The organism is Pseudoxanthomonas sp. PXM03 (assembly GCF_014852005.1).
In the GTDB taxonomy this organism is placed as follows: domain Bacteria; phylum Pseudomonadota; class Gammaproteobacteria; order Xanthomonadales; family Xanthomonadaceae; genus Pseudoxanthomonas_A.
This window is the reverse complement of the sequence record NZ_JACVAU010000001.1, coordinates 1016841-1074053: the sequence shown is the minus strand read 5'-3', so window position 1 is coordinate 1074053 and position 57213 is coordinate 1016841. Positions and strand designations below refer to the sequence as shown.

The 57213-nt window shown below is 66.1% G+C and carries 52 protein-coding genes and 3 tRNA genes (2 of these 55 running past the window's edge); 16 read left to right on the top strand and 39 right to left on the bottom strand.

What is annotated here, in order from left to right:
* Together IB223_RS04925 and IB223_RS04920 are read right to left on the bottom strand one after the other, a co-directional pair.
* Positions 1–411: the 5' portion of a phosphate/phosphite/phosphonate ABC transporter substrate-binding protein gene (locus IB223_RS04925; protein WP_192201254.1), read on the bottom strand. Its footprint begins 471 nt before the window's first position; 411 of the gene's 882 nt are visible here — the first part of the coding sequence; the start codon lies at positions 409–411; the stop codon falls past the left edge of the window.
* A gap of 98 nt (positions 412–509) precedes the next feature.
* Complete coding sequence (locus IB223_RS04920; RefSeq protein ID WP_192200530.1) at positions 510–1316, bottom strand: RNA methyltransferase; 807 nt, start codon at positions 1314–1316, stop codon at positions 510–512.
* A 95-nt stretch (positions 1317–1411) separates the two neighbouring features.
* Here IB223_RS04920 and IB223_RS04915 point away from each other — a divergent pair, with 95 nt between their 5' ends.
* Positions 1412–2233, top strand: a complete 822-nt coding sequence (locus IB223_RS04915) for an inositol monophosphatase family protein (RefSeq protein ID WP_192200529.1) — start codon at positions 1412–1414, stop codon at positions 2231–2233.
* A gap of 219 nt (positions 2234–2452) precedes the next feature.
* On the opposite strand, the gene secF is transcribed toward IB223_RS04915, so the two are convergent.
* The 6 genes from secF to IB223_RS04885 form a co-directional block, all read right to left on the bottom strand.
* The gene (gene secF / locus IB223_RS04910) at positions 2453–3427 is read right to left on the bottom strand and encodes a protein translocase subunit SecF (RefSeq protein WP_192200528.1); all 975 of its coding nucleotides are present in this window, start codon (positions 3425–3427) and stop codon (positions 2453–2455) included.
* A gap of 13 nt (positions 3428–3440) precedes the next feature.
* Entirely contained in the window at positions 3441–5324 is a 1884-nt protein-coding gene (gene secD / locus IB223_RS04905) for a protein translocase subunit SecD (RefSeq protein WP_192200527.1), read from the bottom strand.
* Positions 5325–5426: 102 nt separating this feature from the next.
* Positions 5427–5765: a preprotein translocase subunit YajC gene (gene yajC, locus IB223_RS04900; RefSeq protein WP_192200526.1), complete on the bottom strand. Its 339-nt coding sequence runs from the start codon at positions 5763–5765 to the stop codon at positions 5427–5429.
* A gap of 181 nt (positions 5766–5946) precedes the next feature.
* Positions 5947–7086 (bottom strand): tRNA guanosine(34) transglycosylase Tgt, encoded by a 1140-nt coding sequence (tgt, locus tag IB223_RS04895; RefSeq protein ID WP_192200525.1) that lies wholly within the window; start codon positions 7084–7086, stop codon positions 5947–5949.
* A 151-nt stretch (positions 7087–7237) separates the two neighbouring features.
* Entirely contained in the window at positions 7238–8272 is a 1035-nt protein-coding gene (queA, locus tag IB223_RS04890; protein WP_192200524.1) for a tRNA preQ1(34) S-adenosylmethionine ribosyltransferase-isomerase QueA, read from the bottom strand.
* Between the two features lie 56 nt (positions 8273–8328).
* Entirely contained in the window at positions 8329–8760 is a 432-nt protein-coding gene (locus tag IB223_RS04885; RefSeq protein WP_192200523.1) for an Lrp/AsnC family transcriptional regulator, read from the bottom strand.
* A 120-nt stretch (positions 8761–8880) separates the two neighbouring features.
* Between IB223_RS04885 and IB223_RS04880 the strand changes: the two genes are divergently transcribed.
* Complete coding sequence (locus IB223_RS04880) at positions 8881–10377, top strand: aminotransferase class III-fold pyridoxal phosphate-dependent enzyme (protein ID WP_192200522.1); 1497 nt, start codon at positions 8881–8883, stop codon at positions 10375–10377.
* A gap of 111 nt (positions 10378–10488) precedes the next feature.
* On the opposite strand, the gene IB223_RS04875 is transcribed toward IB223_RS04880, so the two are convergent.
* The 3 genes from IB223_RS04875 to IB223_RS04865 form a co-directional block, all read right to left on the bottom strand.
* Positions 10489–11073: an inorganic diphosphatase gene (locus IB223_RS04875; protein WP_225590932.1), complete on the bottom strand. Its 585-nt coding sequence runs from the start codon at positions 11071–11073 to the stop codon at positions 10489–10491.
* A gap of 136 nt (positions 11074–11209) precedes the next feature.
* On the bottom strand, positions 11210–12574 hold the full coding sequence (locus IB223_RS04870; RefSeq protein ID WP_192200520.1) for a metallophosphoesterase family protein: 1365 nt from the start codon (positions 12572–12574) through the stop codon (positions 11210–11212).
* A gap of 20 nt (positions 12575–12594) precedes the next feature.
* On the bottom strand, positions 12595–13746 hold the full coding sequence (locus tag IB223_RS04865; protein WP_343227140.1) for a phytase: 1152 nt from the start codon (positions 13744–13746) through the stop codon (positions 12595–12597).
* 181 nt (positions 13747–13927) lie between these two features.
* On the opposite strand from IB223_RS04865, the gene IB223_RS04860 reads away from it, so the two are divergent.
* Positions 13928–16303, top strand: a complete 2376-nt coding sequence (locus IB223_RS04860) for a TonB-dependent receptor (RefSeq protein ID WP_192200518.1) — start codon at positions 13928–13930, stop codon at positions 16301–16303.
* 112 nt (positions 16304–16415) lie between these two features.
* Entirely contained in the window at positions 16416–17048 is a 633-nt protein-coding gene (gene upp / locus IB223_RS04855) for a uracil phosphoribosyltransferase (RefSeq protein ID WP_192200517.1), read from the top strand.
* 161 nt (positions 17049–17209) lie between these two features.
* Here the strand turns inward: upp and IB223_RS04850 are convergent, their stop codons facing one another.
* The 6 genes from IB223_RS04850 to rsmD form a co-directional block, all read right to left on the bottom strand.
* Positions 17210–18100, bottom strand: a complete 891-nt coding sequence (locus IB223_RS04850; protein WP_192200516.1) for an MBL fold metallo-hydrolase — start codon at positions 18098–18100, stop codon at positions 17210–17212.
* Positions 18101–18276: 176 nt separating this feature from the next.
* Positions 18277–19974, bottom strand: coding sequence for a gamma-glutamyltransferase (gene ggt / locus IB223_RS04845; RefSeq protein WP_343227167.1), 1698 nt, complete (start codon positions 19972–19974; stop codon positions 18277–18279).
* 92 nt (positions 19975–20066) lie between these two features.
* Entirely contained in the window at positions 20067–20315 is a 249-nt protein-coding gene (locus IB223_RS04840) for a YfhL family 4Fe-4S dicluster ferredoxin (protein WP_192200515.1), read from the bottom strand.
* A gap of 80 nt (positions 20316–20395) precedes the next feature.
* On the bottom strand, positions 20396–20890 hold the full coding sequence (locus IB223_RS04835; protein WP_192200514.1) for a hypothetical protein: 495 nt from the start codon (positions 20888–20890) through the stop codon (positions 20396–20398).
* A 46-nt stretch (positions 20891–20936) separates the two neighbouring features.
* On the bottom strand, positions 20937–21446 hold the full coding sequence (gene coaD, locus IB223_RS04830; RefSeq protein ID WP_192200513.1) for a pantetheine-phosphate adenylyltransferase: 510 nt from the start codon (positions 21444–21446) through the stop codon (positions 20937–20939).
* Entirely contained in the window at positions 21443–22087 is a 645-nt protein-coding gene (gene rsmD / locus IB223_RS04825; RefSeq protein WP_192200512.1) for a 16S rRNA (guanine(966)-N(2))-methyltransferase RsmD, read from the bottom strand. Before rsmD ends, coaD begins: the two co-directional genes overlap by 4 nt.
* Positions 22088–22230: 143 nt before the next feature.
* Here rsmD and htpG point away from each other — a divergent pair, with 143 nt between their 5' ends.
* Complete coding sequence (gene htpG, locus IB223_RS04820; RefSeq protein ID WP_192200511.1) at positions 22231–24129, top strand: molecular chaperone HtpG; 1899 nt, start codon at positions 22231–22233, stop codon at positions 24127–24129.
* 220 nt (positions 24130–24349) lie between these two features.
* Here the strand turns inward: htpG and IB223_RS04815 are convergent, their stop codons facing one another.
* Positions 24350–24649 (bottom strand): hypothetical protein, encoded by a 300-nt coding sequence (locus IB223_RS04815; protein ID WP_192200510.1) that lies wholly within the window; start codon positions 24647–24649, stop codon positions 24350–24352.
* A gap of 123 nt (positions 24650–24772) precedes the next feature.
* Between IB223_RS04815 and ftsY the strand changes: the two genes are divergently transcribed.
* The 3 genes from ftsY (at position 24773) to IB223_RS04800 (ending at position 27388) form a co-directional block, all read left to right on the top strand.
* Positions 24773–25966, top strand: coding sequence for a signal recognition particle-docking protein FtsY (gene ftsY / locus IB223_RS04810; RefSeq protein WP_192200509.1), 1194 nt, complete (start codon positions 24773–24775; stop codon positions 25964–25966).
* A 96-nt stretch (positions 25967–26062) separates the two neighbouring features.
* Positions 26063–27115, top strand: coding sequence for an A/G-specific adenine glycosylase (mutY, locus tag IB223_RS04805; RefSeq protein WP_343227139.1), 1053 nt, complete (start codon positions 26063–26065; stop codon positions 27113–27115).
* A gap of 3 nt (positions 27116–27118) precedes the next feature.
* Complete coding sequence (locus tag IB223_RS04800; protein ID WP_192200508.1) at positions 27119–27388, top strand: oxidative damage protection protein; 270 nt, start codon at positions 27119–27121, stop codon at positions 27386–27388.
* Positions 27389–27472: 84 nt separating this feature from the next.
* On the opposite strand, the gene IB223_RS04795 is transcribed toward IB223_RS04800, so the two are convergent.
* Positions 27473–27928 carry a DUF6491 family protein gene (locus tag IB223_RS04795; RefSeq protein WP_192200507.1) on the bottom strand — a complete coding sequence of 152 codons (456 nt, stop codon included), beginning with the start codon at positions 27926–27928 and terminating at the stop codon, positions 27473–27475.
* Positions 27929–28109: 181 nt separating this feature from the next.
* On the opposite strand from IB223_RS04795, the gene IB223_RS04790 reads away from it, so the two are divergent.
* A tRNA-Phe gene (locus IB223_RS04790) sits at positions 28110–28185 on the top strand.
* Positions 28186–28274: 89 nt separating this feature from the next.
* Here IB223_RS04790 and IB223_RS04785 read toward each other — a convergent pair.
* Positions 28275–29129, bottom strand: coding sequence for a PA4780 family RIO1-like protein kinase (locus IB223_RS04785; protein ID WP_192200506.1), 855 nt, complete (start codon positions 29127–29129; stop codon positions 28275–28277).
* 96 nt (positions 29130–29225) lie between these two features.
* Here IB223_RS04785 and IB223_RS04780 point away from each other — a divergent pair, with 96 nt between their 5' ends.
* A complete protein-coding gene (locus IB223_RS04780; protein ID WP_192200505.1) occupies positions 29226–29936 on the top strand; it encodes an rRNA pseudouridine synthase in 711 nt (236 codons plus the stop codon).
* A 138-nt stretch (positions 29937–30074) separates the two neighbouring features.
* On the opposite strand, the gene IB223_RS04775 is transcribed toward IB223_RS04780, so the two are convergent.
* Positions 30075–30452 carry a hypothetical protein gene (locus tag IB223_RS04775; protein ID WP_192200504.1) on the bottom strand — a complete coding sequence of 126 codons (378 nt, stop codon included), beginning with the start codon at positions 30450–30452 and terminating at the stop codon, positions 30075–30077.
* A gap of 225 nt (positions 30453–30677) precedes the next feature.
* On the opposite strand from IB223_RS04775, the gene IB223_RS04770 reads away from it, so the two are divergent.
* The gene (locus IB223_RS04770) at positions 30678–31070 is read left to right on the top strand and encodes a hypothetical protein (RefSeq protein WP_192200503.1); all 393 of its coding nucleotides are present in this window, start codon (positions 30678–30680) and stop codon (positions 31068–31070) included.
* 79 nt (positions 31071–31149) lie between these two features.
* Here the strand turns inward: IB223_RS04770 and IB223_RS04765 are convergent, their stop codons facing one another.
* The 5 genes from IB223_RS04765 to IB223_RS04745 form a co-directional block, all read right to left on the bottom strand.
* A complete protein-coding gene (locus tag IB223_RS04765) occupies positions 31150–31497 on the bottom strand; it encodes a hypothetical protein (protein WP_192200502.1) in 348 nt (115 codons plus the stop codon).
* Positions 31498–31637: 140 nt separating this feature from the next.
* Positions 31638–32153 carry a Rid family hydrolase gene (locus IB223_RS04760; protein WP_192200501.1) on the bottom strand — a complete coding sequence of 172 codons (516 nt, stop codon included), beginning with the start codon at positions 32151–32153 and terminating at the stop codon, positions 31638–31640.
* Positions 32154–32476: 323 nt separating this feature from the next.
* Positions 32477–33931: an MFS transporter gene (locus IB223_RS04755; RefSeq protein WP_192200500.1), complete on the bottom strand. Its 1455-nt coding sequence runs from the start codon at positions 33929–33931 to the stop codon at positions 32477–32479.
* A 118-nt stretch (positions 33932–34049) separates the two neighbouring features.
* Positions 34050–36590 carry a glycoside hydrolase family 3 N-terminal domain-containing protein gene (locus IB223_RS04750; protein WP_343227138.1) on the bottom strand — a complete coding sequence of 847 codons (2541 nt, stop codon included), beginning with the start codon at positions 36588–36590 and terminating at the stop codon, positions 34050–34052.
* Positions 36591–36722: 132 nt separating this feature from the next.
* Entirely contained in the window at positions 36723–39506 is a 2784-nt protein-coding gene (locus IB223_RS04745) for a TonB-dependent receptor (protein ID WP_192200499.1), read from the bottom strand.
* A gap of 226 nt (positions 39507–39732) precedes the next feature.
* On the opposite strand from IB223_RS04745, the gene IB223_RS04740 reads away from it, so the two are divergent.
* The 5 genes from IB223_RS04740 to dxs all read left to right on the top strand — a co-directional run bounded on the left by IB223_RS04740 (position 39733) and on the right by dxs (position 46362).
* Positions 39733–41193 (top strand): glycoside hydrolase family 30 beta sandwich domain-containing protein, encoded by a 1461-nt coding sequence (locus IB223_RS04740; RefSeq protein WP_192200498.1) that lies wholly within the window; start codon positions 39733–39735, stop codon positions 41191–41193.
* Positions 41194–41266: 73 nt separating this feature from the next.
* Complete coding sequence (locus tag IB223_RS04735) at positions 41267–41743, top strand: LEA type 2 family protein (RefSeq protein WP_192200497.1); 477 nt, start codon at positions 41267–41269, stop codon at positions 41741–41743.
* Between the two features lie 40 nt (positions 41744–41783).
* Complete coding sequence (locus tag IB223_RS04730; RefSeq protein ID WP_192200496.1) at positions 41784–43577, top strand: acyl-CoA dehydrogenase C-terminal domain-containing protein; 1794 nt, start codon at positions 41784–41786, stop codon at positions 43575–43577.
* 96 nt (positions 43578–43673) lie between these two features.
* Positions 43674–44327 (top strand): HNH endonuclease, encoded by a 654-nt coding sequence (locus IB223_RS04725; RefSeq protein ID WP_192200495.1) that lies wholly within the window; start codon positions 43674–43676, stop codon positions 44325–44327.
* A gap of 127 nt (positions 44328–44454) precedes the next feature.
* The gene (gene dxs, locus IB223_RS04720) at positions 44455–46362 is read left to right on the top strand and encodes a 1-deoxy-D-xylulose-5-phosphate synthase (RefSeq protein WP_192200494.1); all 1908 of its coding nucleotides are present in this window, start codon (positions 44455–44457) and stop codon (positions 46360–46362) included.
* An 18-nt stretch (positions 46363–46380) separates the two neighbouring features.
* Here dxs and IB223_RS04715 read toward each other — a convergent pair whose 3' ends face one another.
* From IB223_RS04715 to uvrB, 13 genes are all read right to left on the bottom strand, one after another.
* Positions 46381–47403, bottom strand: a complete 1023-nt coding sequence (locus tag IB223_RS04715) for a TraB/GumN family protein (protein WP_225590808.1) — start codon at positions 47401–47403, stop codon at positions 46381–46383.
* Positions 47404–47492: 89 nt separating this feature from the next.
* Entirely contained in the window at positions 47493–47963 is a 471-nt protein-coding gene (locus tag IB223_RS04710) for a cupin domain-containing protein (protein ID WP_192200493.1), read from the bottom strand.
* A 102-nt stretch (positions 47964–48065) separates the two neighbouring features.
* Positions 48066–48142 (bottom strand) — tRNA-Pro (locus tag IB223_RS04705).
* Between the two features lie 86 nt (positions 48143–48228).
* Complete coding sequence (locus IB223_RS04700) at positions 48229–48585, bottom strand: MerR family transcriptional regulator (RefSeq protein ID WP_056878218.1); 357 nt, start codon at positions 48583–48585, stop codon at positions 48229–48231.
* Positions 48566–48865, bottom strand: coding sequence for an integration host factor subunit alpha (locus IB223_RS04695; RefSeq protein WP_055936063.1), 300 nt, complete (start codon positions 48863–48865; stop codon positions 48566–48568). Before IB223_RS04695 ends, IB223_RS04700 begins: the two co-directional genes overlap by 20 nt.
* A gap of 56 nt (positions 48866–48921) precedes the next feature.
* Positions 48922–51315: a phenylalanine--tRNA ligase subunit beta gene (gene pheT, locus IB223_RS04690; RefSeq protein WP_192200492.1), complete on the bottom strand. Its 2394-nt coding sequence runs from the start codon at positions 51313–51315 to the stop codon at positions 48922–48924.
* Between the two features lie 86 nt (positions 51316–51401).
* Positions 51402–52397 carry a phenylalanine--tRNA ligase subunit alpha gene (gene pheS / locus IB223_RS04685; protein WP_192200491.1) on the bottom strand — a complete coding sequence of 332 codons (996 nt, stop codon included), beginning with the start codon at positions 52395–52397 and terminating at the stop codon, positions 51402–51404.
* A 190-nt stretch (positions 52398–52587) separates the two neighbouring features.
* A complete protein-coding gene (rplT, locus tag IB223_RS04680; RefSeq protein WP_192200490.1) occupies positions 52588–52947 on the bottom strand; it encodes a 50S ribosomal protein L20 in 360 nt (119 codons plus the stop codon).
* An 11-nt stretch (positions 52948–52958) separates the two neighbouring features.
* Positions 52959–53156 (bottom strand): 50S ribosomal protein L35, encoded by a 198-nt coding sequence (gene rpmI, locus IB223_RS04675; protein WP_014160066.1) that lies wholly within the window; start codon positions 53154–53156, stop codon positions 52959–52961.
* 322 nt (positions 53157–53478) lie between these two features.
* On the bottom strand, positions 53479–54003 hold the full coding sequence (gene infC, locus IB223_RS04670; RefSeq protein WP_233210880.1) for a translation initiation factor IF-3: 525 nt from the start codon (positions 54001–54003) through the stop codon (positions 53479–53481).
* 50 nt (positions 54004–54053) lie between these two features.
* Positions 54054–55958, bottom strand: coding sequence for a threonine--tRNA ligase (thrS, locus tag IB223_RS04665; RefSeq protein ID WP_192200489.1), 1905 nt, complete (start codon positions 55956–55958; stop codon positions 54054–54056).
* Positions 55959–56180: 222 nt separating this feature from the next.
* Positions 56181–56255, bottom strand: a tRNA-Val gene (locus IB223_RS04660).
* A gap of 74 nt (positions 56256–56329) precedes the next feature.
* Positions 56330–57213 carry the 3' end of an excinuclease ABC subunit UvrB gene (gene uvrB, locus IB223_RS04655; RefSeq protein WP_192200488.1) on the bottom strand. Its footprint extends 1135 nt past the window's final position, so 884 of the gene's 2019 nt are visible here — the last part of the coding sequence; its start codon lies beyond the right edge, outside the window — the gene reads right to left on this strand; the stop codon is at positions 56330–56332.

Below are 57213 nucleotides of genomic sequence, written 5' to 3'. Positions count from 1 at the left end.
GGTCGACGCGGTGTTCTGGAAGGCCACCGTACGGCCCTTGAGATCGGCCAGCCGCTCCAGCCCGCTGTCGCGGCGGACGAAGAACACGCCGTGGTAGCGGCTCACGCCCCCGCGTTCGGTCAGCAGCATCGGGCGCGCGCCGGCACGCTCCTGCAGCCGCATGCCGGTGCCGGCCGTCTCGGTAACCCAGTCCACCCGGCCACGACGCAGGTAGCTGGTCATCTGCTGGGTATCCCGCGCCATCAGGATGCGACCTTCGGTGATGCCCACGTCACGCATCCGCGGCACCACGTAGTCGAGCAGCGGCTTGAGCTGCTCGTAGTGGGCCTTCGGGTCGTCGCTGATGCGTCCCAGAACCAGGACGCGTTCGTCACCGGCGGCGCTGGCCGGCGCGACGCTTGCGGGTAGCAGTGCTGCGCCGATCGCGGCCAGCGCCAGGCTGAACCAGGTTGTACGCAACGATAGGCGCCCGCCGAAACGATGGCGGCAGCCTAGCGGAAAACGTGACCTTAAGACAGTGATCCGGCGCCGCCACTGCCCGCCAGCCGGGCCATGCGCTGCGCATCGGCCAGGATGCCCCGCAGCAGGCGTACCTCCTGCTCGTTCAGATCGGCCTTGTTGAACAGCCGCCGCAGCTTGCGCATGGCCGAATCCGGCGTGCGCCCCTTGTGGAAATCGATCGCGTCCAGCGTCTCGCCCAACTGGAGGAAGAAGCCCTCCATGTGCGCATGACTGGCGGGCGCTTCATCGGGCGGCACGACCACGGCATCCGCCACCTGCGTGCGCTCCAGCAGCGCGAGCCTCAGCTCGTAGGCCAGGACCTGCACGGCCGCCGCCAGGTTGAGCGAGCTGTACTCGGGATTGGCCGGGATGTGCACCGCCGCATGGCAGAGCTGCAGTTCCTCGTTGCTCAGCCCGGTGCGCTCCCGGCCGAACACCAGGGCCACCTCGCCACCCGTCGCGGCACGCCCGACCGCGAGGGCAGCCGCCTGCCGTGGCGCATGTTCTTCCAGTTGCACGCGACGGCTGCGGGCGGTGCAGCCGAGGACCAGCTGGCAGTCGGCCACGGCGTCGGCCAGCGTGGCGACCACGGCGGCATCGGCCAGCAGGTCGTCCGCCCCGGCCGCGCGCCGGTACGCCTCTTCCGCGGGGTAGTTCTCGGGCGCCACCAGCACCAGCCGCGTCAGGCCCATGGTCTTCAGCGCGCGGGCGGCCGCGCCGATGTTGCCGGGGTGCTGGGTGCCCACCAGCACGACGCGCAGGCGGGCGGAGGCGGCCAGGGAAACGGGATCTGTGAAGGAAACGGGCGTGTTCATGGGGGCAAATGGTAAACTGCGCGGGCCGGTCTTCGCGCCGTGCTGCTCTTTTCCACTTGTTCGCCCCACCCCACGCCTGTCCGAGGTTCGTTCGCATGCAGAAGCCCGTCGTCACCGTCATGACCAAGGCAGCCCGCCTGGCAGGCAACGTGCTGTTGCGCAGCATCAACAAGCTGGATGCACTGAACGTGGTGCAGAAGGAGCGGATGGACTACGCGAGCGAAGTGGACGCCGATGCCGAGAAGGTCATCATCAAGGAACTGCGCCGCGCCTATCCGGACTACGGGTTCGTGGGCGAGGAAAGCGGCGCCCAGATCAACGGCCGCTACACCTTCGTGATCGACCCGCTGGACGGCACCAGCAACTACCTGCGCGGCTTCCCGCACTACTGCGTGTCCATCGCCCTGGTGGACAACGGCGAACCGACCGACGCGGTGATCTTCGATCCGCTGCGCAACGACCTGTTCACCGCCAGCCGCGGCGCCGGCGCGCAGCTCAACGAGCGCCGCATCCGCGTGGCCGATCGCAAGGAACTGGCCGGCACCGTCATCATCACCGGCTTCCCGCCGCGCGAACGTGCCCGTGCCGGCGCCCAGTTGGAGTGCGTCCGCGAATTGCTGGTGCACGCCGAGGACATCCGTCGCACCGGCTCGGCCGCGCTCGACCTGGCCTACGTGGCCTGTGGTCGTGCCGATGCCTACTTCGAAGCCGGCGTGAAGGACTGGGACATCGCCGCCGGCGTGCTGCTGGTCCGCGAAGCCGGCGGCAAGGTCTGCGACTTCCGTGGCGCCGCCCTGGGCAAGATCGACGGCCGCACCGCCCTCCCCCGCCAGATCGTGGCCGGCAACCTCAAGGTCGCCGAAGCGCTGCAGAAGACCATCGTGTCGTCGGGCTACGCGGCGGCGTTCAACGCGTGACGCCCGATGGGCGGGCTGTTGTAGGAGCGACGTAAGTCGCGACCGCGCATCCAGGGCGCCAGGGACACCCGCTACACGCGCCGATCCCAGCCATTCGTGTCTCACCGATCCAGCCGATGGTCCAGCCGTGCGGTCGCGACTGACGTCGCTCCTACACAAGTCAACGCCACGAAAAAGGCCGCGCAATGCGCGGCCTTTTTCTTTGGGAAACGGCGCTGCTTACGGACGACGCGCCAGCAGCGCCTCGTCCTTGGCCTTGGGCATCAGGTCCTGCTTGGTGACCGTCAGGAAGCCGATGGTCAGCAACGGACAGGCCACGAAGATCGACGAGATGGTACCCAGCACGATGCCGATCATCTGCGACAGCGCCATGCCTTCCAGCGAACCGCCGCCATACAGGTACAGCGCGAACACGGTCAGGAACGCGACGAACGAGGTGATGATCGTGCGCGACAGCGTCTGGTTGATCGAACGGTTCAGGATCTCCATCGGCTCTGCGCGCAGGTTGCGGAAATTCTCACGCACACGGTCGAACACCACGATCTTGTCGTTGATCGAGAAGCCCATCACCGACAGCAGGCCAGCCAGGATGGTCAGGTCGAACTCGATGCCGCTGAAGGCGAAGAAGCCGGCCACGATCAGCACGTCCGCCAAGGTCGTGACGATGGCGGAGACGGCGAACTTCCACTCGAAGCGCACGGCGATGTAGATCAGGAAACCCACCACCACGAACAGCAGCGTGTACAGGCCGTTGAGCGCGAGTTCCTTGCCGACCTGCGGGCCGACGAACTCGCTGCGCATCACCGTCGCCGTATTGCCTTCACTGGAAGCCAGGCGCAGCACATCCTGAGCGGTGCGGTCGCTGGCCTCGGCGCCGGCCGCCGTGCCGGCGTCCTCGCGCGGCTGCAGGCGCACCAGCAGGTCGCTGCCGGTACCGAACGTCTGTACCTGGGCGCTGCCGTAACCGCCGGCTTCCAGCCGCTCGCGCACGCTGTCCACGTTGGGCGGGGTCTGGAAGCGCAGTTCGACCACCGTGCCGCCGGTGAAATCCAGCGCGAAGTTGAAGCTCTTGAACGCGATGGCGCCGATCGCGGCGATCGCCAGCAGCGCGGCGATGCCTATGGACACCCAGCGCACGCGCATGAAGTTGAAGTTGGTGGTGTGCGGGATCAGCCGCAACGGGAAAAGGCTCATCTTCTGTCTCCCGTCAGATGGCGATGGACTTGATCTTGCGGCGGCCGCCGTAGATCAGGGTGGCGATGCCGCGCGACACGGTGACCGCGGTGAACACGGACGTCAGGATGCCGATGACCATCGTCACGGCGAAGCCCTTGAGCGGGCCGGTGCCGAAGGCATACAGCGCCACGCCGGCCAGCAGCGCGGTCATGTTGGAGTCGAAGATGGTGCCCGATGCCTTGTCGTAACCGGTCGCGATGGCGGCCTGGGGTGGCACGCCCGCGCGCAACTCCTCGCGTATGCGTTCGTTGATCAGCACGTTGGCGTCCACCGACATGCCGATGGTCAGCGCCAGGCCGGCGAAGCCGGGCAGCGTCATGGTTGCACCGAACAGCGACATCACCGCCACCACCATCACCAGGTTGAGCAGCAGCGCGATGCAGGTGATCAGGCCGAACATGCGGTAGTACACGAGGAAGAACGCCAGCGCGAACACGAAGGAGAACACCACGGCCTTGGTGCCGCGAGCGACGTTCTCGGCGCCCAGGCTGGGGCCGACCACGCGCTCTTCGATGAAATCCATCGGCGCGGCCAGCGAGCCGGCGCGCAGCAGCTTGGCCAGGTTGTCGGCCTCGGTCTTCTCCAGGCCGGTGGTCTGGAAGTTCTTGCCGAACACGCCGGCGATGCGGGTCGGCGCCAGCGCTTCCTCGCGCACGCGCACGCTGCGCACTTCCTTGCCGTCGACCATGGTCACGGTCGGCACGCGTTCGATGTACACCACCGACATCAGCTTGCCCACGTTGGCGCTGGTGTAGTCGAACATGCGCTGGCCGGCGATGTTGTTGAGGGTCACGTCCACGGCCGGCAGGCCGTTGTTGTCCACGCCCACGCGGGCGTTGACCATTTCGTCGCCGGACGCGAGCACGCGCTTGTTCAACAGCACCGGACCGGCGTTGTCGCGCAGCTGGAAGACCTTGGCCTCCGGCGGGATACGGCCGCTGGCCACGGCGTCGGCGGCATTGCCTTCCACCACCGCGCGGAACTCGAGCGTGGCGGTCGCGCCGATCAGGCGCTTGGCCTCGGCGGTGTCCTGAACACCCGGCAGCTGCACGACCACGCGGTCGTTGCCCTGGCGCTGGATGATGGGTTCGGACACGCCGATCTCGTTGATGCGGTTGCGCAGCGTGGTCAGGTTCTGCTCGATCGCTTCGCTGGCGATCTGCTCCAGCTCCGCCTGCGGCAGGCCGATGGTGATCTGGTTGCCAGAGGCCTGGTAGGTCAGGCCCGAGCCCGTGGCCAGCGTGCCGCCCGTGTTGCCGCGTGAGCTCAGGGTCTGCGCCAGCGCCTGCTGCGCGGCGGCAACGTCTTCGCCATCTGCCAGCGTCACCACGATGCTGTTGTCGGGGCGACGTTCGACCGCCGTGTAGCGTACGCGCTTGTCGCGCAGGGTGACGCGGGTGTCTTCCAGATAGCCGTCGACACGCTTGTCCAGCGCTGCCTTCTGGTCGACCTGCAGCACGAAGTGCACGCCACCCTGCAGGTCCAGGCCCTGCACCATCGGACGCGCACCGACATTGCCCAGCCAGTCCGGCACGGTGGAAGCCAGGCTCAGCGCAACCAGGTAGTCCTGGCCCAGCGCCTCGCGCAACGCGTCGTTGGCCGTGGTCTGTGCCTCCAGGCTGGGCAGGCGCACGAGCATGCTGGAGGCCTCGGTATCGACCTCCTTGGCCTGCACGCCCGCATCCTTCAACGCGGCATCCACGCGGCTGCGCAGCGCGGCGTCGATGGCGAAACCGCGGTTGGCGGTGATCTGCACGGAGGGATCCTGCGGATACAGGTTGGGCAGCGCATACAACGCGCTTGCCAACACGACGATCAGGATCAGGACGTATTTCCAGCGAGGGAATTCAAGCATCGTGGCGACCCGCGCAGGCCCTTCCCGGGCATGCGCTCAGCAATGGTTCGGAAACAGCGGGAATCCACCCTGCCACATGCGCGGCAAGGTGGAGGAAGCGGATCAGGCGGACTTCAGCGTACCCTTCGGCAGCACGTTGCCCACGGCGGCCTTCTGCACGCGCACGCGCACGTTGTCGGCCACTTCCAGGGTGACGAAGTTGTCGCCGATGTCGGTGACGGTGCCGGCGATGCCGCCGGAGGTGATGACCTCGTCGCCCTTGGACAGCTTGTCCAGCATCGAACGGTGTTCCTTCGCGCGCTTCATCTGCGGGCGGATCATCAGGAAGTACATGACGGCGATCAGGGCGATCGGCATCAGCAGGCCGAAGCCGCCCATGCCCTGCGGGGCCGGCGCGGCCTGCGCGAACGCGGGGGCAATGAAGAAATCAAGCAGATTCATGGACTTGTCCATTCAGTATTAAAAGCAGCCGGGGATTATGCCATGCGCGACAGGGGGCCGCCCGGGCTACCCGCTGGTCCGGACCGGAAAAGACCGCGGCGGCGCCGAATGGTTCCCGGCCGAGGGCGGAAACCGCCCCGCGCCGGGGCGCCATGGACCCGCCAGCGGTGCCCTCGCCCTCCTACAGGGGCATGGGTTCCGCGCCCCGGGCCGCGTAGAAGGCGGCCCGAAAATCGGAGAACCGCCCCTCCGCGATGGCCGCACGCATCTGCGCCATCACCTGCTGGTAGTACCAGAGGTTGTGCAGGGTTCCCAGCATCGGGGCCAGCATCTCGTTGCAGCGGTCCAGGTGGCGCAGGTAGCTGCGGGTGAACCCGTTGCGGCAGGCATAGCAGCCGCACCCCGGCTCGATCGGCTGCAGATCGTGCTCGTACTTGGCGTTGCGGATGCGGACCGTGCCGAACGAGGTGAAGTAGTGGCCATTGCGTGCGTTGCGGGTCGGCATGACGCAGTCGAACATGTCCACGCCGCGCGCCACCGCTTCCACTAGGTCTTCGGGTCGGCCCACGCCCATCAGGTAGCGCGGCTGGTCCTCCGGCAACTGCGGGCAGGTGTGTTCGAGCGTCGTGTTGCGTTCCTGCTCGGTCTCGCCGACCGCGAGGCCGCCGATCGCGTAGCCGTCGAAGCCGATCGCCTTCAGGCCGTCCGCCGAGCGCGAGCGCAGGTCGTGGTGCACGCCGCCCTGCACGATGCCGAACAGTGCCGCGTCGTTGCCTTCGTGCGCGCGCTTCGAGCGCTCCGCCCAGCGCAGCGACAGCTCCATCGATCGCTCGATGACGCGTGGGTCCACCGGCTTGCCATCCACGTTCACCGGCGGGCACTCGTCGAAGATCATCACGATGTCCGAACCCAGCACACGCTGGATGTTCATGCTCTCCTCGGGACCGAGGAACACCTTGCTGCCATCAACCGGCGAGGCGAACGTCACACCCTGCTCAGTGATCTTGCGCCGGTGCGCCAGCGAGAACACCTGGAAACCGCCGGAGTCGGTGAGGATCGGCTTGTTCCAGCGGGCGAACCCGTGCAGGCCGCCATGCGCGCCGATCACGTCCAGTCCCGGCCGCAGGTACAGATGGAAGGTGTTGCCGAGGATGATCTCGGCGCCCAGGTCCTCCACGTGTTCGGGCAGGATGCCCTTCACCGACCCGTAGGTGCCCACCGGCATGAAGGCCGGCGTCTCGATCGTGCCGCGCGGGAAAGTCACGCGGCCGCGGCGGGCGGCGCCATCGGTGGTGAGCAGGTCGAAGGACATGCGGCTCATGCGGACACCATGCCGCGCGCCCGATCTCCGTCATTCCGGCGGAAGCCGGAATCCATTTGGCTGTTGGTGTTGCGGTCGGAAGCCAAAATCAAAATGGATTCCGACTTTTGCCGGAATGACGATCCGATTTCTGACGCGGAACGGCCACGATTCACTTGGCATCCTCCGGGAACAACAGCATCGCGTCTCCATACGAGAAGAACCGGTACTGCTCGCGCACCGCATGGGCGTAGGCGGCCATGATCCGATCCTTGCCAGCGAACGCGCTGACCAGCATCAGCAGCGTGCTTTCCGGCAGGTGGAAGTTGGTGACCATCGCATCGACACTGCGGATGCGGTAGCCGGGGAAGATAAAGATCTGCGTCTCGCCCGCGAACGGCTGCAGTTCTCCGTCCCGCATTGCGGACTCCAGCGCGCGCACGACGGTGGTCCCCACCGCGATCACGCGACCGCCGCGGGCACGCGCGGCACGCACCTGCTCGACCAGCACTGCGCCGACGTTGAGCCATTCGCTGTGCATGTGGTGCTCGTGGATGTTGTCCACGCGCACCGGCTGGAAGGTGCCCGCCCCCACATGCAGCGTCACGTGGCCGAATTCCACGCCACGCTCGCGCAGCGCGGACAGCAGCCCATCATCGAAATGCAGGCCAGCGGTCGGTGCCGCCACCGCGCCCAGTTCCCGCGCAAAGACCGTCTGATAGCGCTCGTCGTCGTCCTTGCCGGGATCGCGCTGGATGTAGGGCGGCAACGGCAGCCGCCCGGCCGACAGCAGCCAGCTTTCCAGCGAATCCGGCACATGGAAGCGCAACTGGTAGAACTCGCCGTCACGACCCACCACGTCCGCCTCGCCACCGGCGTCCAACTGGATGCGGCTGCCCGGCTTGGGCGATTTGCTGGCGCCGATCTGCGCACGCGCGGCGTTGTCCGGCAGCAGGCGCTCGATCAGGATTTCCACGCGCCCACCGCTTTCCTTCTGCCCGAACAGGCGCGCGGGAATCACGCGGGTGTCGTTGAACACCAGCAGATCGCCGGGCTGTACCCATTCCGGCAGGTCGCGCACATGGCGGTCGGCGAACGGCACGTCACCCGGCGGCACCACGAGCAGCCGGCTCGCGGAACGCTCGGCCAGCGGCGCCTGCGCGATCAGCGCATCGGGCAGGTCGAAGTGGAAATCGGACTTCTTCACGGTCGGGGCCTTGCGGGGGCGTGCATTGTACGTGAGCGGACCCGGACGCCTCGCCGTCAGCGCTCGAACTTGGTCGACAGCACGATCGACGAGGTGGTGCGCTCCACGCCTTCGAGTGCGCCGATGCGGTCGGTCAGCAGGTCCATGTCGCCCACCGTGGGCACCGCGCCGATGGCGATCAGGTCGTGGCTGCCGCTGACCGAATGCAGCACCCGCAGTTCCGGCATCGCCCTCAGGGCGGCGACCACCGAGGTCATCTGCTTGGGGTGCACGGCAATCATGATGTGCGCGCGCAGGTGGCTGCGGTCGTACTCATCGTGCACGCGCACGGTGTAGCCGCTGATCACGCCTTCGCGCTCCAGCCGCTCGATCCGGCTCTGCACCGTGGTCCGTGACAGGTTCAGCCGGCGCGCGATCTGGGCGGTGGAGGCCCGTGCGTTCTCACGGAGCATTGAGAGCAGTTGCTGGTCGGCGTCGGTGAGTTTCATGCGGCAGCTTGAGTTTCGTCGAATCGACGAAATATCCTCTAAATCAGCGCAGTTCACAACTGTCAAATGACGAATTATTCCCGATAATAACGGTTTGCCGCTTGCTGCCGGAGGATTTCCATGGCCCTGATCGACCACCTCGCCCCGCTCCGCGCCCACCAGGGCCAGCGCCTGACCCACGGCTTGGACGATGCCGCCATCGAGCGCCTGGCAAAGGCCCATCCGGACCTGACCGCCGTCATCGAAGCGGCCGCGGCCGAACATGCCCGCCTGAAGGACGAGTTCGCCGAACTGTTCGACCTGGATGAGGCCGAGCAGCTGCGTGCCGTGCAGGCCGGCTACGTCAACTTCTACGCCGAAGACGCCATCAACCCCTACATCGCGCTCGCCGCGCGCGGCCCGTGGGTCGTCACCCTCAATGGTGCGGTGCTGTACGACGCCGGCGGCTACGGCATGCTCGGCTTCGGCCACACACCGGCCGCCGTGCTGGACGCGATCGCACGCCCGCAGGTGATGGCCAACATCATGACCCCCAGTCTGTCGCAGCTGCGCTTCGACCGCGCCCTGCGCAAGGAGATCGGCCACACCCGCGGCGGCTGCCCGTTCGCGAAGTTCCTGTGCCTGAACTCCGGCTCCGAGTCCGTCGGCCTGGCCGCGCGCATCGCCGACATCAACAGCAAGCTGATGACCGATCCGGACGGCCGCCACGCCGGCCGCACCATCAAGCGCATCGTGGTGAAGGGCAGCTTCCACGGCCGCACCGAACGCCCGGCGCTGTATTCGGATTCCTCGCGCAAGTCCTACCAGCAGCACCTGGCCAGCTACCGCGGCGAGGATTCGGTCATCGCCATCCCGCCGTACGACGTGGACGCGCTGAAGCAGGCGTTCGCCGATGCGGAGACCAAGGGCTGGTTCGTCGAAGCCGTATTCCTTGAGCCGGTGATGGGCGAAGGCGACCCGGGCCGCTCGGTGCCGCCGGCGTTCTACGCCGCGGCACGCGAACTGACCCGCAGCCACGGCAGCCTGTTCCTGGTCGACTCGATCCAGGCCGGCCTGCGCGCGCACGGCGTGCTGTCCATCGTCGACTACCCGGGCTTCGAAGGCCTGGATGCGCCGGACATGGAAACCTATTCCAAGGCGCTGAACGCCGCGCAGTACCCGCTGTCGGTGCTCGCCGTGAACGAGCGCGCCGCCGGCCTGTACCGCAAGGGCGTCTACGGCAACACCATGACCACCAACCCGCGCGCGCTCGACGTCGCCTGTGCCACGCTGGCGCAGCTGACCCAGCAAGTACGCGAGAACATCCGCAAGCGCGGCCTCGAAGCCGTGCAGAAGCTGCAACAGCTGCAGGCGGAACTCGGCGGCCTGATCACCAACGTGCAGGGCACCGGCCTGCTGTTCTCGTGCGAGCTGTCGCCGGCCTTCAAGTGCTACGGCGCCGGCTCCACCGAAGAATGGCTGCGCCAGCAGGGCCTCAACGTCATCCACGGCGGCGCCAACTCGCTGCGCTTCACCCCGCACTTCGCCATCGATGGCGAGGAACTCGACCTGCTGGTCGGCATGGTGGGCAAGGCGCTGCGCGAGGGTCCGCGCATCAGCCAGGCCGCGGCGGCCTGATCGGAAAGCGGACCCCAAAGAAAAAGGCGAGCCTCGGCTCGCCTTTTCTTTCGTAGGGTGGGCCTTGGCCCACCATCCACACGTCGGATCAACGGTGGGCCAGGGCCCACCCTACGGTTGTGCGGTGAAGCGCTCCAGCGATTCGCGGATCAACGCCTTCGCCTCCTTCGCATCACCGTAGCCATTGAGCTGCACCGGATTGCGACCCTTCGGCAGGTCCTTGTAGATGCGGAAGAACGCCTCGATGCGCTGGCGTTCGATTTCCGGCAGGTCGGTCAGGTCGCGGATGCCGGCGTAGGTCGGGTCGATCTTGTCGGTGGGTACGCCGATGATCTTCTCGTCGTGCTTTCCGTCGTCGAGCATGCGCAGTACGCCGATCGGCCGGAACTTCACCAGCACGCCCGGATGCAGCGGCTCGCGCGTCAGCACCAGGGCGTCCAGCGGATCACCGTCGCCGGCCAGCGTGCGCGGCATCGAACCGTAGTTGGCGGGATACGCCACCGGCATAGACTGGAAACGGTCCACGAAGACCAGCCCTTCGTCGTTGATCTCGTACTTGGTGAAGCTGCCGGCGGGGATTTCCACGGCCAGCAATACCTCCTCAGGCGCCGCCTTCGGCTGCTGGGCGAGGAACGGGTGGCGGATGTGCGCTTCGCGAGCGAGGGCGTTTCCCGCGCAAAGGGCGAGCAGGAACATCAGACAGACACGACGCATGGCAGGCCTCGTTGTAGGAGGGGCTTCAGCCCCGACAGAATGGATTCGGAAAAACTCGGCAGTCGGGGCTGGCTTTCAACAGCCGAATGGCTGGTCAGCCCCTCCTACATGAGCCGCATCATTCCCAGCACCGGTCGGCGCGGCCCTTCAGGGTCTCGGCGCGGGTGCAGGTACGTTCTTCGATGCGGCCTTCTGCGTGCTCGACAAGCTGCTTGCCGGCGGTCCCACCATCGACGAGGTCGAAGGCATCGTAGAGGCGGCCCGTCGCCGTGCGCGCCTCGTAACGCAGGCGCGGACCGTCGAAGCGCAGCACCTGGAAAAGCTGGGTGTCCTCGGCGACGGGCCGCATCGTCTTGCGCGCCTCGTCGGAGAGCCGGTACTGCTTGGCGCCGGTGACGGACACCACGAACACCGGCGTCGGCGCTTCGTTCTTCAGGCGACCGTATACGTGGTCGTGTCCCTGCAGCACCAGGTCGACCTTGCGTTTGCGGATCACCGGCAGCAAGTGCTGGCGCAGCAGCACGTTGTCGCGGCCTTCGCGCGGTGAGAAGAACGGCTGGTGCGTCAGCACGATGCTCCAGCGCTTCGGATTGCTGGCGAGGACACCATCCAGCCATGCCGCCTGCGCCTTCGCTGTCCCGAGATCCAGTGCCGACGTACCGTCGATCACCACCACGCGCACGTTCTGGTAGTCGAACCAGTAGGTCGTGCGCTTCGCCTGCGCCACGCCGTTGCCCGGCAGCGCGAACGTCACCGGCCAGTGCGCGCCGAGCACGCGGCGTTCCTGCGGCGTGTCCTCGAACTCCTCGAAGTACTCGTGGTTGCCCGGCGCCGGCGCGACCACCAGCGAGGTCGGCAGCACTTCGTTCGCCTCGAACCACTCGCCCCACTCGTTGTCGTCTTCGCCATCGCCGCCGCTGACCAGATCCCCGGCGAACAGGGCCAGGCGCGCATCCGGCGCTGCCCGCATCGCTTCGCGCACGACCCGCGTGGTCAGGCTGACGTTCTTGTTCTGGGTATCGCCGAAATACAGCAGCGTCAGCGGCGAGCCCGTCGTCGCGGCCGTGCGGGTGTGGTGCCACGCGCTCCAGGTGCGGTCGCCCTGCACGCGCCAGGCGTACAGCGTGTCGGCCTGCAAGCCGTCGACGTCCGCGCGATGATGGTGCGCATCGCCGTTCTCGGTCTTCAGTGGGGTACTGGTCGCGGCGATCCGGCGTGGCTCACCCATGTCCGGCGAATCGCCCGCGACGACGATCTCCAACTGCGGCGCGCTGACACGCGCATCCGTGCGCCACGCAACCGAGAAACCATTGGCCGCGTCCTGTGCGGGCGAGGCCACGATGCGGTCCGGGAAGCCGCTCGGCGCATAGCGCACGACGCCCTTCGGCACGCGCGTGTTCGGTTCGGGCTGGCGTGCCGCTGCTTCCCGCGCGAGCGTCGTCGCGCAGTTCCCCAGCAACAGCACGACCAGCACCCACTTCATTACGGCATCCCCTGCACGCTTCATTCGGCGCGACACTCCGGCAACGACAAGGCCTTAGCGATGTCGCGCCAGTCGAATGCCGCCACCGCCTGGTCGTCGTCGACCGCGTAGAACGCGCCCTGCGGAAAACGCGCGTCGGCGCTCTGGTCCAGCCACACGCCGTCGGTGTTCGCGGTCTTGTTGCCGGCGAACGCACCCTTGTACGTCAGCGTGATGCGGTCGAAGACATGGAACACGCTGCGGTCCTTGAACTGATCGGTGGCGATCCAGTAACCTGCGCCGCCCGCGCACTGCGCCAGCGCCATGCCCTCGGCCTGCGCCTTGAACAGGTCCGTGCCGATGTCGCGGCCACGATAGGTGCCATCCAGCCCATACTCGCGCAGGCGCGTGCCGACGGCGACATCCTCTTCCGCCAGCAGCAGGCGATCGTTCGCCGCATCGCCGAACACGGATTCCGCAATGCGGATCGCGCCAGCTTCACCGGTGTCGCCGAACATGCCGGCCAGATTGGCCTTCCAGCCGCCCTCGGCGCGCTGCAGGTGGTAGCGCTTGAAGCGCTGGCCCAGTTCGGCCAGCGGCGGCGGCGCATCCTCGTTCTGCGGCGACATGTAGTTGTCGCTGACGATCACCTCGTACGCGTCTTTCTGCGGGCGCACCCACAGACCGTAAGGCTGCTTCAGCTCGTCCGCACCGAACACGAGCAGCGGCTTGAAGTCGGGTAGCTGGAACACCTGCACGCGCCGGTTATCGCGCTCGACCACCAGCACCAGGTCGTCGATCACCGCGATCCCGTTCGGCCGCTGCATCTGGCCCAGCTCGCTGCCCGGACCCGAGACCGTGCGCAGCTGCTTGCCGGTGCCGCCGTCGTAGACGACCAGGCGGTGCGTGTCCTTGGCGGTGGCGATCAGCCAGCGCGTGCCGTCGGCCGCGCGCCAGCTTGCGGGCGAATCGACATTCTCCGCGGGCGTCGCCGGTGTGATGAACGCTTCGGGCACCACGACGTGCGCGATCTTCGCCTCGCTCAGCAGCGGATCCTTCTCGACGTTCTCGTCGGGCTCCTTCTCGCGCGCCTGCGCACTGGTTTCCGCGGGAGATGCGGCGGGCGTGGCGGGTTTCCCACCGCATGCGGCGATCAGGAGCGGAACGGCAAGCAAGGCAAGGCGTGGTTTCACTGGTTTCCCCATGACATGACGGCGTCAACAAACGGTCATGTTTTACGCAGGCTTCGTGACGCTTTCGTGTCAGCGTACGACACGCGGATACCTGTCATGCGACCGGAACCTGCCTGTCATGTTGCCGCCATGTGACGTGCTTACAAAGTGCCGTTTACTTTCGTCACGGGGACGACACACGATGAAACGCAATGCCTTGGCCGCCTCGCTCTCGCAGGTGCTGTTCTGCGCTGCCCTGCTGCCGGCCAGCTTCGCCGCCACCGCTCAGAACCAGGCGCCGGACGCCGGTGCCGCGGGTGATCCCAAGCAACTGGACACCGTGGTGGTGCAAGGCGAAATCGCCTACCGCGACCGCACAGATGACATCGCGCCCACCCTGGTCTACGACCTGGAGTATTTCCAGCGCTTCGAGCCGAACACCGTCGGCGATATGCTGAAGCGCGTGCCCGGCGTCGGCTTCGTCGGATCGGACATCATGGAATACGACGGCGTGCAGCTGCGTGGCCTGGGCGGCGGCTATACCCAGGTGCTGATCAACGGCAAGAAGGTGCCGGGTGCAGGCGACGACCGCTCGTTCTACGTCGACCGCATCCCGGCGGAGATGGTCGACCACATCGAGATCAAGCGCAGCGCCAGCGCCAACCGCAGCGGCGATGCGATGGCCGGCGCGATCAACATCGTGCTGCGCGACGCGTACGAGTTCACCGGCAGCTACATCCGTGTCGGCGTGAATCGCTGGGACGATGGCGAGGTCAACCCGACCTTCGGTGCCGTGACCTCGTTCGAGGCGCTCGGGGGCCGCCTGTTGGCGGGCATCAACGTGCAGGACCGGTATCGCGCCAAGACCAAGCGCTCCGACCGCTTTACCGACAACACCCAGGAGGAGAAGGTCAGCTGGGAAGACCAGACCGAGGTGAAGGACGGCCGCGACTACTCGGCCAACCTGTCCTACACCGCCGACGTCGGCGAGACCGGTCGCTTCAGCATCGATGGCTTCTACGTCAAGACCGATCGCGACGTCACCGAAGTGTCGTTCGAGGAGGAACTGGACGACGACGAGACCATCAACCTGCGCGTACCCGGCCGTGACCCGTACGACCAGAAGAACTACGGCATCGGCGCCGAGTACAAGTTCGACATGGCAGGCGGCACCACCGCCGTGAGCGTTGACTACGCCCGTTTCGAGAACTCGCAGGCCACCACGGAAGGCGAACACGTCTACGTGAGCGGCGCGGAGAACTGGGACGACACCTGGAGCATCCCTGCGGATGCAGAGTGGGACGAAACCGTCTACCAGGCCGAGTCTGTTTCCGCCAAGGATGCCGAAACCGGCTTCAGGCTGACCCATGCACGTCCGCTGGGCAGTGCCGAGCTGGAATTCGGCGTGGACTATCGCAACAAGAAGCGCGAAGGCCTGCTCGTGAGCTACGAGTGGGAGGCCGAGGAGGAGGACGAGACCCCGGCGTCCCTGGCCGATTACGAGCTGGACGGCAGCGTGGCCTCGGTGATCGAAGAAAAGCGGCTGGATCCGTACATCATGCTCAGCGGCAAGGGCGATGCCTTCTCGTGGGAAGCCGGCCTGCGTTACGAGACCACCAAGTCCGAGGTGGAGTACCTCGAGGACGATGAAAGCGAAGGTCGCGTCAGCAAGGACTACAACGAGCTGCTTCCGTCGGTGAACCTGCGCTGGAACCTGGGAGACGCGGACCGCGTCAGCCTGTCGCTGGCGAGGACCATCAAACGTCCCAACTTCAACGAGTTGCTGCCGGCCCTGCTGGACGGCGAGTTCGGCGACAACGACTACATCGGCAACCCGGAACTGGATCCGGAAACCGCCAACGGACTGGACCTCGGTTTCGAACACCGCCTTGGCCGCAAGGGCGTGGTCGGCCTGAATTTCTTCTATCGCGACGTCAAGGACCTCATCGAGATCGTCAACACCGGCGAGCCCAGCGAAGAGATGCAGGACACCTGGGAAGAGATGATCGAGGACGGCGATGCCGTCGACCTGGCCGATGCGATGGCGCAGGAACCGGCGGAAAGCTGGCTGTACACCTCGTCCAACGTCGGCGACGGCAAGGTCTACGGCTTCGAGTTCGACGTGTCCACGCCGCTGTCGGCGATCGGCCTGGAGAACACCGGCATCTTCGCCAACTACTCGTGGGTGAAGTCCAAGGTGGACGACTTCCTGGGCGAACGCCGCTTCAACGACCAGGCCAAGTCCGTCTACAACATCGGCTTCATCCATGACATCCCGGCGTGGGGCGCGAGCTTCGGCGCCACCTATCGCAAACAGGGCGACGCCTACGCACGCGTGCTCGGCGAGGAAGCCCTCATCCGCTACGGCGGTGAACTGGATGTGTTCGTCGAGAAACGCTTCGGCACGAATGTCTCCGTGCGCCTGAGCGCCAACAACCTGCTGGATGCCGGCAAGGACGAGTTCTTCGACAAGTTCAACACCCTGCAGGACCAGATCGACCGCGACTACGACGAATACGAACTGGAAACCGAAGAGGCCGGGCCGAGCTACCAGTTGGTCATGCGCTGGGCGTTCTGATCGGCGGCATCGCCACGGTCCATGCGGAAAGCCGGCGCGTGCCGGCTTTCTGCTTTGTGGGACCAGCGGGTTTGATGCAGACTTCCAGCTTCTCCTGCTGCCCCCTCCCGCCATGAAGACCGTAGAAGTCCGCCACCCCCTCGTCCAGCACAAGATCGGCCTGCTGCGGAACGCCGGTCTCAACACCAAGGATTTCCGCGAGCTGGTAACCGAGCTGGGTACGCTGCTCGCCTACGAGGCCACGGCCGACCTGGAATTGACGACCGAGACGATGGCCGGCTGGGCCGGCCCGGTCGAAGTGAAGAGGATTGCCGGCGCCAAGATCACCCTGGTGCCCATCCTGCGCGCCGGCCTGGGCATGCTGCCCGGCGTGCTGGCGCTGATCCCCACTGCGCGCGTCAGCGTGGTCGGCCTGCAGCGCGACGAGGAAACACTGCAGCCCGTGCCCTACTTCGAGAAGCTGACCGGCCGGCTGGAAGAACGCGATGCGCTGATCCTCGATCCGATGCTGGCCACCGGCGGCACGCTGATCGCCACCATCGACATGCTCAAGCGCGCGGGCGCGAAGCGGATCAAGGGCATCTTCCTGGTCGCCGCACCAGAAGGGCTCAAGGCACTGGAAGCGGCGCACCCCGACGTGGACGTCTACACCGCCGCCATCGACGAGCGCCTCAATGACAAGGGCTACATCCTTCCGGGTCTGGGCGACGCGGGGGATCGTATTTTTGGGACGCGGGTGGGGTAACGCAACTCCCTTCTCCCATCGGGAGAAGGCGCCCGGAGAGCCTGCCCCGTACTTGCTACGGGGGCGGACGAGGGTACGGCGAAGTTGGCGACATTCGAACCATCACGGACTCCGTCGCACCCTCACCCCAACCCCTCTCCCGCTGGAGAGGGGCTCAAATCTCAAGCCACCAGCACCCGCGCCTGCAACTCCGCGACTTCATGCGCAGTACCGAACTTGCCCTTCTCGTCGCGGGTGACCTGCGCCAGCGCGCAGCCGGGATCGTGGGTGAAGAAAAGATGGACGTTGCGCGCCAGCTTGTCTTCCAGGAAGGCGCGCTTCTCGTCGATCAGCAACTCGGCGTTGCGGTCGTAGCCCATGGTGATGGGCACGTGCACCCAGGATCGGCCGGGAATCAGGTCGGCGCAGAACACCACGCCACCATGGGGCTGATCGTCCATGCGCTCCGGACCGGCGATCTCGGCCACCATCAGGCCCGGCGTATGGCCATCGCTGAAGCTGAAGCGGACGGTGTCGCCGAGCGCCGCGGAATGCTCGCCGGAAACGAGTTCCAGCCGAGCACTGGCTTCCAGGAGCGGCTGCAGTTCCGGAATGAAGCTGGCGCGGTCGCGCGGATGCGGCTTCAGCGCACGCTGCCAGTGCTCGGCACCGACCACGAAGGTGGCGTTGGGGAACAACAGTTCCGGTGCATGACCGTCGTGCCACGGCGCCAGCAGACCCCCGGCATGGTCGAAGTGCAGGTGGCTGAGCACCACCACGTCAATATCCTCGTGCGAGAAGCCGGCGTCGCGGAGCGAATCCAGCAGCACGTGACGCTCTTCCTGCACGCCGAAGCGCGCGCGCATCTTCGGCTCGAAGAACGCCCCGATCCCGGTCTCGAACAACACCGTCTTGCCGTTAAGCGGCTGCGCCAGCAGCGCGCGGCACGCCAACTCGATGCGGTTCTCCGCATCGGGCGGCGACCACTTCTCCCACATGGCGCGCGGCGCGTTGCCGAACATCGCACCGCCATCGAGTTTCTGGGAATTGCCCAGCAGCGACCAGAGTTTCATGCGGCGATTCTACGCCCACCCAAGGCCCTGTAGGAGCGACGTGAGTCGCGACCGCCACTTGGAAGCCTCAGTACCGGCAGGTCGGGCGACCGTCTGAACGACACGCGCGTCTCGTCACGTGCCTGCAAGCCGTGCGGTCGCGACTTACATCGCTCCTGCAGAGGTGTCGCGCCCCCTTAGGGCATCACCGACTCCACCACCTTCGCCGCGCCCACCGGATTGCGCGGATCGCTGCCGCCACTCAACACGTTGGCCGCCTTGTTCCACTCAACCGTCTGCAGGTTGCCCCACACATGGCTCGAACCGCGACCACCCTGCGCGCTGTTGCCGGGCACCTTGAATTTGTGGCCCATGGCTTCCAGCGCCTGTTGCGACGCAGGACTCAGCGCGCTGGTCTCCATCTCGATCAGGTCCGGCATCCACTGGTGGTGGAAGCGCGGCAACGCGACGACCGGCTGCGCATCCAGGCCCGCGTCATAGCCCAGCACGCCCAGCAGCACCATGGTGATGATGCGGCTGCCGCCGGGTGTACCGAGCACCGCCACCTTTTCCGGCGACTCCATGAAGGTGGGCGTCATCGAGCTGAGCATGCGCTTTCCTGCCTGGGGCGCATTGGCTTCATAGCCCATCACGCCGAACGCATTCGGCGTGCCGGGCTTGAGCGCGAAATCATCCATCTCGTTGTTCAGCAGCACGCCCGTACCCGGCGGCACCAGGCCCGAGCCATACAGCAGGTTCACCGTCTGCGTGCCGGCAACGCGGTTGCCTTCGGCATCGATGATCGAGAAGTGCGTGGTTTCCTCGTCTTCCAGCGGGGTCTGCTGGCCGGAGAGCTGGTCGCTGGGCGTCGCTTTCTGCGGATTGATCGTCGCGCGCAGGCCGGCGGCGTAGTACGGATTGGTCAGCGTCTTCAGCGGGATTTCGACGAAGTCCGGATCGCCTAGGTAGAAGGTGCGGTCGCGGAACGCACGACGCATCGCCTCCACGATCAGGTGCGTGCGTTGCGCCTCGTCCAGGCTGCGTAGATCGTAGGCATCGAGGATCTGCAGCATCTGCGCCAATGCCACGCCACCGGACGATGGCGGCGGCGCGGTGGTCACCTGCCAGTCGTTGTACTTGAAGGTCAACGGCTCGCGCTCACGCACGGTGTAGCCGGCCAGTTCCTTCGCCGTCCACTGGCCGCCTTCCGCCTTCACCCCGGCCAGCAGCAACTTCGCGGTCTCGCCGCGGTAGAAGCCGTCGAAGCCCTGCGCGGCCAGGCGTTCCAGCGTGCGCGCCAGGTCCGGTTGCCTGAACGTGTCGCCTTCCTTGATCGGCTGGCCATTGGCGAGGAACACCGAACGCGTGCCCTTGTACCGCTCCATCACGTCGCGGCGTGCCTGATAGCCCCGCGCCATCCGCGCGTACACCGGGAAACCGTCGCGGGCCACGCGGATCGCAGGCTTCAGCGAGGTCGCCAGGGGCAGCTTGCCGTACCTCTCGGCCAGATGGACGAAGGCCGCCGGCAGACCGGGAATACCCGCCGCCCAAGGACCGTTCTCGGCACGGTCGCGATTGAACTCTCCATTGGGCAGCAGGTACTTGTCAGGCGTGGCCGCGGCGGGTGCGGTCTCGCGCGCATCCACGAAGGTCTGCTTGCCGGTCTTGCCGTCATGCAACAGGAAGAAGCCGCCACCGCCCAGCCCGGAACTGATCGGCTCAACCACCGACAGCGTCGACGACACCGCGATGGCGGCGTCGAAGGCGTTGCCACCCTGCGCGATGACATCAAGGCCGGCCTGCGTGGCAAGCGCGTGCGCGCTGGCGATGGCGACACCGGGCGGATGCGGCGAGGCGGCAGGACGGACAGCATCGGCAGCCAGTGCGGCCGGCACGAACGCAACGAACAACAACAGGGCGAACAGACGACGCTGGATCACGATCTCTCCTGGACGATAACCGGCACGGAGCGCTGCCGTGTGGCGGATCAGCCGGCCTGCAGCCGGAGCATCTTCGCCAACAGTGCTTCGTGGGTCTCAGGATACGCCGGATCGGGATCGATGCACTCTACAGGGCACACGACGACACATTGCGGTTCGTCATGATGGCCGACGCATTCGGTACAGCGCGCCGGATCGATCACATAGATCGCCTCGCCCATCGAGATGGCCTGGTTGGGACAGGCCGGCTCGCAGACATCGCAGTTGACGCAGAGTTCGTTGATCTTGAGGGACATGTTCTTTCGTCATTCCCGCGACAGCGGGGATGACCTTTTCACCAGGGCGTGGCCGCCGGAGCGGCCACGCCCTGGAAAGGTCACTTGGCTTCGACGAACACGTACTCGGCGCTGCTCGGGGCCACGGCCGCCTTCACGCGCTCGCTGTCCTCCGCCTTGCCGATGAAGAGGATGCGCACGCCCTTGAAGGTGTCGGCTTCCACGCCTTCGAACGCGGCCACGGCCAGGTCGGCGATCTTGACGCTGGACGGCGAACCGAACGCGATCAGGTTGCCGCTGGTCACGCCACGCGCCACGGCGCCCTTGGCCTGTTCCAGCTGGCGGCCGTACTTGGCCTCGAACTCCGGATCGGTCTCGGCCGGCAGGTAATACACGTAGGGCGTGTTGGTGATCGTGCCCATGTTGGCGTCGACCACCTTGCTCAGGTACTCCTTCCACGCACCGTCTTCGGTCGTGGTCGGGGCGACCAGCGCGACTTCGGCCGGCTGGGCCGGCGCTTCTTCCTGCTTCTTGCACGCCGCGAACGGCAGCACGAGGCAGGCGGTGAGCAGCATGCGGGTTGCGATGTTCTTCATGGGTGTTCCCCCTCCTGTTGGATCTGTTGTCGGAATCGCGGCGCGCTCAGGCGCCTTGTCTTTGCTTTTGCCATTGTGCCTTCAGCGCCGCGACCACGGCCGGCGGCACGAAGCCGGACACGTCGCCGCCGAGCCGGGCGATCTCGCGCACCAACGACGACGAGATGAAGCCGTACTGCTCGGCCGGGGTCAGGAACAACGTCTCGACCTCCGGGATCAGGTGGCGGTTCATGCTGGCCAGCTGGAACTCGTACTCGAAGTCGGACACCGCACGCAGGCCACGCAGCAACACGCCGCCGCCCACCTCCGTGACGAAGTGCGCGAGCAGGCCGTCGAAGCCCCGCACTTCCACGTGCGGATGCTTGGCCACCGCATCGCGGGCCAGCTCGACGCGCTGCGCCAGCGGCAACGCGGGGCCTTTGCCCGGGCTTTCCGCCACCCCGATGATCACCCGCTCGAACAGCGGCGCGGCGCGGTCGATCAGGTCGATATGGCCATTGGTGATCGGGTCGAACGTGCCGGGATAAACCGCCGTCCGGTTGCGTGCCACAGTCATTCAGTCGTCGCCGGCGAATCGTCGGGGCGAAGTGTAGCAGCGCCCTGCCCTGCGGGGGTCCGGTACACGGCGAAGCGCACGTCCCGGCTGCCGCCCTCCCGGTGCAGGGTCCAGCCGACCGGCACGCGGGGCGCTGTTCCGGCGGGGGATTCGACGTAGATCCACGCACCCGGCGCCAGATGGTTCCGCAGGCCTTCGATGGCTTGCTCCCACAGGCCATCGGCGAAGGGCGGGTCCAGGAATACCAGGTCGAAGGCGCCCCCACGGCCGCCCAGCCACGCCAGTGCGTCAGCCGCGTGTACCTCGGCCGGTGCGGACAGCTTCGCCACCGCCTCGCGCAGCGCCGCGGCCAGCCCCGGGTCTCGCTCCACCAGCACGGCGTGCGTGGCGCCGCGCGACAGCGCTTCCAGCCCCAGCACACCGGTACCGGCGAACAGGTCCAGCACGCGCGCGCCCGGCAATGCCGGCATCAGCCAGTTGAACAGGGTCTCGCGCACGCGGTCGCTGCTCGGCCGCAGGCCGGGACGGTCCTGCACCGCCAGCTTCGTGCCGCGCCATCGCCCACCGATGATCCGCACTTGGCCGGCGCCGCGCGGCGCGGAGGCAGGTGCTGGGTAGGGACGGCGGGGGCTTCGGGACATCGGGGCGACGGCGACGGAGGGTCCCGCATGATACTTCCCGTGCAGGAGGGGCATCGCGGGTTGAAATCGGCGGACATACCCATACACCGGGACGCATCGGCCGCGCCTGCGGCCCGCATACCGATCCAAGGAGCACGTCCACGATGACCACCGAAACCCGCAAGGAAACACTGGGCTTCCAGGCCGAAGTGAAGCAGCTGCTGCAGCTGATGATCCACTCGCTGTACTCGAACAAGGAGATCTTCCTGCGCGAGCTGGTGTCCAACGCCGCCGACGCCGCCGACAAGCTGCGCTTCGAGGCCCTCAAGGACCCCAACCTGCTGGCTGAAGATCCCATCCTGCGCATCCGCATCGGCTTCGATGCCGAAGCACGTACGGTGACCATCGACGACAACGGCATCGGCATGAGTCGCGATGAGGCCGTCGCCCATCTCGGGACGATCGCGAAGTCCGGCACCGGCGACTTCCTCAAGGCGCTGTCCGGCGACCAGAAGAAGGACGCCAACCTGATCGGCCAGTTCGGCGTGGGTTTCTACAGCGCCTTCATCGTGGCCGACCGCGTGGACGTGTTCAGCCGCCGCGCGGGCCTGCCCGCCAGCGAGGGCGTGCACTGGTCCAGCGCCGGCGAAGGCGATTTCGAAGTCGCCACGGTCGACAAGCCCGAACGCGGCACGCGCATCGTGCTGCACCTGAAGGACGGCGAGGAGGGCTTTGCGGACGGTTGGAAACTTCGCGGCATCATCAAGAAGTACTCCGACCATGTCGGCCTGCCGATCGAGATGCCGAAGGAACACCACGGCGAGGACAAGCCCGCCACGCCCGAATGGGAAGCCGTCAACAAGGCCAGCGCTCTGTGGACGCACGCCAAGTCCGAAATCAAGGACGAGGAATACACCGAGTTCTACAAGCACATCGCCCACGACTTCACCGACCCGGTGGCATGGAGCCACAACAAGGTCGAAGGCAAGCTGGAATACACGTCGCTTCTTTACGTCCCGGGCCGCGCGCCGTTCGACCTGTACCACCGCGACGGCGCCAAGGGCCTGAAGCTGTACGTGCAGCGCGTCTTCATCATGGACCAGGCCGAGCAGTTCCTGCCGCTGTACCTGCGCTTCCTGCGCGGCGTGGTGGACTCGTCCGACCTCTCGCTCAACGTCTCCCGCGAGATCCTGCAGTCGGGTCCGGTGGTGGATTCGATGCGCTCCGCGCTGACCAAGCGCGCGCTCGACATGCTGGAGAAGCTGGCCAAGGACAAGCCCGAGGACTACAAGGCGTTCTGGACCAACTTCGGCCAGGTGCTGAAGGAAGGCCCGGCCGAGGACTACGCCAACCGCGAGAAGATCGCCGGCCTGCTGCGCTTCGCTTCCACGCACGATGCCTCGGGCGCACCCAGCGTATCGCTGGCCGACTACGCCGGTCGCCTGCAGGAAGGCCAGGACAAGCTGTACTACCTCACCGGCGAGTCCTACGCGCAGATCAAGGACAGCCCGCACCTGGAGATCTTCCGCAAGAAGGGCATCGAAGTGCTGCTGCTCACCGACCGCATCGACGAGTGGCTGATGGGCTACCTGACCGAGTTCGACGGCAAGTCCTTCGTCGATGTCGCCCGCGGCGACCTCGATCTGGGCGCACTGGACAGCGAAGACGAGAAGAAGAAGCAGGAGGAAAGCGCGAAAGCCAAGGAAGCCCTCACCGGCCGCATCAAGGCCGTGCTGGGCCTGGACGTGGCCGACGTGCGCGTCTCGCACCGCTTGACCGATTCCCCGGCAATCCTCGCCATCGGCCAGGGCGACCTGGGCCTGCAGATGCGCCAGTTGCTGGAGGCCAGCGGCCAGGCGGCGCCGGAGAGCAAGCCGGTGTTCGAGTTCAACCCGGAGCATCCGCTCATCGCAAAACTCGATGCCGAGAACGATGCGAACCGCTTCGCCAGCCTCACGCGCGTGCTGTTCGACCAGGCTGCGCTGGCCGCCGGCGAGAGTCTGAAGGACCCGGCCGGCTACGTGAAGCGCCTAAACGCGCTGCTGCTGGAGTTGTCGGCGTAATCAACAGGTCTCGCGGCTGTTATCCCCTCTCCCCGCTGGCGGGGAGAGGGTGCCGAAGGCGGGTGAGGGGCGAACGGAGACATCGCGTCAGGAAGACTCCAATACGATCCACGTCCGTGATGCTTTGGCTCATTTGCGAAAAACACTCGGCGCCAAGAGCACCCCTCATCCGCCCTTCGGGCACCTTCTCCCCGCGTGCGGGGAGAAGGGAGCATCCTGCCTACGCCTTGACGTCCAGCAAACCGCCCAGCGCCTGTCCTGCCACCTTAAGCACGAACAGGTTCGCGCCGGCCATCGCCTCGTAGGTCAGCATCGCCGCCACATCCTCCATCGGGGCGGCCGGATCAGCGGGTGCCTCGACCACCGTCGCCGACACTCCGCCCACCGCCTCGGCGGACAGCGCCACGCGCTGTCGTGCAGCATCCGGCGTGGCCAGGTTGGCGATGTTGTGCGCTGCGGCCTGCATGCCGAGCGAGGCGGCGCGCAGGCCGGACGTAGCGATGCCGGCGATAGGGGTCATGCGATGACTCCACAGGGTTTCCAGCCTCGATATCGGCCGTCGCCGGCCCCACTTTAGCCCGGCGTCCACGGCCGCCCGGCAGCCGGGTGGTAGCATGTCGCCCTCTTCGAGATACCCCCTGAAATGATCGGTTTTTTCCGCCGCAAGAAGCCCCAGGACGGCCCGGATGCCGCCCAGACCCGCCCCAGTACCGAAGAACTCGCCGCCGCCTTTCCGCGCGCGCCGGGCGAACCACTGCCGGCGGACGCAATCCCTGCTTCCCCTCCCGTGGCGGACGAAGCGGTGCCGGAGGCGGACGCGCCCCGGAACGATGCCGGCCCGCTGCCCGAACCCGCCGCCGCTGCGCCAGGAGCGGAGGAGCCGGAGCCCGTCGATGCCGCGCCCGCGGCGCCGGCCGGCAAGTCGGGCTGGCGCGACCGCCTGCGTCGCACCAGCGCCGCATTGGGGTTGGCCGGCCTGTTCACGCGCAACCCGCGCCTGGACGACGATCTGCTGGACGAGATCGAAACCGCGTTGCTGACCGCCGACGTGGGCGTTCCCGCCACGACCGCGATCATCGAAGACCTGCGCAAGCGGATGAAGGAACGCGAGTTCGCCGATGCGCAGGCACTGTTGAAGGCACTGCGCGCGGACCTGATCGCGCTCATCGCGCCGGTCGCCCGGCCCCTGGTGATCGACGCCAGCCGCAAGCCGTTCGTCGTGCTGACCATTGGCGTCAACGGCGTGGGCAAGACCACCACCATCGGCAAGCTCGCGCGCCGCTTCAAGCAGGATGGCCACAGCCTGATGCTGGCGGCCGGCGACACGTTCCGCGCCGCCGCCGTGGCCCAGCTGCAGACATGGGGCGAACGCAACGGCGTACCGGTTGTCGCGCAGGGCCAGGATGCGGATCCGGCGTCGGTGGCCTTCGACGCGCTCCAGTCGGCCAGGTCGCGCGGCCTCGACGTGCTGATCGCCGATACTGCAGGCCGCCTGCACACGCAGACCGGCCTGATGAGCGAACTGGGCAAGATCCGCCGCGTGCTCGGCAAGATCGATGACACCGCGCCGCACGAAGTGCTGATGGTCATCGACGGCACCACCGGCCAGAACGCGCTTTCGCAGTTGCGCCAGTTCCACGCCGCGGTCGGCGTCACCGGGCTGGTGGTCACCAAGCTCGACGGCACGGCCAAGGGCGGCGTGGTGTTCGCGCTGGCGCGTGAGTTCGGCATCCCGATCCGCTATGCCGGCATCGGTGAGCGCGTAGAGGACCTGCGCGTGTTCGATGCGGAAGCCTTCGTCGATGCGCTGCTGCCGGAAGCGCTGGGTGCCGGCTGACATCAGGCCCACCGCTGTCGTGGGAGCGACGTCAGTCGCGATCGACCACCGCGATGGCGTCATCGCGACTGACGTCGCTCCCACGGGGCGTCCCGCGTGAGCAGCGCCATCCCCTTTGCCCATCGCCTGCTGGCCTGGTTCGACCGGCACGGCCGCCACGACCTGCCGTGGCAGCATCCACGCACGCCTTACCGTGTGTGGCTGTCGGAAATCATGCTGCAGCAGACGCAGGTAACCACGGTCATCCCGTACTTCCTGCGCTTCGTCGAGCGTTTCCCCACGCTGCCCGACCTGGCCGCCGCTTCCACCGATGACGTGATGGCGCACTGGGCAGGACTGGGCTACTACGCCCGCGCCCGCAACCTGCACGCGGCGGCGAAGGCGTGTGTCGTGCAGCATGGCGGCGATCTGCCACGCGATTTCGACATGCTGCATGCACTGCCCGGCATCGGGCGCAGCACGGCGGGCGCCATCCTGGCGCAGGCGTGGAACGACCGTTTCCCCATCCTCGATGGCAACGTCAAGCGTGTGCTGGCGCGCTTCCACGGCATCACCGGCTGGCCCGGCCTGCCGGCGGTGGAAAAGCGATTGTGGGCGCTGGCGGAAACGCACCTGCACGATGTGCCCGACGGCCGCCTGGCCGACTACACGCAGGCGCAGATGGATTTCGGTGCCACGCTGTGCACGCGCGCGAAGCCGGCCTGCGCGGTGTGCCCGCAACAGGACGACTGCGTGGCGCGCCGTGATGGGCTGGTGGACGTGCTGCCCACCTCCAGGCCCTCGAAGACGCTGCCGGAGCGGGAGGCCGTGGCGCTGTGGCTCGAGAACGCCGATGGCGAGATCCTGCTGCAGCGCCGTCCGGAGACCGGCATCTGGGCCTCGCTGTGGACGTTACCGCAGGCGGACACCGACGCGGGCATGCGCGACTGGTTCGCGCACGAAGTGCAGGGGCATTACGACAGCGCCGAGGAGCTGCCGTTGGTGGTGCACACCTTCAGCCACTACCGCCTGCACCTGCAACCGCTACGCGTACGCAGGGTCGCCCTGCGTGGCAGGGTGCGCGACAATGACGATCTGCGATGGGTCGCGCGCGGCGAACTCGCGAAGCTGGGCCTGCCCGCGCCGATCCGCAAACTGCTGGGAAATTGAATGATGTCGCGCACCGTCCACTGCCAGTACGAACACCGCGAAGTGGAGGGACTGGATTTCGTCCCCTACCCCGGCGACCTGGGCAAGCGCATCTACGCGAACATCGGCAAACCGGCGTGGGCCGCATGGCTGGCACACCAGACCATGCTGATCAACGAGAACCGGCTGTCCCCGCGCGATCCCAAGCATCGCGCGTTCCTTGAAGTGGAACTGGAGAAGTTCCTGTTCGGCGGCGGCGCGGACAAACCGACCGGATACGTGCCGGAATCCTGAACTGCGCGACGCGTGCTGCCCCACCGGAACAGACAGGTCCGGCAACAGGCCGTGCTCTGGAAAGCGTGGGGCTTCCCCGCACGATCAACGCTTTCCAGCCTCCCGCTCCACGGCCGCGGCTTCGCGCAACTCCTTCTGGCTGGCGCGCAGGGCCTTGACGTCCAATGACCTGATGGTCTCGATGCGGCAAGGAATATTGATGCTGGAGGTGCCGGCACCCAAGGGGATCACGTCATCGAACTTTGCCGACACCCGACCGCCGAACTGGGTCACGGAGATGGCGGTGGCGTAGTCCAGGTCCTGGCAGGGGCCGGACAGCTCCAGCAGATACCCTTCGCTGGGCTTGGTCCAGACGGCGAGCGCGCCGTCGCCAAGTGGCGTCCAGCCATTGAGCCTGCCGAAATACTTGAAGTCCTTGACCGGCTCTCCGGCATGCCCGCGGTAGAAGGCGAGTTTTTCGGCATCGGTCTGCCGGCCGTCGGTCGCGCAGGCGGCCAGACCGGTCGCGATCAGCAAGGCTAAGGGAATCAGGCGTTTCATGGTCGTTCTCTGTCGGCGCGTTGAGGGGGCGCACTCCCGTGGATGCATGATGCCTCCGCCCGGCGCAGCCAGCGGCGGCCGCGCGACCCGCCATTCAGGGGCTGTCCGGCTTGCCATTGCCCCGACCGGTCCGTATCATTGCCGCTCTTCGCGCCGGCACTGCCGTACCGCGACAGATCCTGGCCTGGTAGCTCAGTTGGTAGAGCAGCGGATTGAAAATCCGCGTGTCGGTGGTTCGAATCCGCCCCGGGCCACCACTCATTCCGAAGGGCCTGCCGCAAGGCAGGCCCTTTTGTTTTGCCTGCGCCCAGGGCCGCGCCGATGCGCCCGGCCCTGCCCCCTCGCGTTACTCCGCAGCGGCCGCTTCCCTGCCCTGCTGGCGGATGATCGCTTCCTGCCGCGCGTCCTCGATGGCATGCCGCACGCTGTCCACATCCACGCGCGAAGCGTCGTGGGTAAACAGCCCCGTCAGCTCCGTGTCCGGGTGCAGGGTGCCGGCTTCGTACAGCGCCCACATCTCCTCGCCGTACCAGGTATCCAGCAGTTCCGGCGCATAACGGCCCAGGCGCGCCGTCAGGGCATTGACGTCGCGCAGCAGCAGGCGACGGCTGGCGTTGTTGCCGGCGGCACTGACCACCTGCGGGAAATCGATGATCACCGGGCCTTCCCCGCCCACCAGCACGTTGTACTCCGACAGGTCCCCGTGGATCAGACCGGCACACAGCATCTTGACCACCTCGCGCACCAGGAAACGGTGGAAGTCGCGCGCCTGCTCCGGTGTCAGGTCCACTTCGCCCAGACGGGGCGCGGAGTGGCCGCTGGCATCGGCGACAAGCTCCATCACCAGCACGCCGTGCACATAACCGAACGGTTCCGGCACGCGCACGCCGGCATCACGCAGCTGGTACAGGGCGTCGACTTCGGCGTTCTTCCATGCCACTTCCTGCTGCTTGCGCCCGTAGCGCGTGGCCTTGCCCATCGCGCGCGCCTCGCGGCTACCGCGGACCTTGCGCCCTTCCTGGTACAGCGTGCGCTGCTGGAAACTGCGCTGCGCCATGTCCTTGTAGACCTTGGCGCAGCGGACTTCGCCTCCCGCATCCACCACGTAGACGGAGGCTTCCTTGCCGCTTTTCAGCGGCCGCAGCACGCGGTCGATCACACCATCATCGATCAGCGCTTGCAGTCCTGGGGGCGTTTTCATGCGGTCCTGGCGGGAAAATGAAGATGAAGAACGAAGATTCGACGCGGGGCGTCCCCGCTATCTTTACACTAGCCGCCCTGAAACGCCGGTGTTCCCATGCCTGAACCCATCCGCCTGGCCAAGCGCGTCGCTGAACTCACCGGCTGTTCGCGCACGGAGGCCGAGCAGTACATCGAAGGGGGCTGGGTCACCGTGGACGGTGAAACGGTGGAGGCGCCGCAACACCCGGTTACCACCGAGCGCGTGGAAATCGACCCGGCTGCCGAACTCACGGCCACCGAGCCAGCCACCCTGCTGCTGCACAAGCCCGAAGGCGTTGCCTGGCAGGATACGTCCGTCTTGGTCACCCCGGCCACGCATCTGCTCGAAGACGACAGCGGCGTGCGTCCACTGAAGCGCCATTTCCACCGCTTGACTCCCCTGATGCCACTGGACACTGGGGCCAGCGGACTCATGGTGTTGAGCCAGGACGGCCGCGTATGGCGCCGCCTGACCGAGGACTATGCGGAGATCGAGCAGGAATTCGTGGTGGAGATCCGCGGCAACACCGACCCGTACACCCTCAGCCGCATCGGCCACGTGACCAGCTATCAGGGCCGTGGACTGGCGCCCTGCAAGGTCAGCTGGCAGAACGAGGTGCGGCTGCGTTTCGCGATCAAGGACGTGCAGCCGGGCGAGCTGAGCCACCGCTGCCGCGAAGGTGGGCTTGAGGTGGTGTCGATCCGGCGGCTGCGCATCGGCCGGATCGCGCTGGCGAAGATGCCGGTGGGCCAGTGGCGCTATCTGCCGGTCGGTGCGCGCTTCTAGGCGTGCATCACAAGACCGGCGGCACGCCGCGCCCTGCAAACTGCCATCCGCGCACGCAATGCGCCGCCCCGTGTCGGCGGCTATCCCACTCGATCCACCACCGCGGGACCTGACAGACCGCAGATCACTGGCGCAGGATCACGAACGCCGAGTAGCGTTGCGCGTGCGCAATGCGGGGCTCGGCGCGTCACAATCCACCCGTCGTGCGTCGGCGTGCGACGCCTCATCGCGTTCGCAGGAGATGCAGTCGCGCGGTTCCCGCGCCTGCAACCCGCCCGCTTCGCAACGCGACAAGCCCCGGTCCAGACTTTTGCCATGGCCGTGGAACCAGGTCGCCAGCAAGATGACGGCAACACCGCACACCTGGGCGATGAAACGGGAGTTCGCGTCGAGAGGCATGGTGGGAAAGTCCTTGGGAAGTTCGGGCGCCGAGCGCAGGTGCTGCGCGCGCACAGGCCGGGCATCGAGATCAGATATCGCCGAGTGCGGTCCGATCCGGACAAATATGGATCCCATCGTCCGCCACTGGAGGGACGCCCCGCTCTCCGGGCCTTGAGTGCGTAAGGGTCGCACCCGATCACCCTGGCTCAACGCGACCGTCGCGGAGTTCCGGCTCCACCCTCCGGTATCGCTCCCACTTTGCCGCATCGGGTCATTCAAGCTTTCAAGCCACTCCACCGCGCACAACCCGCCATGCCCTGCCTATCCTGAGTGGCCCCGTCCCCGCCGCTCCCGCTCTCCATGACGAACGCTCCTGCCTCCGCCCCCTATGCCGTCGGCCAACGCTGGCGCTGTCGTGGCCGCGGCGCCAGGGAGACACCGGTACTGACGATCAATCGCATCGACCCGCACCCGCTGGGCGGCGAGATCCTGCACGTCAGCGTGAGCGAAGCGCGCATCCGCCATCCCGGCCTGCGCGCAGGCGTCATCACCACCTTCGCCCACCTGCCGATCATCGGCCAGGTACTGGAACGCAGTGGCGCCGAACTGGTCGGCCAGGGCGCCATCGACCCGGCCTACCTGGAAGGCTACGACCAGTGGAAGCGGGCCTTCGACGCGGGCCAGGCTGGCTCCTACGGCATCAGCGTGGCAGAGATCCTGGACCTGATTGAAACGATGCTGGCGCGGCGGTGAGCCGACGCACCCGGCAACGCGCCCATCACGTCGGCGATGCCACGAGGAGACCGTACGCAGCTCCTCGTGGCACTGGGCGTCAACCAGCGCCGCAACCCAATGAGCGACTCCTCGAGGCCACCGGCTGTCCTGCCGCGTTGTAGACGGTCACGTGGATCTGACCACTGGAATTGGTGTGCTCACACCAGGCAGTGCACACACTGGAATTCTCCGTGCACACGAATGGATCCAGATTCGCCACGCCGGTCGTCGACCACACATAGCGCGCGAAGGTGTCGGGTCTGACCTCGCAGATCTTCCAGGAGTTTACGTCCCCCTGCTCGCATGCGATGACTATCGTCGACTGCGCGACCGCAGTCGCGCTTGGCTGCAGGAAGAACAACAGCAGTACTGCAGCAGCGATGGACAACCGAGCCAATGTGCTCATGACGCACTCTCCATAGCGCCGACCATTCGGCAGCGCCATAGATGGCCAGCGCGAAGGGAGAGTAAAGAACTACAAGCGTGTACGTCGAAATTCTGGATGACGATCACACTCGCGATGTCCCCCACCGGGAACCCGGCAGTTCACGGGTTTGCCGGGCGCGGCTTCGGCTTCGGAATGTCCGCCTTCGGCGCACGCCCGGATCCGATCATCGCCACCGCGCGCATCTCCACCACCGCACCGGGTGCGAGCAGCGCGCTCGTGCCGACCGCACTCCACGCGGGGTAGTTCGCGGGGAAGAACTCGTGATGGATCGGGGCGAAGCGGGCGAACTCGGCCTGGAAGCTCTGTGGATCAGTCGGGCCGGTGTGGAAGGTCGTCAGTTCCACCACATCGGCATAGGTCGCGCCGGCCTGTGCCAGTTGCTTGCCCAGCGCCATGAACATGCGACGCACCTTTTCTTCGTACGTCCCCGGGCCGGCGGCGGGAATGCCCGACACGATCACCATGTCGCCCACTTTCACCACGGGCGTGTAGTGCCAGTCGTGGTACGCCGCTTCGTGGCCGGGAGTGGCGAAGTGTTCGCGGGTCGGGGCTTCCTGCGCCGTGGCGTGGAAGGCAACAAGCGAAAGCAGCAGGCATGACAGGCGCGGCAACATGGGCGTGACTCCGGCGGAAGTTCTGCAGTCTTGCCCCCGCCGGGGGCCTGCGCCATGTCCCATCCGTCACGCTGCCGGCCCGTCCATCCACGACGGCCGGCACGCAGTGACCGCACTTCATGGAGCCACCACAGCCTCCATCGACGCAGCCGTCTACGTCCTTCGTCGCCACGCCTGCCCCGGAAGCCAGAGCCAGGAGGGCGATGATGCTCCTTTGCGCGCGAGCGCAAAGGGACGGCAACCCAAAAGAAAAGCCACCGGGCTGGAGAGTGGCCCGGTGGCTTGGGGGATGCGCGCCGGCCTCTCTCCGGCGCGCACCGCACTCAATGGCCGTTGCCGGCGGCCAGCTTGTCCAGGTCGATGCCCTGGTTGCGCAGCGTACGGGTGGCGGCGATCGCATAGAACACAAGGTAAGCGAAGCACGCCACGCCAACGATGAAGCTGAAATGGACGCCGACCTTGTCCGCCAGCGCACCCTGGGCCAGGCTGACGAAACCGCCCCCCATGATCATCATGATCAGCAGGCTGCTGCCCTGATTGGTGTTGTTGCCCAGCCCGGTGATGGCCAGCGCGAAGATGCACGGCCACATGGTGCTGCAGAACAGGCCGACGCTGATGAAGGCCACCACGCTGGCCCAGCCGGTGGTGAACATGCCGATCAGCAGCGCGGCAATGCCGCAGATGGAGAAGTACAGCAGCATGCGTGCCGGATTGCCCTTGCTGGCCAGGGTCGCGAGGATCATCAATACGATGACGGCGGCGTAGCCCAGGAACTGCGAGACGTCATGCTTCATGATGGCGTTGACTGCCAGGAACACAGCGAACGCCACGTACGGCAGCAGCAGCGTCAGCCAGCGCTTCGCGCCCGCTCCCACATTGAACGCACCCGCCGCACCGCCCCAGCGGCCGATCATCAGGCTGGCCCAGTAGAGCGACACGAACGGGGCGATCTGCGACGTATCCAGGCCCAGGCCTTCGGGCGACTCCAGATAGGCCGGCAGGTTGCTGATGGTGGACACCTCCACGCCGACGTAGACGAAGATCGCCAGCATGCCCAATACCAGCTGCGGATAGCCCAGCGCCGATTTCTTGTGGATCAGCTTGCTGCTGTCCTGGGCTTCGGTCTCGGACAGCTTCTCCAGGTCGATGTGGTTCGGCACCGAGGAGAACTTCAGGAAGATCGCCACCAGGATGAAGGCGACACCCAGCACCAGGTACGGCGTCTTCACGCTTTCGATGCTGGCTTCGGTGTTGCCGGTCAGCACACTGCCGAAGATCGCCACGCTCACAAGCAGCGGCCCGATGGTGGTGCCGAAGTTGTTGATGCCGCCCGCCAGGGTCAATCGCTGCGCACCGGTCTTGGGATCACCGATGACGATGGCCAGCGGATTGGCCGCGATCTGCTGCAGCGAGAATCCCAGGCCGACGATGAAGAGGCCCGACAGCATCAGGCTGAACGAACCGGTGTTGGCCGCGGGGTAGAACAGCAGCGTGCCCAACGCGGATATCACCAGCCCCAGGCAGATGCCGTTCTTGTAGCCGATCCTGTTGAGCAGGTCGAGCCCGATGACCTTGGAAATCGCCACGTAGATCAGCGAGCCGACGGTATACGCCACGTAGAACGCAACGGCGACATACTGGCTCTGCGCCTGCGTCAGGTCGAAGGCCTTCTTGAACACCGGGATCAGGATGTCGTTGCTCGCCGCAACGAAGCCCCAGAAGAAGAACACGGTGATCAGCACGCCGAACTGCGACCATCGGGTGGTTTGTGTGGTCATGGATTGGTATGCCTGCTGGTATGGGATCCGGACGGAACGGCCAGCCTACGGGGCCGCCGCGCGATTGCAACTTGCACTGCGTCAGCGCCCTGCGGCTCGGCCGCAAGGCGCAGGACACTCACTGCGCGCACTTCACCACATCGGCGCCATCCGCCGCACCGGCGACCACCTGGATATTGGTGAACGCGGCAGCGAACGGAGCATCGGCGGCGATGCTGAAAGGCGTATCCACGCCGGTCAGGTCCGCACCGAGCTTGCCGAAGCAGGCCAGCGGCACCTTGACGGTCTGCTTCCTGCCGACCGCATCGCCGGAGAACATCGCCGTCAGGTCGAGGCTCGCACCGCAGTTGGCACCGCACCCCAGCGTGAACTGCACGGGTTTGACCGGCGCCTGTTTCACCACCACGTCGAACTGCACCACGCCACGCGCGGTGGCCATCGCCGCGAGGTTGTTCTTCGAAGGATTGCGGGCGAAGAAGCGTGCTGGCGCCAGCCAGGTCACCTCCTTGGCGTCCTGCTGCGTGTTGACCTGCACCGTTGCAATCTGCAGCGCAGGCTTCGCCTGCGGCCAGCGCTGAGTGGCATTCATGTCGGAACCCACCGCCTTCTCATCGCTGCCTGCAGCCATCTGCAGGGTGAAGGGTGCGATGTCGGACTGCTTGAAGATGCCCAGCGTGGTCGCATCACCGCAGCTGGCCGCGCTGTCTTCCTGCAGCTTGCCAACCGTACTGTTGTCGCCATAGCGCAGGCCGGTGTCCAGCGCGAACTGCGGCGTGCCGTCGGCCTTCGGACAGGCCACGGCCGGCCATGGGAACGTCAGCTTGCCGCGGAAATCGTGCGCCGGCTTGCCGTCGGCGCCCGCGACCAGCACGTCGGTGACGCCCTTGCCTTCCGTGCCGGGCAGCCAGGCAGCGACGAAGCTGTTGGACAGATTGATCAGGTCGTTGGCGTACAGCGCGCGCCCAGACAGGAACACGGTGACGACCGGCTTGCCGCTGGCGGCTGCCGCCTTCAGCGTGGCCAGATCTTCCGGGTGGCGGCGGCTGTGCGCCATCGTATCGGACGGCACGATGTCGCCATTGGTCTCGGCGTAGGGCGTCTCGCCGATGGCCGCCACGATGACGTCGTAGGTCGCCGGGTCCACGCCTTCGGCGCTGTCGTGCAGCTGCACGTTCGCCTCGCCCAGCTGCTCCCGCAGGCCGGCCGCGATGCTGTCGGCATTCGGGAAGTCGGCGTTGGTGTTGTCGGTGCCCTGCCAAGTCAGTGACCAGCCACCGGTCTGGTTGGAGATGCTGTCGGCGCTCTTGCCGACCAGCAGCACGCGCTGGCCCTTCTTCAGTGGCAACGCGCCACCGTCGTTCTTCAGCAGCACCAGCGACTCGCGCGCGGCGCGACGGGCCAGGTCGCGGTGGACCAGCGACTCCAGCTTGCCGGCATGCTGGCTGGCGGACGGCTTGTGGTCCCACAGTCCGGCGCGCAGCTTGACGCGCAGGATGCGGGTGACTGCATCATCGATGCGCGCCTGCGGGATTTCGCCCGACTTCACCTGTGCGATCGTGTTGGCGATGAAGCTCTTCCACTTGTCCGGCACCATCACCATGTCGATGCCGGCGTTGATGGCATGCGGGCAGCTGTCGTCGGTGCAGCCGGTGACCTGGCCGATGCCGTTCCAGTCGGAAACGACGAAGCCGTCGAAGCCCATCTTCTCCTTCAGCGCCACCGTCAACAGGTCGCGCGTGCCGTGCATCTTGCCGTAGTCCTTGCCGGCCGCGACATCGTTCCAGCTGTTGAACGAGGCCATCACCGTCTGCACGCCGGCTTCAATGGCGCCGTAGTAGCCCTGGCCGTGGATGTTGATCATCTGCGCCTGCGTGACCAGCGCGTTGCCCTGGTCCTTGCCGCCCTCGGTGGCGCCATCGCCGATGAAGTGCTTGGCGGTGGCGACGACGTTGCCGTCCTTGTCCAGCACGCCCTGCATGCCCTTCACGTAGGCGGTCGCGTACTCGCGCACGAGCGCAGGCTGCGAGGAATAGCTCTCGTAGGTGCGGCCCCAGCGCGCGTTCTGCGCTACGGCGACGGTGGGTGCGAACGTCCACGCCACGCCGGTTGCGCGGGTGGACTGTCCGGTGGCTTCGGCGATACGTTCGATCAGTTCGACGTCATGCGCGGCGCCCAGACCGATGTTGTGCGGGAAGATGGTGGCTCCGTAGACGTTGCTGTGCCCATGCACAGCGTCGGTACCCCAGATCACAGGCACAGGGATCTTGGCGTCGGTGCCCATCGAGGCGTCGTAGTAGGCGTCGGCGAGCTTGACCCAGTCTTCGACCTTCGCGTGCTTGTTCATCGCCGGCCACGAACCGCCGCCATTGAGCACGGAACCGATGTAGTACTGGCGCACTTCATCCGGCGTGATCGCCTTGATCTCCGGCTGCACCATCTGGCCGACCTTCTGCTCCAGCGTCATGCTGGCCAGGATCTCGGCCACGCGCGCCTCGATGGCGGGATCCTGGGCAAATCGGCTCTTCAGTGCCGGCCAGTCCTTCAGCCCGGCCGATGCGTCGGCGGTGGCAACGGGTTGGGTCTCGGCATCCTTCTGGCCGGTACACGACAGGCAGGCCAACAGGCTGGCCCCCAGCAGGGTCATTCGGATCGGCTTCACTCGCATCTCCCTCTGTATGGCGGCACGCACGCGATCCCCGACAGGATCCGCGCCGCGCCGAAAAATCCGACGGGATGCGGGGGCATGCCCCGCATCCCGTCAGGTGCTGCGGCGTTCAATTGCGACGCGCGGTCACAGCTTGTAGCGGAAGCCGAGCAGGTACTGCCTGCCGTACTCCGTGTACTCCTCCGGGAAGAACAGGTCCGGATGTGTGCCGGAACTGACTTCAGTGCGGAAGGGCTCGTTGTTGACGTTGTTCACCTGGAAGAGGATCGACAAACCCGACAGGCGGCTGGATTCCGGGAAGTCGTAGCCCAACTGCAGGTCGATCGTGCGCTCATTCAACGTGTAGCGATACGTGCGCTGGTTGAAGATCGAACCGTACTCGCCACGGTATGGGTCGCGGAAACGCTGGCTTACGCGCGCCGAGAAGCCGTGCTTCTCGTAGTACACCGTGGCATTGGCGACGATCTTGGACAATCCCGGGAACGTGTCGGTGCCCGACCCGATATCCGGGCCGTCGGGATCGATCGACGATTCCGTGTAGGACGCATTGAGCAGCAGGCCGAATCCGTCAAGCGCATCGTGGATCAGCTCGCCGCCGAGCGCGGTGGAGAACTCGTAGCCGCGCATGTAGCCGCCGGTGCCGTTGGCCGGCGTCGAGAACAGCCCCATGTTGGACGCCGGCGGCTCGTCGCCTTCGTAGTCATAACCGGAGAAGTCCCAAGGAATCTCGCGCGTGTAGATATACGAATCCATGTCCTTGTAGAACGCCGCCAGCGCGACATAGCTCGCTTCGCCAAAGTACTTCTCGACCGAAAGATCGTAGGCATTGGCACGGTAAGGCTCGAGCGCCGGATTGCCGCCGTTGCCGCGCCATTCGGACGGGCCGCCTTGCGATGTCTGCACATAGACACTGGCGCGCGCGCCCATGTCGTTGATGCGCGCGCGCATCATTTCCCGGGCGGCGCCAAAGCGCAGGTTCCACCCGTTGCCGAAGTCCGCCACCAGATTGAGGCTGGGCAGGATGTCGCCATACGACGCGCCCGCGGTGCCGGCCACGAGCGCCTGGCCGTTCTCGTTCTGCTGGATGACGACACCTTCGGACGTCTGTTCGGTGCGGATGTACTGCACGCCAGCATTGCCGCGCAGGCGGACCGTATCGGTGAGGTCCATGTCGAGGTTGGCCTTGAAATAGAACGTCTTCACGTCCTCTTCGGTGATTGCATCCTTCTGCAGGTCATCGTTCGACTCGCTGAGATAAACGTCGTAGTAGCGGGACAGCAATGCGCGCGGATCGTAGGTGATGACCCGGCCCATGCCGGCGAATCCGAGATCCGTCGGCGAGGACAGCAACGACGGATCGATCAGTGTCGGCGTGCGGCCAGGCAGGTCGGCGAAATAGACCTCCGCACTCTTCTCCTTGGTGCGCTTGCTGTAGTGGACGCCGGCATCCCAGCTGCGCAGGAAGTCGGACGACTCGATGACGTGGTTCACGGCAACACGGAACGCCTTCATTTCGTCCTTCTGGTGACTGTCCTCCAGGCGGCCGTCGTGACCCCAGTTCTGCGGGTCGCGCAGATAGACTGCGGCGGGATCCGCCATGTCCGGCAGCGCGTAGTAGCCGTAGCCGGGCGAGAGGCGCGCGCGGAAGTCGGCGGAGACGCCGCCCAGCCGGCCCGCATAGGTTTCAAGCTTCGAATCCTCGACCTTGGCGCGCGAGTAGCTGAGGTCGCTGGTCAGCGTCCATGTCTCATTGAGCTTGAACTCGTTGTTCCAACCCGCCGAGAACAGACGCGACTCACGGGTGTTGTTGTCGTTGCGGATCGCAGGCTGGATGCCGTTCAGCGTGCCGCCGGTGACCACGGGGGTGCCGTGGTAGTCCGTCGTAGTCACGTTGCTGTAGCTGACCGCACCGCCGTTGAACCACGGGTCGTTGCTCCACATCGCACCGCGCATCCACTCTTCCTGGTCGAAGCGCGACGCGTACACGTCCAGCACGCTGTGCCAGCGGTCATTCGGCTTGAATTCCAGAACGGCCATGACGCCATCGCGCGTGGTGTCGCGCGACTTCACCCAGGCTTCGGCACCCTGCAATGCAATCGCATCCGCAGGCTTGCCGGGCTGCGGCGCGCCCCACATGTCCGTGTTCGCCCACCACCACGACTTGTAATGCTTCTCCTGGAACGGCGCATCCATCCGCGCCACGCCGATCGCGAAGCCCACGGTGTCGTTGGCGAACTGGTCCACGTACGAGGCCGACACGCGGTAGCCCTTGTTGTTGCCGCCTTCGGTCAGTTCGTCGAACGAGTTCACCTCGCCTTGGCCGGTGAACACGATGCGCTGTTCGCCGAACGACAGCGGACGGATCGACTGCAGGTCGACCGTGCCGGAAATGCCCTGGCCGATCAGCGAGGCGTCCGGGGTCTTGTACACGGTGACGCCATTGATCAACTCGGCCGGGTACTGGTCGAGTTCGACGCCGCGGTTGTCGCCCGTGGTGACCTGCTCACGACCGTTCAGCAACGTGCCGGCGAACTGCTCGGACATGCCGCGGATATGGATCACCTGGCCGCGACCGTCAAGGCGCTGCATGGTCAGACCTGGTAGGCGCGAAATCGAATCCGCGATGCTGATGTCAGGCAGCTTGCCGATGTCTTCCGCCGAGATCGCCTCCACGATCGACGTGGACTCATTCTTGGTTTCCACCGCACTCGCGATGGCGGCACGGATGCCGGTGACCTTCACCGTGTCGAGCGTCTCGACTGTCGGGTCTGCGGCTTGCTCCGCCTGCTGGGCTTGCGCGGCAAGCGGGAACGCCAATGCCAGGCAGCATGCCGTGGCCAGCGTCTGCTTGCGCAGGGCGCGACGTCGCGCATGCAGGGTAACACCCGCTGTGGGGTTCGAATGCTTCATTTGGGTCCCTCTCCGACCGTGGTTGACAGCGCTGTCATATACAAGCTCCAATGGACTGTCAACAAATTCCTAACATCCACGACATGCATTCGCGCACACGATTGAATTTGCTCGATGCGCGTCGACTCACACGAGAAATCTCGCTGCAATGCAGCACCCGCTTTGCGCGGAGTCCGGGAAGGGTTCGCCGAAAGCATCGACACCTGCAACAGGAAGGAATCACTGCATGAACACCACGTCCCGGAAGCAATCCCGCACGCTGCTCACCAGCCTCTTCGTGCTGGCCTCTTCCATAACCTCCCTGGCATCCGCATCGCAGGGGCCGGACGTCGCGGTGTGGATCACCACTGCCGATCACACGATGGCGCTGGCGCCATCAACGCCGACACGCTTCGGAAGGGATGCCTCTGCAACAACGAAGATCCTTGTCGACGATGCGCAGCGCTACCAGGAAATGGTCGGGTTCGGCGCATCGCTGACCGATTCATCCGCGTGGCTGATCCAGAACAAGCTCGACGACCGCCAGCGCGACGCCCTTCTGAAGGAACTGTTCGGGCGCGGGAATGGCGGCCTTGGGCTGAGCTTCTCGCGACTGACCATCGGCGCGTCGGATTTCTCGCGCCACCACTACAGCCTGGCCGACACCCCGGATGGCAAGCCGGATCCCGCTCTGGAGCATTTCAGCATCGCACCGAACCGTGGCGACGTGATCCCGGTGGCACGCGCGATGCTGGCGATCAATCCACAATTGAAGATCATGGCATCGCCGTGGAGCGCGCCCGGCTGGATGAAGGACAGCAACAGCCTGATCCAGGGTCGCCTGCTGCCGGAGTACTACGATGCATTCTCGCGCTACCTGCTGAAGTACGTGGATGCCTACGCTGCCGAAGGCATCCCGATCTTCGCGCTCACCGTACAGAACGAGCCGGACTACGAACCCAAGGACTATCCCGGGATGCGGATCAATGCGCCGGCGCGCGCGCGGCTGATCGGCGACCACCTCGGGCCGCTGATCGCGGCACGCGGCGCCGGCCCGCTGATCTTCGACTGGGACCACAACTGGGACAAACCGGAAGAACCGCTCGGCGTGCTGTCCGACCCGAAGGCGAATCCGCATGTCGATGCGGTCGCCTGGCACTGCTATGGCGGCGAAGTCTCCGCACAGACCCCCGTGCGTGATGCGTTTCCCGACAAGGACGCGTACATGACCGAGTGTTCCGGCGGCGACTGGGAGCCCGTGCGCAGTGGGGGACTGCCCCTGCAGATGAAGAACATCATCATCCGCAGCGCGAGGCACTGGGCCCGTGGCGCCCTGTTCTGGAACCTGGCACTGGACGAGAACAACGGTCCCTATGCGGGGGGCTGCCATACCTGCCGCGGCGTGGTCACCATCGACTCCCGCACCGGCGCGGTCACCCGCACCGATGAGTACTACGCACTGGCGCACGCGAGCCGCTTCGTGCGCCCCGGGGCGCGCCGGATCGCCTCCAGCGATGCCACTGCCGGCTTGGACAACGTGGCTTTCCGCAATGCCGATGATGGGTCGCTGGTCCTGCTGGTGGCCAATGAAGCCAAACAGCCGCGCCACTTTTCGGTGGCACACGCCGGGCACGCGTTCGGCTACACGCTACCCGCCCGGAGCGTGGCGACCTTCGTCTGGAAGCCTGACGCAGTGCAACAGGACTGAGGTCGATGGCATCGTGTCATCCGGGGCGCCATACGCCGTAGTATCCTGCCGTCTTCTCCCATGGAGCAGCGGCATGACGAGGCGTATTTCCCTGTTGGCCCTTCTGGCGGCAACCGCGCTGCTGGCAGGTTGCGGCGATGGCATGGTCCGACGCGTTTCCGATCCCGCCGTCAGCGTGCAGCAGCTCACGGTGAAGGCCGACGGCCAGTGGTCCGTGGACCTGCGCCTGCAGAACTACAGCAGCATTCCGATGCGTTTCGACACCGTCGAGGTGGACGTGCAGGTCGGCGACCAGAGCGCGGGCAAGCTGCGCGCCACGCCGGGCCTTTCCGTGGGACCCGAATCGGCCGACGTGGTCACGGTGGCATTCGCACCCAGCAGCGCCGGCCGCATCGTGGTGGCCGATGCCCTCGCTGGTCGCCGCGCCCTGCCCTACGCATTGAAAGGCAGTGCCAGTGCGACGCCGGAAGAGGCGAAACCCCGCACGTTTGACATCGATGCCCGCAGCACACTGAACCCGGTCCCCGGCCTGGACGGCGTGCTGCGCTGAGCCACGCCGCCTCTCCCTACATGCCTTTTCGAGAACCTGCATGCCTGCGTCCTACAAAGCTCCCCTGACCGATCTCCGCTTCGCCCTGTACGACGTGCTCGGCGTGGAATCCCTGTTCCAGCGCCTGGGCTACACCGAGGCGACGCGCGACATCCTCGATGCCGTGCTGGATGAAGCCGCTCGCTTCACCGAGACCGTGCTGGCACCGCTCAACAGCGTCGGCGACGAAGTCGGCAGTACGTTCGACAAGGCCACCGGCGACGTCACCACGCCACCGGGCTTCAAGGCGGCCTACGCGCAGTTCGTCGAGGGCGGCTGGACCGGCCTGACCGCCTCGCCCGACTTCGGCGGACAGGGCCTGCCGCATACGATGGGTGTGCCGCTCAACGAGCTGGTGAATGCCAGTAACCTTGCGTGGGGCAATTTCCCGTTGCTGTCTCACGGCGCCGTGGAGGCACTGAAGCAGCATGGCGAACCCTGGCAGCAGGACGTCTTCCTCAAGCCCCTGGTCGAAGGTCGCTGGACCGGCACCATGTGCCTCACCGAACCCCATTGCGGCACTGACCTGGGCCTGCTGAAGACCAAGGCCGAACCCAACGCGGACGGCAGCTACGCGATCACCGGCACCAAGATCTTCATCACCGCCGGCGAACACGACCTGACCGACAACATCGTGCACCTGGTGCTGGCCAAGCTGCCGGATGCGCCGGCGGGTGCGAAGGGCATTTCATTGTTCGTCACCCCGAAGTTCAAGGTCACACGCGATGGCAGCATCGGCGATCGCAATGCTGTCGCATGCGGGTCCATCGAACACAAGATGGGCATCAAGGCATCGGTGACCTGCGTGATGAACTTCGATGGCGCGCAGGGCTATCTGGTGGGCCAGCCGCACAAGGGCCTGCAGGCGATGTTCACCATGATGAATACCGCGCGCCTCGGCGTGGGCCTGCAGGGCATCGGCTTGAGCGAGCGCGCATACCAGCATGCGTTGCGCTACGCGCGTGAACGCCTGCAGACGCGCTCGCTGAGCGGCCCGAAGGCCCCTGACAAGCCCGCCGATCCGATCATCGTCCATCCGGACGTGCGCCGCATGCTGCTGACGGTCAAGTCGTTGGTGGAAGGCAGCCGCCTGCTCGCATTGCATGCCGGCACGCTGATCGATGTCGCGAACCACGCAGAGGACCCGGCGGAACGCGAGCGCGCCGACACACTGGTCAGCTTCCTGACGCCGATCTCGAAGGCCTGCCAGACCGAATGGGGCATCGAGAACACCTACCATGCGCTGCAGTGCTTCGGCGGCCACGGCTATATCCACGAGCACGGCATGGAACAGCTGGCGCGCGATGCGCGCATCACCACGCTGTACGAAGGCACGACCGGCATCCAGGCGCTGGACCTGATGGGCCGCAAGACGGCGTCGACACAAGCTGCGGGCCTGAAGCTGTTCCTGGCCGATGTGCACGCCTTCGCACAGACCCACAAGGACGACGCTGCGCTGCGCGAGTTCATCGACCCGCTGCAGCAGAAGGCGGCCGAGTGGGCGGCACTGACGAAGAAGGTGCTCGAACGTGCTGCAGCGAACCCGGAAGAGATCGGCGCGGCCAGCACGGACTACCTGTTCTACTCCGGCTACGTGGTGCTGGCCTACTGGTGGGCCCGCAGCGTGGCCGCAGCCGACGCATCCGCGCATGGCGATGCCTTCAGGCAGGCGAAGCGCGAAACCGCGCGCTTCTACTTCGGTCGCATCCTGCCGCGCACGCTGGCGCACGCGGCCGCCATCGAATCCGGGGCAGACACGCTGATGGCAATGGATGCCGAGCGCTTCGGCGACTGATCCGGGCAGTGGAGGAGCGCGGTCGGCGCGCTCCTCCGACGAAATGCCCGCGCGATATACACATTTCGTCAACATTTGGGTATAACCTGCTCCTCCATGGAAGCAGACAGAGCTCAGCTTCACCTGGTCCGGACCGGTCCCCATCATTCACCGGTCCCGTCTCCGTCGTCCCCCCGTCCACACCCCGCCGCCTTGCGACTGCTGTCGCTCGACGCGCACGGCCGCGTGCTCGACTGGATCAACTGGCAGGACGCCACCTGCCTGTACGCCCGCGGGGCCGTGGCATGGACGCTCGGTGACCCCTGCCTGCACGTGCGCGGAGGGCTCTCCCGGCTTACCGGCGAGCAGAGCCTGATCGAACTGCACCCCATCGTCGCGTCCCGCGGACATGCCCGTGCACATGCGCTCTCGCCCACGCCCACGCTGACCAATACCGCGCTGTTCGCCCGCGACGCACACCTGTGCCTGTATTGCGGGCATGAGTACTCGCGTCCGCACCTGACCCGCGACCACGTGCTGCCGCTGTCCAAGGGCGGCCGGGATATCTGGGAAAACGTGGTGACGGCCTGCTTCCACTGCAATTCGCGCAAGAGCAACCGCACGCCGCAGCAGGCGCACATGCCCCTGCTCGCCGTGCCGTACCGGCCCAGCTGGATCGAGCACCTGATCCTGTCCAACCGCAACATCCTGGCGGACCAGATGGCCTTCCTGAAGGCGCAACTGCCCAGGAAGTCCAAGCTCTCCGCCTGAACGTGGCGCCTCGCCTTCACGGCGATTGCTGAACCGTCCCGGCCGACCACACGCCTGCTTCACGCGCTTGCTTGCCCCACTTCACATCGGGGGGGGACAATAACGGCTCAGACGAAGCTCGCGCCCGATGATCGACCCCGACCGCTACCCCCGCCTTTCCCGCATCCAGATCCCGGCCGATCTGCGCCAGTTCGATGAATCCGAACTGCCCGCGATCGCGGAGGAACTGCGTGGTTACCTGATCGAGTCGGTGGGCCGGAGCGGCGGGCATTTCGGTGCGGGACTGGGGGTCATCGAACTGACGGTCGCGCTGCATTACCTGTTCGAGACACCGCGCGACCGGCTGGTGTGGGACGTGGGCCACCAGACCTACCCGCACAAGATCCTGACCGGCCGCCGCGACACGATCCACACGGTCAAGCAGAAGGATGGCGTGGCGCCATTCCCGAAGCGTGAGGAAAGCGAGTACGACACCTTCGGCGTGGGTCATTCTTCCACGTCCATTTCCGCCGCGCTCGGCATGGCCATCGCACTCGCGCAACAGGGCGACGACCGCAAGGTGGTGGCGGTGATCGGCGATGGCGCGATGACCGCCGGCATGGCGTTCGAGGCGCTCAACCACGCCGGCGGCATGGAGCCGGAGCCGAACCTGCTGGTGATCCTCAACGACAACCAGATGTCGATCTCCGAAAACGTCGGCGGATTGACCAAGATGCTGGGCCGCCTGAGCAGCAGCCGTACCCTCAATGCGTTGCGCGAGGGCGGCAAGAAGCTGCTCGGCGACAAGAAGAAGCCCCCCGCCCGCTTCATGCGTCGCTGGGAAGAGCACTGGAAGGGCATGTTCGTGCCGTCCACTCTGTTCGAGCAGATGGGCTTCCACTACACCGGCCCGATCGACGGCCACGATGTGGAGGCACTGGTCGGCGCGCTGAAGACGCTGAAGACCCTCAAGGGTCCGCAGTTGCTCCACATCCTGACCACCAAGGGCAAAGGCTACGAACTGGCCGAAGGCGACCAGATCGGCTATCACGCGGTGGGGCCATTCGATCCGGAGAAAGGCCTGGTCAGCAAGGGCGGCGCGAAGAAGCCCACCTACACCGACATCTTCAGCGACTGGCTGTGCGACATGGCCGCCGCGGAGCCGAAACTCCTGGGGATCACTCCGGCGATGCGAGAAGGCTCGGGCCTGGTGCGCTTCAGCAAGGAGTATCCCGAGCGCTACTTCGACGTCGCCATCGCCGAGCAGCATGCGGTGACGCTGGCGGCCGGCATGGCCTGCGAAGGCAGCAAGCCGGTGGTCGCGATCTATTCCACCTTTCTGCAGCGCGGCTATGACCAGCTCGTGCACGATGTGGCCATCCAGAAGCTCGATGTCCTGTTCGCCATCGACCGCGGCGGCGTGGTCGGGCCGGACGGCGCCACGCATGGCGGCAACCTGGACCTGAGCTACCTGCGCTGCGTGCCGCACATGGTGGTGATGGCGCCGGCGGACGAGAACGAGTGCCGGCAGATGCTGAGCACCGGCTACCACTTCAACGGACCGGCGGCCGTGCGCTACCCGCGCGGCACCGGCCCCGGCGTGGCGCCGCAGGCGACGCTGGACACGCTGCCGATCGGCAAGGCCGACCTGCGCGCACGTGGCAGTCGGGTCGCGTTGCTCGCGTTCGGCTCCACCGTGACGGCGGCGGAAGACGTTGGCCGCGCCCTGGGCCTGACCGTGGTGAACATGCGCTTCGTGAAGCCGCTGGATCGTGCGCTGCTGATGGACCTCGCGAAGAGCCACGAGGGTTTCGTCACCATCGAGGACAACGTCGTGATGGGTGGCGCGGGTTCCGGCGTGGCCGAGCTCCTGAGCGCCGAAGGCGTGACGTTGCCCGTACTGCATCTCGGCCTGCCGGACGAATTCCAGCACCACGCCAGCCGCGAGGACCTGCTGGCCGAAGCCGGCATTGATGCCGCCGGCATTCGTGCCAGCGTGCTGAAGCGCTGGCCGCAACTTGGCGCAGGCCAGCCCGCACTCACTGCGGCAGGCTGATCGCTCCATGGCGCCCGATCATTCGGGTGCTTCCACCTCGTAACCCCTGGCCTGCAGGGCGGCCAGATAGCCGCCCGGTTTGACCAGTTGCCAGACGGGCAAGGTGGCGAACGTGATGCGGTTCTTTTCCAGGGCCCCCTCGGCGACGTCCATCCAGCGCGCCTGCATGCGGGCCTCGACGTCGGAGATGCCGCGCTTGCGCGCCGTTTCGGTATTGAACCAGGCCGTGGCGCACGCCTGCTGCCAATCCTGTCTGGAACTCGAGCGCAGCGCGGGCCAGTCGCCCACCGCCCACGCATTGGCACGCGCCGCCACATGGGGCAGATCGCGCTCGATGACATCCAGCGTCCTGCTGAAGCAGACCAGGTCTTCGGGCTTGAGCGTTTCCTTCCGGAAATCCGCCAGCGCGGCGCGTGGATCCTCCAGCTTGAGCTTCAGCAACGTGGGAGTGCGCTTCATCTTGCGCTGTTTCAGCGCTGCGTCGATGACCGGATCGATGACTCCACCTTCGCGCAAGCCGGAATCGGATAGTGCTTCGGTGTAGAGCTGGTAAGCGGCGATCAACGGGCGCTTCTTCTCTACACCGCCGTCGCGCCCCATGTACCGCTGCTTGAGCGCACTCCAGCGAGCATAGAGATCCGCAGGCAGGACTTCCTGGAGTTTCTGCCCGTCCGGATTCCTGGAGGCTTTCATGGCCGAAGGCAGCAGCGTCAGTCCCCGGAAGAAGCCGACGTCGGCATCAACGGTGATGCCGGGCGAAGCCAGGACTTCATCCGCGATCTGCAGGACCTGGTCGACCTCGTCCGAACGCCAGGTGATGTGCTTCGGTAGCGGCGACTGGGTGCCCAGCACGTACAGCAGATGGTCGCCACGCCGCACCTTCCACAGGCCCGGCCCCGGCTGCACGCCCGCCACGACGACGGCATCCATCTCGATCACGCCAGTCTCCGCTGCGGCCGGCGCTTCCCCGGCCTCCTGCGCACCTGCGCCCGGCACGATCAACAACGATACGCACAGCATCCCGTAAAGCGACAGACGCATCCCTGAGACTCCATCGGAAGAATCCTCCAGAGTGTGCCGTCGGCAACCACGCATCGTGCGCGACGGCACGTTGCCGCGGGGGGATTCGTTCAGGCGACTTTGCCGCCGGCCTCGCGCAGCGTGCGTTCGACGTCGCTGCCGCTCTGCATCAGTTCGAAACCTTTCCAACTGAAACCCGGCGACACGGAGCAGTCCACCAGGGTGAAATGGCCAAGCGAGCGCGCGCTCTGCCACACGCCCGCAGGGACCACCTGGCTGGACTGCCCCCCTCGGGCCGACGTATCCAGTTGTACTCGGGTCAACGTGCGCTGCTCCGGATCGAACATCGACAGTTCCATCGCACTTCCTTCGTGCCAGTCCCAGACCTCGGTCGCGTCAACACGATGCCAGCGCGTCACGATGCCTTCGGACAGCAGGAACTTGATGGCGGTGAGGGTGGGCCGCTCGATCCCGTTCACCTCCGTCCGCTTGGTCGATTCGTAGACGCGACGGAAGTGCCCGCCCTCGGGATGCGGTACCAGCTGCAACGTGCGGATCAGCTCTTCGGCGCGTGGGTGCATGGGCCTTCCTGTACACGATGGACGGGACCAGCCATCGCCAGCGGCGCGCGGCGGGCACAAAAAAGCCCACGCGTGAGCGCAGGCTTGATGTCGAACCGCGATTGGTCGGGACGGCCGGATTTGAACCGACGACCCTCTGCCCCCCAGGCAGATGCGCTACCAGGCTGCGCTACGCCCCGAATCTCGCGGATCGGCCCGCCTTGCGACGGGTCGCGCATTATAGCCGGAATTTCTCGGCGTCTCCCAGCAGGAGCGCCGCCATGCATCACCGGCGGAGCAACTGGAGGATTTCCTCCAGCTCCATGCGCACCTGGCGCACGATCTGGTGGCTCAACGCAGCCTCCTGCTTGGCACCCTCACCCTCCAGGCGCAGGCGCGCACCGCCGATCGTGTAGCCCTGTTCGTACAGCAGGCTGCGGATCTGCCGCACCATCAGCACGTCATGCCGCTGGTAGTAGCGCCGATTGCCGCGGCGTTTGGCGGGTTCGAGGCTGGGGAATTCCGTCTCCCAGTACCGCAGTACATGCGGCTTCACGTCGCACAGTTCGCTGACCTCACCGATGGTGAAGTAGCGCTTGGCCGGGATCGGCGGAAGCTCGCGGTTACTGCCCGGATCCAGCATAGGTCTCCACCCGCTCCTTGAGTTTCTGGCCCGGCCGGAAGGTCACCACCGTCCGTGCCGAGATCGGGATTTCCTCACCGGTCTTGGGATTGCGGCCGGGGCGCTGGTTCTTGCGGCGCAGGTCGAAATTGCCGAACCCGGACAGCTTCACCTGCCGGCCCTGTTCCAGGGCCTCGCGCAGCACGTCGAAGTAGGCGTCGACGAATTCCTTCGCCTCGCGCTTGTTCAGGCCGACCTCGTCGAACAGACGCTCGGCCATCTCCGCCTTCGTCAATGCCATGGACTACTGCATCCCCATTGCGGCCGTCACCGGCCCTGCCACTGCCTTCATATCGGTCATCCGCGGATCTTCGCGCCGTGCGAAGCGCTGATCGCGGCCACGACGGCCGCCACTACCTGCGCCACGTCGTCTTCTGTGAGAGTGCGTGAGTTGTCCTGCAAAATCAAGCCCATAGCGAGACTCTTTTGACCTGATTCGACCCCCTGCCCGACATACCGGTCGAACAACTGGACATCGCGCAGCAGCGGCCCTGCGGCAGCTTTCACCGTATCGCCGAGCGCTGCCCAGGACACCTCCTCGGCGACGACGAACGCGAGGTCCCTGCGGACGGACGGGTACCGGGACAGCTCCGTGGCGCGCGGCAATGCGCGCGTGGTCAGCGGGACCAGATCCAGTTCGAACGCGACCACGTCGGCGTCCAGGTCCCACTGGCGCTGCAGGCGCGGATGCAGTTGCCCGATCCAGCCGATGCAGGCTCCATCGCGGTAGATGTCGGCCGAGCGGCCGGGGTGGCCGTGAGCGGCACGCGAGGGGCGGAATTCGAGGGTGGCGCCGGCCAGTGCCGCCGCGCTCTCGAGGTCGCCCTTGAGGTCGTGGAAATCGACCTTGCGCGAAGGGGCGCCCCACTGCTCGGCCGCCGCCTCGCCGGTGATCGCGGCGGCAAGGCGCAGCGATTCGACCGGCGCATCGCCCGCCTGCGTTGGCGCATGGAACACGTTGCCGATCTCGAACAGGCGGACCCGTCCGGCCTGGCGCGCGGCGTTGCGCTGCAACGCTGCCACCAGCCCGGGCAGCAGTCGCGTACGCATCACCGCCAGCTCTGCGCTGAGCGGGTTCGCCAGCGGCACGGCACCATCGGCAGCGCTCCACTGCGCCAGCCATTGGGCATCGACGAAAGCGAAATTGACTGTTTCCAGATAGTCGCGGGCCGCCAGATGCCGACGCACGGTGCCGGCCTCGACTCGGGTCTCACTCGGGGCCGCGATGCGGGTCGCACCACCCGGCAGCGTGGTCGGCACGCGGTCGTAGCCGTGGATGCGCGCCAGTTCCTCGATCAGATCCTCCTCGATGGCGATGTCGAAGCGCCGGCTGGGCGCAACCACGCTCCAACCGTCGGCAACGGCCACGACCTGCAAGCCCAGCGCGCGCAGGATGCGTTCGATCTCCAGGTCCGGAATCTCGACGCCCAGCACGCGTGCGACGCGCGCACGGCGCACCAGGATGCTCGCCGGCTTCGGCAGATGTTCGGGCAGGTCCGCCTGGGTGACCGGACCCGGGACGCCACCGGCGACGTCCATGATCAGCCGGGTGGCGTACTCCACGGCAATGCGCGGCAACTCGGGGTCGACGCCGCGCTCGAAGCGATGGCCGGCATCCGTGTGCAGGCCGAGCTTGCGGCTGCGACCGATGATCGCCGAGGGAATCCAGTGCGCGGCCTCGAGGAACACATTGCGGGTGGCATCGGTGACGCGGGTGTCGTGGCCGCCCATGATGCCGCCCAGCGCGACAGCGCGCGCTGCGCGACCGCCCCGGCCGTCGGAAACGGCCAGGAACTCCTCATCGAGCGTCACGGTGCGCCCGTCGAGCAGCGCGAGCGTCTCGCCTGCCCGCGCGGGACGCACGACAATGCCACCTTCCAGCGTGTCCTTGTCGAAGGCATGCATGGGCTGGCCGAGTTCCAGCATGACGTACTGGGTGACATCGACGAGGAAGCTGATCGGTCGTACACCACTGCGACGGAGGCGCTCCACCATCCACACCGGCGTCGGCGCCGTGGCGTTGACACCTTCGATCACCCGGCCGACGAAACGCGGCACGCGTTCACCGGCATCCAGTTCGACGCTGAGTTCCGACTGGCTTTGCGCCGGCACCGGCGCGGCATCGAGTGGCTTCACCTCGCTGCCCAGCGAGGCGGCGACGTCATAGGCGATGCCACGCACGCTGAAACAATCAGCGCGGTTCGGCGTCAGCTTGATCTCGATGCTGGCATCCGGCAGGCCCAGATAATCGGCGATCGGCGTACCGATCGGCGCATCGGCAGGCAGTTCCAGCAGGCCGGAGGCGTCCGCATCGATGCCCAGTTCCTTGGCCGAGCACAGCATGCCGTTGGACTCGACGCCGCGCAGCTTGGCGGCCTTGATCGCGATGCCGCCCACGTTGGCACCCACCGTCGCCAGCGGCGCCAGCAGGCCGGGACGCGCATTCGGCGCCCCGCAGACGATCTGCAGCAGAGCGCCCTGCCCTGCGTCCACCTGGCAGACCTGCAGGCGGTCCGCTTCGGGATGCCTGGCGCATTCGACGATGCGCGCGACCACCACATTCGCCAGTCCCTCACCCAGGGCGGTGACCTCTTCGACCTCCAGGCCGATGGCGGTCAACGTGGCCGCCAGCTCCTCGCGGGTGGCCTGGGTGGGAACGTGGCTGCGCAACCAGTTTTCAGAGAACTTCATCGTTCGTGATCCGTAGGGCGGGCCATGGCCCGCCGTCTTCATGTATCAGGTGTCGTGATGCCGGAACCGCAGTAGGCGCGAGCCCGTTACGCGAACTGGCGCAGGAACCGCACGTCGTTCTCGAAGAATGCACGCAGGTCGTTCACGCCATAGCGCAGCATCGCGAAGCGCTCCACGCCGAGGCCGAACGCGAAGCCGGTGTAGCGCTCCGGATCGATGCCGCAGTTGCGCAGCACGTTCGGATGCACCATGCCGCAACCCAGCACTTCCAGCCAGCGCGTGCTGCCATCGGGCTGCTGCCAGGCGATGTCGACCTCGGCGCCCGGTTCCACGAACGGGAAGTAGCTGGGACGGAAGCGCATCTCGAAATCGCGTTCGAAGAACGCGCGCACGAACTCGGCCAGCGTGCCCTTGAGGTCGGCGAACGTGGAGTATTCGTCGACCAGCAGGCCCTCGACCTGGTGGAACATCGGCGAATGCGTCTGGTCGCTGTCGCTGCGGTAGACCTTGCCCGCCGCGATCATGCGCAGCGGCGGCTGGTGTGCGTCCATGTAGCGCACCTGCACACCCGAGGTATGCGTGCGCAACAGGCGACCGTCGCCGAAATAGAACGTGTCGTGCATCGCGCGCGCCGGATGGTGCGGCGGGAAGTTCAGTGCTTCGAAATTGTGCCAGTCGTCCTCGATCTCGGGGCCATCGGCCAGTTCATAGCCCAGGCGGCCGAAGATGTCGGCGATGCGCTCCAGCGTGCGGCTGATCGGATGCAGGCCGCCGCGCGTACCGTTGCGGCCGGGCAGCGTGACGTCGACGGTTTCGCCGGCCAGGCGGGCATCCAGTGCAGCGTCTTCCAGCACGGCCTTGCGCGTGGACAGCGCATCACCAATGGCATCGCGCGCCCGATTGATGGCTTCGCCCGCAGCCTTGCGCTGATCGGCAGGCAATGCGCCCAGTTGCTTCAGCTGCGTGGTGACGCTGCCGTTCTTGCCCAGCAGCGCGACGCGCAGATGCTCGAGCGCATCGGGCGAAGGCGCGGCGGCGATGTCGGCCAGCGCCTGGGTGGACAGGGATTCGATATCGCTCATTGGATGTCCATGAGAGGAGGCCATCTTGTGGGAGCGACGTGAGTCGCGATGAAGGGCCCTGGCAGCCCATCGCGACTCACGTCGCTCCCACAAGACGGAAACCACAAAAAACAATGGGGAAGGACTCGCGCCCTTCCCCACGTGTTCCCGGCGATGGACTGCCGGTGTGCTGTTACGGTGGAGACGCGGCTTACGCCGCGAGTGCGCCCTTCGCCTTTTCAGCCAGGGCCGCAAAACCCACCGCGTCGTGCACGGCGATATCCGCCAGCACCTTGCGGTCCAGGGTGATGCCAGCCTTCAGCAGGCCGTTCATGAAACGGCTGTAGCTCAGGCCATTGATGCGGGCAGCCGCATTGATGCGGGTGATCCACAGCGAACGGAAATTGCGCTTCTTCTGCTTGCGGCCGATGTAGGCGTACTGACCCGCCTTGATCACCGCCTGCTTGGCGACGCGGAACACCTTGCGACGGGCGTTGTAGTAGCCCTTGGCCAGGTGGAGGACTTTCTTGTGACGACGACGCGCCGTCACGCCACGCTTAACTCGTGCCATGTCTCAAATCCTCAGAGGTAGGGAAGCATGCGGTTCAAACGGCCGCTGTCCTCGGCGCGAATGATATTCGTCGCACGCAGGCCGCGCTTACGCTTGGTCGCTTTCTTGGTGAGGATGTGGCTGCGGTTGGCGTGGCCAGCCTTGAACTTGCCGGATGCGGTCTTGCGAAAACGCTTCGCTGCCGCCCGGTGGGTCTTGATCTTGGGCATTGCTATGTCCTTGACGGGTTTATGTCACTGATCGGGGCGGCAGTCTGACGACCACACTTTCCATCCCTGCCCATATCGGCTTGTAAGTCGTTGATTCCAGAACGGAACCTCCGACGGGTCCATCGGCTGCGAGCAGCCTCCCGGCGTACCGGGCCGCGTATTATGCCCGGTGCGGTTTTTTCTTGCAAATACGGCTACTTAGCGCCGCAGTCAGAAGACGGAAAAGCGAAAGGCGCCTCACGGCGCCTTCCCCTCACCCTTTGCCCTCTCCCCGCACGCGGGGCAAGGGGAACGGCAGGCGTCGGCGGCAAGGCCGCCGACATCATTTCTTCTTGGGGGCGATCATCATGACCATCTGGCGACCTTCGAGGCGCGGACGGGATTCGATGACGATCTCGTCGCCCAGTTCGGCCTCGATGCGCGCGGCCATTTCGCGACCCAGCTCCTGGTGGCTCATCTCACGGCCACGGAAGCGGATGTTGACCTTGACCTTGTCGCCTTCTTCCAGGAAGCGGCGGATGTTGCGCATCTTGATCTGGTAGTCGCCCTCGTCGGTGACGGGGCGGAACTTCAGTTCCTTGATCTCGACCTGCTTCTGCTTCTTCTTGGCCTCATTGGCCTTCTTCTGCGCTTCGAACTTGAACTTGCCGAAATCCATGATCTTGCAGACAGGCGGCTCGGCGTTGGGCTGGATCTCGACGAGGTCCAGTCCTTCGTCTTCCGCCTTGGCCAACGCCTCGTCGCGCGTGAGCACGCCGATCATTTCGCCGTCCGAACCGATTACGCGCACGCGCGGTACGCGGATCTCGTGGTTTTTGCGGTTTTGCTTGTTGTCAGGGATGCTGATGTTGCGGTCTCCAGGGAGGGGTGCGCCGGTCCGCGAAGGACCGGAACCAATTATTGCGTAGCGTGCTCGTTCCGCAAACGTTCGGCGAAGGCGGCGACGGACATCGTGCCCAGATCTTCCCCGGAACGCGTACGCACGGCGATGGCGCCATTTTCCTTCTCGCGGTCTCCGACCACCAGCAGGTACGGCACCCGCTGCAGCGTGTGCTCGCGAATCTTATAGCCGATCTTCTCGTTCCGCAAATCGGCCGCCACCCGGAACCCTTGATTTGAAAGGGTTTTCCGGACATCGGCCACATAATCGGCCTGGGCATCGGTGATATTCATCACCACGGCCTGCTGGGGCGCCAGCCAGGACGGGAATGCACCAGCATGGTGCTCGATCAGGATGCCGATGAACCGCTCCATGGAGCCCACGATGGCCCGGTGGAGCATGACCGGCTGCTGGCGCTGGCTGTTCTCGTCCACGTACTCGGCCCCCAGGCGTCCCGGCATCATGAAGTCGACCTGCATCGTGCCCAGCTGCCAGGTGCGGCCGATGGCGTCCTTCAGGTGGTACTCGATCTTCGGGCCATAGAAGGCGCCCTCGCCCGGCAGTTCCTGCCATTCCACCCCACAGCTGCGCAGGGCGGCACGGAGGGCGGTCTCGGCCTTGTCCCAGGTAGCGTCGTCGCCCAGGCGTGATTCGGGACGCAAGGCGATCTTGATCTGGATGTCCTCGAAGCCGAAGTCCGCATAGACCTTCAGCGCCTGCTGGTGGAACGCCGTCACCTCGGCCTCGATCTGGTCTTCCGTGCAGAAGATGTGGCCATCGTCCTGGGTGAAGCCGCGCACGCGCAGGATGCCGTGCAGCGCGCCCGACGGCTCGTTGCGGTGGCAGGCGCCGAATTCGCCGTAGCGGATCGGCAGGTCGCGGTAGCTGTGCAGGCCCTGGTTGAACACCTGCACGTGGCCCGGGCAGTTCATTGGCTTGACCGCATAGGTGCGGTTCTCCGACTCGCTGAAGAACATGTTTTCCTTGTAGTTGTCCCAGTGGCCGGACTTCTTCCACAGGGCGACATCGAGGATCTGCGGGCAGCGCACTTCCTGGTACCCGCTGTCGCGGTAGACCTTGCGCATGTACTGCTCGACCACCTGCCAGATGGCCCAGCCCTTGGGGTGCCAGAACACCAGGCCTGGCGCCTCCTCCTGCAGGTGGAACAGCTCCTGCTGCTTGCCGATCTTGCGGTGGTCGCGCTTCTCGGCTTCCTCGATGCGCTGGATATAGGCTTCCAGCTGCTTCTTGTCGGCCCACGCCGTGCCGTAGATGCGCTGCAGCTGCTCGTTCTTGGCGTCGCCGCGCCAGTAGGCGCCGGAGATGCGGGTCAGTTTGAACGCCTTCAGGAAGCGCGTGTTGGGCACGTGCGGTCCGCGGCACATGTCCACGTATTCCTGGTGGTAGTACAGGCCCATCGCGGTTTCGTCGGGCATGTCGTCGATCAAGCGCAGCTTGTAGTCCTCGCCGCGGGCCTTGAAGACCTCGATCGCCTCGGCGCGCGGCGTCATCTTCTTGATGACGTCGTAGTCCTGCGCGATCAGTTCCTGCATGCGCTGCTCGACCGCCGCCAGGTCGTCCGGCGTGAACGGGCGTTCGCTGTAGATGTCGTAGTAGAAGCCCTCGGCGATCACGGGGCCGATGACCATCTTCACATCGGGATAGAGCTGTTTCACCGCATGGCCGACCAGGTGGGCGCAGGAGTGGCGGATGATCTCCAGGCCTTCATCGTCCTTCGGCGTGATGATGCGCAGGCTGGCGTCGTGGTCGATGACGTCGCTGGCGTCCACCAGCTTCCCGTCCACCGCACCTGCCAGGGTGGCCTTGGCCAGGCCCGCGCCGATGGACTGGGCCACTTGCATGACGGAAACGGGGTTCTCGAACTCGCGGCGGCTGCCGTCGGGGAGCGTGATCGTGATCATCGGAGCGTGGACTCGGTCTGGGTGACGCCGGCGCGATGGCGTCCGGGCGTGTACGGGCATGAAAAAAGCGCCACGAGGGCGCCTACGGGATGCAGAGCCTCGGGCAGTACCAGGTTCAGGCGGTGGTAGTGCTCATGTCGCACGCTCGGCCGGCGTTTCCGCGGGCCACCTCGTGATGCTGCGGATGGCGTCAAAGGGAAACGATGCCACGCTGTGGAAGCGTGGTGGGCGGTACAGGGTTCGAACCTGTGACCCCTACCATGTCAAGGTAGTGCTCTACCGCTGAGCTAACCGCCCGGTCTGCCCTTTGCAGGGGCGCGAATTCTAGCCCGGAAGCGGGGTCGCCGACAACCAGGCCGTGCACGGACGGCTCAGGCGCCGAGGCTGGCCTCCTTCAGTCGCCGGATCTTGTCGCGCAGGCGCGCGGCATCCTCGAACTCCAGGTCGCGGGCGTGCTGGTACATCTGCTGCTCCAGCGCCTTGATCTTGGCCAGCGCCTGTGCAGGATCCAGGGGGCCGTAGTCGGCAGGCTCCTCCGCCACCCGACGCGCCTTGCCCCGGCCGCCCTTGGTCTCGGCCCCCTCGCTGCGCGCCCCTTCCAGGATATCCACGATCGGCCGCGCCACCGACTTGGGCGTGATGCCGTGTTCCAGGTTGTATTCCACCTGTTTCTCGCGGCGCCGGCCGGTTTCGTCGATGGCGGCCTGCATGGACCGGGTCATGCGGTCCGCGTACAGGATCGCCTTGCCGCGCAGGTTGCGGGCGGCCCGGCCGATGGTCTGGATCAGCGAACCGGTGGAACGCAGGAAGCCCTCCTTGTCCGCGTCCAGGATCGCGACCAGCGACACCTCCGGCATATCCAGGCCTTCGCGCAGCAGGTTGATGCCGACCAGCACATCGAACTTGCCCAGGCGCAGGTCGCGGATGATCTCCACGCGCTCCACCGTGTCCACGTCCGAATGCAGGTAGCGCACCTTGATGCCGTGGTCGCCCAGATATTCGGTCAGGTTTTCGGCCATGCGCTTGGTCAGCGTGGTCACCAGCACGCGGTCGCCCCACGACACGCGTTCATTGATCTGGGACAGCAGATCGTCCACCTGCGTGCCGACCGGGCGGATCTCCACCTCCGGATCGATCAGGCCGGTCGGGCGCACCACCAGTTCGACGATCTCGCCGTTGGACTCCCGCAACTCGTAGGGCCCGGGTGTCGCGGAGACATAGATGCTGCGTGGCGAACGCGCTTCCCACTCTTCGA

Bases quoted from the DNA above. Each gene is read 5' to 3' on its own strand.
- IB223_RS04755 (WP_192200500.1), bottom strand. From the start codon at position 33,931: ATGACCACACAAACCACCCGATGGTCGCAGTTCGGCGTGCTGATCACC.
- IB223_RS04815 (WP_192200510.1), bottom strand. From the start codon at position 24,649: ATGACCCCTATCGCCGGCATCGCTACGTCCGGCCTGCGCGCCGCCTCG.
- IB223_RS04875 (WP_225590932.1), bottom strand. From the start codon at position 11,073: ATGTTCCTGCTCGCCCTTTGCGCGGGAAACGCCCTCGCTCGCGAAGCG.
- yajC (WP_192200526.1), bottom strand. From the start codon at position 5,765: ATGAATCTGCTTGATTTCTTCATTGCCCCCGCGTTCGCGCAGGCCGCG.
- IB223_RS04835 (WP_192200514.1), bottom strand. From the start codon at position 20,890: ATGAAGAACATCGCAACCCGCATGCTGCTCACCGCCTGCCTCGTGCTG.
- IB223_RS04920 (WP_192200530.1), bottom strand. From the start codon at position 1,316: ATGAACACGCCCGTTTCCTTCACAGATCCCGTTTCCCTGGCCGCCTCC.
- IB223_RS04880 (WP_192200522.1), top strand. From the start codon at position 8,881: ATGGCCCTGATCGACCACCTCGCCCCGCTCCGCGCCCACCAGGGCCAG.
- IB223_RS04695 (WP_055936063.1), bottom strand. From the start codon at position 48,865: ATGGCATTGACGAAGGCGGAGATGGCCGAGCGTCTGTTCGACGAGGTC.
- IB223_RS04775 (WP_192200504.1), bottom strand. From the start codon at position 30,452: ATGGGATCCATATTTGTCCGGATCGGACCGCACTCGGCGATATCTGAT.
- rplT (WP_192200490.1), bottom strand. From the start codon at position 52,947: ATGGCACGAGTTAAGCGTGGCGTGACGGCGCGTCGTCGTCACAAGAAA.
- pheS (WP_192200491.1), bottom strand. From the start codon at position 52,397: ATGAGCGATATCGAATCCCTGTCCACCCAGGCGCTGGCCGACATCGCC.
- IB223_RS04915 (WP_192200529.1), top strand. From the start codon at position 1,412: ATGCAGAAGCCCGTCGTCACCGTCATGACCAAGGCAGCCCGCCTGGCA.
- dxs (WP_192200494.1), top strand. From the start codon at position 44,455: ATGATCGACCCCGACCGCTACCCCCGCCTTTCCCGCATCCAGATCCCG.
- upp (WP_192200517.1), top strand. From the start codon at position 16,416: ATGAAGACCGTAGAAGTCCGCCACCCCCTCGTCCAGCACAAGATCGGC.
- IB223_RS04785 (WP_192200506.1), bottom strand. From the start codon at position 29,129: ATGAAAACGCCCCCAGGACTGCAAGCGCTGATCGATGATGGTGTGATC.
- IB223_RS04870 (WP_192200520.1), bottom strand. From the start codon at position 12,574: ATGAAGTGGGTGCTGGTCGTGCTGTTGCTGGGGAACTGCGCGACGACG.
- ftsY (WP_192200509.1), top strand. From the start codon at position 24,773: ATGATCGGTTTTTTCCGCCGCAAGAAGCCCCAGGACGGCCCGGATGCC.
- IB223_RS04770 (WP_192200503.1), top strand. From the start codon at position 30,678: ATGACGAACGCTCCTGCCTCCGCCCCCTATGCCGTCGGCCAACGCTGG.
- IB223_RS04885 (WP_192200523.1), bottom strand. From the start codon at position 8,760: ATGAAACTCACCGACGCCGACCAGCAACTGCTCTCAATGCTCCGTGAG.
- IB223_RS04725 (WP_192200495.1), top strand. From the start codon at position 43,674: ATGGAAGCAGACAGAGCTCAGCTTCACCTGGTCCGGACCGGTCCCCAT.
- IB223_RS04860 (WP_192200518.1), top strand. From the start codon at position 13,928: ATGAAACGCAATGCCTTGGCCGCCTCGCTCTCGCAGGTGCTGTTCTGC.
- IB223_RS04765 (WP_192200502.1), bottom strand. From the start codon at position 31,497: ATGAGCACATTGGCTCGGTTGTCCATCGCTGCTGCAGTACTGCTGTTG.
- IB223_RS04710 (WP_192200493.1), bottom strand. From the start codon at position 47,963: ATGCACCCACGCGCCGAAGAGCTGATCCGCACGTTGCAGCTGGTACCG.
- IB223_RS04730 (WP_192200496.1), top strand. From the start codon at position 41,784: ATGCCTGCGTCCTACAAAGCTCCCCTGACCGATCTCCGCTTCGCCCTG.
- secD (WP_192200527.1), bottom strand. From the start codon at position 5,324: ATGCTTGAATTCCCTCGCTGGAAATACGTCCTGATCCTGATCGTCGTG.
- coaD (WP_192200513.1), bottom strand. From the start codon at position 21,446: ATGACTGTGGCACGCAACCGGACGGCGGTTTATCCCGGCACGTTCGAC.
- IB223_RS04700 (WP_056878218.1), bottom strand. From the start codon at position 48,585: ATGCTGGATCCGGGCAGTAACCGCGAGCTTCCGCCGATCCCGGCCAAG.
- IB223_RS04740 (WP_192200498.1), top strand. From the start codon at position 39,733: ATGAACACCACGTCCCGGAAGCAATCCCGCACGCTGCTCACCAGCCTC.
- tgt (WP_192200525.1), bottom strand. From the start codon at position 7,086: ATGAGCCGCATGTCCTTCGACCTGCTCACCACCGATGGCGCCGCCCGC.
- IB223_RS04735 (WP_192200497.1), top strand. From the start codon at position 41,267: ATGACGAGGCGTATTTCCCTGTTGGCCCTTCTGGCGGCAACCGCGCTG.
- IB223_RS04760 (WP_192200501.1), bottom strand. From the start codon at position 32,153: ATGTTGCCGCGCCTGTCATGCCTGCTGCTTTCGCTTGTTGCCTTCCAC.
- IB223_RS04715 (WP_225590808.1), bottom strand. From the start codon at position 47,403: ATGCGTCTGTCGCTTTACGGGATGCTGTGCGTATCGTTGTTGATCGTG.
- IB223_RS04840 (WP_192200515.1), bottom strand. From the start codon at position 20,315: ATGTCCCTCAAGATCAACGAACTCTGCGTCAACTGCGATGTCTGCGAG.
- secF (WP_192200528.1), bottom strand. From the start codon at position 3,427: ATGAGCCTTTTCCCGTTGCGGCTGATCCCGCACACCACCAACTTCAAC.
- pheT (WP_192200492.1), bottom strand. From the start codon at position 51,315: ATGAAGTTCTCTGAAAACTGGTTGCGCAGCCACGTTCCCACCCAGGCC.
- htpG (WP_192200511.1), top strand. From the start codon at position 22,231: ATGACCACCGAAACCCGCAAGGAAACACTGGGCTTCCAGGCCGAAGTG.
- IB223_RS04780 (WP_192200505.1), top strand. From the start codon at position 29,226: ATGCCTGAACCCATCCGCCTGGCCAAGCGCGTCGCTGAACTCACCGGC.
- rpmI (WP_014160066.1), bottom strand. From the start codon at position 53,156: ATGCCCAAGATCAAGACCCACCGGGCGGCAGCGAAGCGTTTTCGCAAG.
- IB223_RS04745 (WP_192200499.1), bottom strand. From the start codon at position 39,506: ATGAAGCATTCGAACCCCACAGCGGGTGTTACCCTGCATGCGCGACGT.
- IB223_RS04800 (WP_192200508.1), top strand. From the start codon at position 27,119: ATGTCGCGCACCGTCCACTGCCAGTACGAACACCGCGAAGTGGAGGGA.
- rsmD (WP_192200512.1), bottom strand. From the start codon at position 22,087: ATGTCCCGAAGCCCCCGCCGTCCCTACCCAGCACCTGCCTCCGCGCCG.
- thrS (WP_192200489.1), bottom strand. From the start codon at position 55,958: ATGATCACGATCACGCTCCCCGACGGCAGCCGCCGCGAGTTCGAGAAC.
- IB223_RS04795 (WP_192200507.1), bottom strand. From the start codon at position 27,928: ATGAAACGCCTGATTCCCTTAGCCTTGCTGATCGCGACCGGTCTGGCC.
- IB223_RS04850 (WP_192200516.1), bottom strand. From the start codon at position 18,100: ATGAAACTCTGGTCGCTGCTGGGCAATTCCCAGAAACTCGATGGCGGT.